The sequence below is a fragment of the Brevibacterium gallinarum genome, assembly GCF_014836885.1.
Lineage (GTDB): Bacteria > Actinomycetota > Actinomycetes > Actinomycetales > Brevibacteriaceae > Brevibacterium > Brevibacterium gallinarum.
In genome coordinates this window covers 1-54649 of the sequence record NZ_JACSPY010000007.1, presented here as the reverse complement: position 1 = coordinate 54649, position 54649 = coordinate 1, and the positions used below count along the sequence as shown (strand labels likewise).

56 protein-coding genes, 1 tRNA gene and 1 pseudogene (1 of these 58 cut by a window edge) are annotated in these 54649 nt (G+C 68.0%); 21 read left to right on the top strand and 37 right to left on the bottom strand.

What is annotated here, in order from left to right; translation table 11 throughout:
- A protein-coding gene (locus H9634_RS08475) for a helix-turn-helix transcriptional regulator (RefSeq protein ID WP_191726263.1) crosses the window boundary here: on the bottom strand, window positions 1-536 show its 5' portion. 529 nt of this gene lie to the left of the window's left edge; 536 of the gene's 1065 nt are visible here — the first part of the coding sequence; the start codon lies at window positions 534-536; its stop codon lies off the left edge, out of view.
- 39 nt (window positions 537-575) lie between these two features.
- Here H9634_RS08475 and H9634_RS08470 point away from each other — a divergent pair, with 39 nt between their 5' ends.
- Entirely contained in the window at window positions 576-1724 is a 1149-nt protein-coding gene (locus tag H9634_RS08470; RefSeq protein ID WP_191726262.1) for a DUF3866 family protein, read from the top strand.
- A 33-nt stretch (window positions 1725-1757) separates the two neighbouring features.
- On the opposite strand, the gene H9634_RS08465 is transcribed toward H9634_RS08470, so the two are convergent.
- From H9634_RS08465 to dop, 7 genes are all read right to left on the bottom strand, one after another.
- Window positions 1758-2132: an FKBP-type peptidyl-prolyl cis-trans isomerase gene (locus tag H9634_RS08465; protein ID WP_175294714.1), complete on the bottom strand. Its 375-nt coding sequence runs from the start codon at window positions 2130-2132 to the stop codon at window positions 1758-1760.
- Between the two features lie 35 nt (window positions 2133-2167).
- On the bottom strand, window positions 2168-3133 hold the full coding sequence (locus H9634_RS08460) for an FKBP-type peptidyl-prolyl cis-trans isomerase (RefSeq protein ID WP_318245050.1): 966 nt from the start codon (window positions 3131-3133) through the stop codon (window positions 2168-2170).
- Between the two features lie 113 nt (window positions 3134-3246).
- Window positions 3247-4719, bottom strand: a complete 1473-nt coding sequence (pafA, locus tag H9634_RS08455; protein WP_191726260.1) for a Pup--protein ligase — start codon at window positions 4717-4719, stop codon at window positions 3247-3249.
- On the bottom strand, window positions 4716-5486 hold the full coding sequence (prcA, locus tag H9634_RS08450) for a proteasome subunit alpha (protein ID WP_191726259.1): 771 nt from the start codon (window positions 5484-5486) through the stop codon (window positions 4716-4718). Before prcA ends, pafA begins: the two co-directional genes overlap by 4 nt.
- Window positions 5483-6301: a proteasome subunit beta gene (gene prcB / locus H9634_RS08445; protein ID WP_191726258.1), complete on the bottom strand. Its 819-nt coding sequence runs from the start codon at window positions 6299-6301 to the stop codon at window positions 5483-5485. Before prcB ends, prcA begins: the two co-directional genes overlap by 4 nt.
- Complete coding sequence (locus H9634_RS08440) at window positions 6298-6492, bottom strand: ubiquitin-like protein Pup (RefSeq protein ID WP_102160085.1); 195 nt, start codon at window positions 6490-6492, stop codon at window positions 6298-6300. Before H9634_RS08440 ends, prcB begins: the two co-directional genes overlap by 4 nt.
- 1 nt (window position 6493) lies before the next feature.
- Window positions 6494-8053 (bottom strand): depupylase/deamidase Dop, encoded by a 1560-nt coding sequence (dop, locus tag H9634_RS08435; protein WP_191726257.1) that lies wholly within the window; start codon window positions 8051-8053, stop codon window positions 6494-6496.
- 43 nt (window positions 8054-8096) lie between these two features.
- Between dop and H9634_RS08430 the strand changes: the two genes are divergently transcribed.
- A complete protein-coding gene (locus tag H9634_RS08430) occupies window positions 8097-8474 on the top strand; it encodes a DUF3054 domain-containing protein (protein WP_191726256.1) in 378 nt (125 codons plus the stop codon).
- A 22-nt stretch (window positions 8475-8496) separates the two neighbouring features.
- Here H9634_RS08430 and arc read toward each other — a convergent pair whose 3' ends face one another.
- From arc to H9634_RS08415, 3 genes are all read right to left on the bottom strand, one after another.
- Window positions 8497-10221, bottom strand: a complete 1725-nt coding sequence (arc, locus tag H9634_RS08425; RefSeq protein ID WP_191726255.1) for a proteasome ATPase — start codon at window positions 10219-10221, stop codon at window positions 8497-8499.
- On the bottom strand, window positions 10218-11279 hold the full coding sequence (locus H9634_RS08420) for a tRNA (adenine-N1)-methyltransferase (RefSeq protein ID WP_191726254.1): 1062 nt from the start codon (window positions 11277-11279) through the stop codon (window positions 10218-10220). Before H9634_RS08420 ends, arc begins: the two co-directional genes overlap by 4 nt.
- Window positions 11280-11363: 84 nt before the next feature.
- Entirely contained in the window at window positions 11364-12542 is a 1179-nt protein-coding gene (locus H9634_RS08415) for a site-2 protease family protein (protein WP_191726253.1), read from the bottom strand.
- 117 nt (window positions 12543-12659) lie between these two features.
- Here H9634_RS08415 and H9634_RS08410 point away from each other — a divergent pair, with 117 nt between their 5' ends.
- Window positions 12660-13493, top strand: coding sequence for a RecB family exonuclease (locus H9634_RS08410; protein WP_191726252.1), 834 nt, complete (start codon window positions 12660-12662; stop codon window positions 13491-13493).
- A gap of 24 nt (window positions 13494-13517) precedes the next feature.
- On the opposite strand, the gene H9634_RS08405 is transcribed toward H9634_RS08410, so the two are convergent.
- On the bottom strand, window positions 13518-14222 hold the full coding sequence (locus H9634_RS08405; RefSeq protein ID WP_191726251.1) for an HAD family hydrolase: 705 nt from the start codon (window positions 14220-14222) through the stop codon (window positions 13518-13520).
- A 23-nt stretch (window positions 14223-14245) separates the two neighbouring features.
- Here H9634_RS08405 and H9634_RS08400 point away from each other — a divergent pair, with 23 nt between their 5' ends.
- A complete protein-coding gene (locus H9634_RS08400; protein ID WP_191726250.1) occupies window positions 14246-15082 on the top strand; it encodes a PAC2 family protein in 837 nt (278 codons plus the stop codon).
- A gap of 60 nt (window positions 15083-15142) precedes the next feature.
- Here the strand turns inward: H9634_RS08400 and mshC are convergent, their stop codons facing one another.
- The 3 genes from mshC to H9634_RS08385 form a co-directional block, all read right to left on the bottom strand.
- The gene (mshC, locus tag H9634_RS08395) at window positions 15143-16375 is read right to left on the bottom strand and encodes a cysteine--1-D-myo-inosityl 2-amino-2-deoxy-alpha-D-glucopyranoside ligase (protein WP_318245049.1); all 1233 of its coding nucleotides are present in this window, start codon (window positions 16373-16375) and stop codon (window positions 15143-15145) included.
- Window positions 16376-16507: 132 nt separating this feature from the next.
- Window positions 16508-17404: an SCO1664 family protein gene (locus H9634_RS08390; protein ID WP_191726248.1), complete on the bottom strand. Its 897-nt coding sequence runs from the start codon at window positions 17402-17404 to the stop codon at window positions 16508-16510.
- A gap of 8 nt (window positions 17405-17412) precedes the next feature.
- Window positions 17413-17979: a DUF3090 domain-containing protein gene (locus tag H9634_RS08385; protein WP_175294730.1), complete on the bottom strand. Its 567-nt coding sequence runs from the start codon at window positions 17977-17979 to the stop codon at window positions 17413-17415.
- Window positions 17980-18063: 84 nt separating this feature from the next.
- Here H9634_RS08385 and H9634_RS08380 point away from each other — a divergent pair, with 84 nt between their 5' ends.
- A complete protein-coding gene (locus tag H9634_RS08380; protein WP_191726247.1) occupies window positions 18064-18411 on the top strand; it encodes a hypothetical protein in 348 nt (115 codons plus the stop codon).
- Window positions 18412-18470: 59 nt separating this feature from the next.
- Here the strand turns inward: H9634_RS08380 and H9634_RS08375 are convergent, their stop codons facing one another.
- Window positions 18471-19376 carry an aldo/keto reductase gene (locus H9634_RS08375; protein WP_191726246.1) on the bottom strand — a complete coding sequence of 302 codons (906 nt, stop codon included), beginning with the start codon at window positions 19374-19376 and terminating at the stop codon, window positions 18471-18473.
- Between the two features lie 174 nt (window positions 19377-19550).
- Here H9634_RS08375 and H9634_RS08370 point away from each other — a divergent pair, with 174 nt between their 5' ends.
- A complete protein-coding gene (locus tag H9634_RS08370; RefSeq protein ID WP_191726245.1) occupies window positions 19551-20378 on the top strand; it encodes an undecaprenyl-diphosphate phosphatase in 828 nt (275 codons plus the stop codon).
- Between the two features lie 83 nt (window positions 20379-20461).
- Here H9634_RS08370 and H9634_RS08365 read toward each other — a convergent pair whose 3' ends face one another.
- The gene (locus H9634_RS08365) at window positions 20462-21142 is read right to left on the bottom strand and encodes a histidine phosphatase family protein (protein ID WP_191726244.1); all 681 of its coding nucleotides are present in this window, start codon (window positions 21140-21142) and stop codon (window positions 20462-20464) included.
- A gap of 102 nt (window positions 21143-21244) precedes the next feature.
- Between H9634_RS08365 and H9634_RS08360 the strand changes: the two genes are divergently transcribed.
- Window positions 21245-21448, top strand: a complete 204-nt coding sequence (locus tag H9634_RS08360; RefSeq protein ID WP_191726243.1) for a DUF5703 family protein — start codon at window positions 21245-21247, stop codon at window positions 21446-21448.
- Window positions 21445-22416, top strand: a complete 972-nt coding sequence (locus H9634_RS08355; RefSeq protein ID WP_191726242.1) for a DMT family transporter — start codon at window positions 21445-21447, stop codon at window positions 22414-22416. The genes H9634_RS08360 and H9634_RS08355 overlap by 4 nt, the downstream gene beginning before the upstream one ends.
- A 40-nt stretch (window positions 22417-22456) precedes the next feature.
- On the opposite strand, the gene H9634_RS08350 is transcribed toward H9634_RS08355, so the two are convergent.
- Window positions 22457-23767 carry a M20/M25/M40 family metallo-hydrolase gene (locus tag H9634_RS08350; protein ID WP_191726241.1) on the bottom strand — a complete coding sequence of 437 codons (1311 nt, stop codon included), beginning with the start codon at window positions 23765-23767 and terminating at the stop codon, window positions 22457-22459.
- A 249-nt stretch (window positions 23768-24016) separates the two neighbouring features.
- Between H9634_RS08350 and H9634_RS08345 the strand changes: the two genes are divergently transcribed.
- The gene (locus H9634_RS08345) at window positions 24017-25306 is read left to right on the top strand and encodes an NAD-dependent epimerase/dehydratase family protein (protein ID WP_191726240.1); all 1290 of its coding nucleotides are present in this window, start codon (window positions 24017-24019) and stop codon (window positions 25304-25306) included.
- A complete protein-coding gene (locus tag H9634_RS08340) occupies window positions 25306-26493 on the top strand; it encodes a glycosyltransferase family 4 protein (protein ID WP_191726239.1) in 1188 nt (395 codons plus the stop codon). The genes H9634_RS08345 and H9634_RS08340 overlap by 1 nt, the downstream gene beginning before the upstream one ends.
- 11 nt (window positions 26494-26504) lie before the next feature.
- On the opposite strand, the gene H9634_RS08335 is transcribed toward H9634_RS08340, so the two are convergent.
- The 5 genes from H9634_RS08335 to H9634_RS08315 form a co-directional block, all read right to left on the bottom strand.
- Entirely contained in the window at window positions 26505-27131 is a 627-nt protein-coding gene (locus H9634_RS08335) for a hypothetical protein (RefSeq protein ID WP_191726238.1), read from the bottom strand.
- A gap of 157 nt (window positions 27132-27288) precedes the next feature.
- Window positions 27289-27376 (bottom strand) — tRNA-Leu (locus H9634_RS08330).
- A 130-nt stretch (window positions 27377-27506) separates the two neighbouring features.
- Window positions 27507-28385 (bottom strand): MaoC/PaaZ C-terminal domain-containing protein, encoded by an 879-nt coding sequence (locus tag H9634_RS08325; RefSeq protein ID WP_191726237.1) that lies wholly within the window; start codon window positions 28383-28385, stop codon window positions 27507-27509.
- Window positions 28385-29755 (bottom strand): 3-oxoacyl-ACP reductase, encoded by a 1371-nt coding sequence (locus tag H9634_RS08320; RefSeq protein ID WP_191726352.1) that lies wholly within the window; start codon window positions 29753-29755, stop codon window positions 28385-28387. Before H9634_RS08320 ends, H9634_RS08325 begins: the two co-directional genes overlap by 1 nt.
- Before the next feature lie 2 nt (window positions 29756-29757).
- Window positions 29758-31038, bottom strand: a complete 1281-nt coding sequence (locus H9634_RS08315; RefSeq protein WP_191726236.1) for an acetyl-CoA C-acetyltransferase — start codon at window positions 31036-31038, stop codon at window positions 29758-29760.
- A gap of 87 nt (window positions 31039-31125) precedes the next feature.
- Between H9634_RS08315 and H9634_RS08310 the strand changes: the two genes are divergently transcribed.
- Both H9634_RS08310 and H9634_RS08305 read left to right on the top strand, forming a co-directional pair.
- Entirely contained in the window at window positions 31126-31806 is a 681-nt protein-coding gene (locus tag H9634_RS08310) for a TetR/AcrR family transcriptional regulator (RefSeq protein ID WP_191726235.1), read from the top strand.
- 2 nt (window positions 31807-31808) lie between these two features.
- On the top strand, window positions 31809-33878 hold the full coding sequence (locus tag H9634_RS08305) for an acyl-CoA dehydrogenase family protein (protein ID WP_191726234.1): 2070 nt from the start codon (window positions 31809-31811) through the stop codon (window positions 33876-33878).
- Between the two features lie 94 nt (window positions 33879-33972).
- Here H9634_RS08305 and metX read toward each other — a convergent pair whose 3' ends face one another.
- The 5 genes from metX to H9634_RS08280 form a co-directional block, all read right to left on the bottom strand.
- The gene (gene metX / locus H9634_RS08300; RefSeq protein WP_191726233.1) at window positions 33973-35103 is read right to left on the bottom strand and encodes a homoserine O-acetyltransferase MetX; all 1131 of its coding nucleotides are present in this window, start codon (window positions 35101-35103) and stop codon (window positions 33973-33975) included.
- Between the two features lie 6 nt (window positions 35104-35109).
- The gene (locus H9634_RS08295) at window positions 35110-36420 is read right to left on the bottom strand and encodes a bifunctional o-acetylhomoserine/o-acetylserine sulfhydrylase (RefSeq protein WP_191726232.1); all 1311 of its coding nucleotides are present in this window, start codon (window positions 36418-36420) and stop codon (window positions 35110-35112) included.
- Between the two features lie 174 nt (window positions 36421-36594).
- Entirely contained in the window at window positions 36595-39918 is a 3324-nt protein-coding gene (locus tag H9634_RS08290; RefSeq protein ID WP_191726231.1) for an error-prone DNA polymerase, read from the bottom strand.
- Window positions 39919-39927: 9 nt separating this feature from the next.
- Window positions 39928-41496, bottom strand: coding sequence for a DNA polymerase Y family protein (locus H9634_RS08285; protein ID WP_191726230.1), 1569 nt, complete (start codon window positions 41494-41496; stop codon window positions 39928-39930).
- Entirely contained in the window at window positions 41486-42217 is a 732-nt protein-coding gene (locus H9634_RS08280) for a porin (RefSeq protein WP_191726229.1), read from the bottom strand. Before H9634_RS08280 ends, H9634_RS08285 begins: the two co-directional genes overlap by 11 nt.
- A gap of 93 nt (window positions 42218-42310) precedes the next feature.
- Here H9634_RS08280 and H9634_RS08275 point away from each other — a divergent pair, with 93 nt between their 5' ends.
- Window positions 42311-42814, top strand: a complete 504-nt coding sequence (locus H9634_RS08275; protein ID WP_191726228.1) for a tRNA (cytidine(34)-2'-O)-methyltransferase — start codon at window positions 42311-42313, stop codon at window positions 42812-42814.
- Window positions 42811-43638, top strand: a complete 828-nt coding sequence (locus H9634_RS08270; protein ID WP_191726227.1) for a PfkB family carbohydrate kinase — start codon at window positions 42811-42813, stop codon at window positions 43636-43638. The genes H9634_RS08275 and H9634_RS08270 overlap by 4 nt, the downstream gene beginning before the upstream one ends.
- A 192-nt stretch (window positions 43639-43830) precedes the next feature.
- On the opposite strand, the gene H9634_RS08265 is transcribed toward H9634_RS08270, so the two are convergent.
- Window positions 43831-44088, bottom strand: coding sequence for a type B 50S ribosomal protein L31 (locus H9634_RS08265; protein ID WP_102160149.1), 258 nt, complete (start codon window positions 44086-44088; stop codon window positions 43831-43833).
- A gap of 227 nt (window positions 44089-44315) precedes the next feature.
- Here H9634_RS08265 and H9634_RS08260 point away from each other — a divergent pair, with 227 nt between their 5' ends.
- The gene (locus H9634_RS08260) at window positions 44316-44879 is read left to right on the top strand and encodes a YbaK/EbsC family protein (RefSeq protein WP_191726226.1); all 564 of its coding nucleotides are present in this window, start codon (window positions 44316-44318) and stop codon (window positions 44877-44879) included.
- Window positions 44880-44927: 48 nt separating this feature from the next.
- Here the strand turns inward: H9634_RS08260 and H9634_RS08255 are convergent, their stop codons facing one another.
- A complete protein-coding gene (locus H9634_RS08255) occupies window positions 44928-45764 on the bottom strand; it encodes a phosphatase (RefSeq protein WP_404801680.1) in 837 nt (278 codons plus the stop codon).
- Between the two features lie 169 nt (window positions 45765-45933).
- On the opposite strand from H9634_RS08255, the gene H9634_RS08250 reads away from it, so the two are divergent.
- A complete protein-coding gene (locus H9634_RS08250; RefSeq protein WP_191726224.1) occupies window positions 45934-46158 on the top strand; it encodes a hypothetical protein in 225 nt (74 codons plus the stop codon).
- A gap of 8 nt (window positions 46159-46166) precedes the next feature.
- On the opposite strand, the gene H9634_RS08245 is transcribed toward H9634_RS08250, so the two are convergent.
- Genes H9634_RS08245 through H9634_RS08235 form a run of 3 tightly spaced genes read right to left on the bottom strand, consistent with a single transcriptional unit; the run spans window position 46167 to window position 48692 of the window.
- On the bottom strand, window positions 46167-47060 hold the full coding sequence (locus H9634_RS08245) for a TrmH family RNA methyltransferase (protein ID WP_191726223.1): 894 nt from the start codon (window positions 47058-47060) through the stop codon (window positions 46167-46169).
- Window positions 47061-47082: 22 nt separating this feature from the next.
- A complete protein-coding gene (locus H9634_RS08240) occupies window positions 47083-47898 on the bottom strand; it encodes a sulfite exporter TauE/SafE family protein (RefSeq protein ID WP_191726222.1) in 816 nt (271 codons plus the stop codon).
- An 8-nt stretch (window positions 47899-47906) separates the two neighbouring features.
- On the bottom strand, window positions 47907-48692 hold the full coding sequence (locus H9634_RS08235; RefSeq protein WP_165882915.1) for an ABC transporter ATP-binding protein: 786 nt from the start codon (window positions 48690-48692) through the stop codon (window positions 47907-47909).
- A 70-nt stretch (window positions 48693-48762) separates the two neighbouring features.
- On the opposite strand from H9634_RS08235, the gene H9634_RS08230 reads away from it, so the two are divergent.
- Together H9634_RS08230 and serB are read left to right on the top strand one after the other, a co-directional pair.
- Window positions 48763-49566: a hypothetical protein gene (locus tag H9634_RS08230; protein WP_191726221.1), complete on the top strand. Its 804-nt coding sequence runs from the start codon at window positions 48763-48765 to the stop codon at window positions 49564-49566.
- A 34-nt stretch (window positions 49567-49600) separates the two neighbouring features.
- On the top strand, window positions 49601-50407 hold the full coding sequence (gene serB, locus H9634_RS08225; RefSeq protein WP_191726220.1) for a phosphoserine phosphatase SerB: 807 nt from the start codon (window positions 49601-49603) through the stop codon (window positions 50405-50407).
- 12 nt (window positions 50408-50419) lie between these two features.
- On the opposite strand, the gene H9634_RS08220 is transcribed toward serB, so the two are convergent.
- The 3 genes from H9634_RS08220 to H9634_RS08210 all read right to left on the bottom strand — a co-directional run bounded on the left by H9634_RS08220 (window position 50420) and on the right by H9634_RS08210 (window position 52585).
- Window positions 50420-50899: a SixA phosphatase family protein gene (locus H9634_RS08220; RefSeq protein WP_191726219.1), complete on the bottom strand. Its 480-nt coding sequence runs from the start codon at window positions 50897-50899 to the stop codon at window positions 50420-50422.
- Between the two features lie 147 nt (window positions 50900-51046).
- Entirely contained in the window at window positions 51047-51805 is a 759-nt protein-coding gene (fabI, locus tag H9634_RS08215; protein WP_102160177.1) for an enoyl-ACP reductase FabI, read from the bottom strand.
- Window positions 51806-51874: 69 nt separating this feature from the next.
- Complete coding sequence (locus H9634_RS08210) at window positions 51875-52585, bottom strand: beta-ketoacyl-ACP reductase (RefSeq protein WP_102160179.1); 711 nt, start codon at window positions 52583-52585, stop codon at window positions 51875-51877.
- A gap of 151 nt (window positions 52586-52736) precedes the next feature.
- Here H9634_RS08210 and H9634_RS08205 point away from each other — a divergent pair, with 151 nt between their 5' ends.
- From H9634_RS08205 to H9634_RS08195, 3 genes are read left to right on the top strand one after another with little or no spacing between them, the layout of a single operon-like run.
- On the top strand, window positions 52737-53270 hold the full coding sequence (locus H9634_RS08205; protein WP_191726218.1) for a DUF3099 domain-containing protein: 534 nt from the start codon (window positions 52737-52739) through the stop codon (window positions 53268-53270).
- On the top strand, window positions 53254-53472 hold the full coding sequence (locus H9634_RS08200) for a hypothetical protein (RefSeq protein ID WP_225210780.1): 219 nt from the start codon (window positions 53254-53256) through the stop codon (window positions 53470-53472). Before H9634_RS08205 ends, H9634_RS08200 begins: the two co-directional genes overlap by 17 nt.
- Complete coding sequence (locus tag H9634_RS08195; RefSeq protein ID WP_191726216.1) at window positions 53472-54482, top strand: SURF1 family cytochrome oxidase biogenesis protein; 1011 nt, start codon at window positions 53472-53474, stop codon at window positions 54480-54482. The genes H9634_RS08200 and H9634_RS08195 overlap by 1 nt, the downstream gene beginning before the upstream one ends.
- Window positions 54483-54502: 20 nt before the next feature.
- Here the strand turns inward: H9634_RS08195 and H9634_RS14495 are convergent.
- Window positions 54503-54649: pseudogene (locus tag H9634_RS14495) on the bottom strand (IS481 family transposase); the annotation flags it as partial.

Sequence of the window (54649 nt, the reverse complement as noted above, 5' to 3'; positions counted from 1 at the left end):
GCGGTCTCACCGCTGGTCTTGCGGTAGGAGAACCGCACCGGCAGGCGTTCGCTCGTGACGCTGATCGCGGTGGCGACGTCGCCGGGCCAGAACTCCGGGGACGGGGTGACCGCCGCCTCGGGGCCGGTGGCCGGCTGACTGAGCTCGGTGCCGAGGCCGGTGAGCTTGTAGCGGGCGCGCTCGGCCTGCCCGGCCGCTGGTGAGGAGCGCCACCAGTCGGCGGCGACCGAAAGCGCAGCGGCTTCGGCGGGGGTGAAGTCGATGGCCGGCAGCTCGTAGTCCTCGTTGGTGATCCGGTAGCCGTAGACGGTATCGGTCGAGCCGATGTCGGTCCAGTTCGTCGTCGAGATCTCGATCCCCAGCTCGCGCAGCGCGTCCTTGTCGCGGGAGAACATCCGGTCGAAGGCTTCGTCGCTCAGGTCGTGATAGCCGCTGATCTTGCGCCTGAGCGTGTCGCGGTCGACCCAGCCGGAGGCGGCACGCAGGGCGATGAGCAGGTTGAGCAGCCGCTCGGTGGCCTGGCGTATCTGGTTCACGCTTCTAAGCTACTACGTTTGCCCGGTACGGTTAAGCACATGATCCATTGGCGTGAAGGAACCGTCTGCGAGGTCACCACGACCTGGCCGGGCGTCCACCAGACCCGTGTCGAACTCACCGCACCGCTGCCCGGCCGCGAGGATGGCGACCGGGTCATCAGCGCGATCGCCTACACCGACATCGTCGGCACCCCGGCGGCCGGGAACCGGGTGCTCGTCAACGTCTCGGCGCTGGCCCGCAGGCTGGGCACCGGCGGCTTCGGGCTCATCGTCGCCCTGCCGGAGAACCTGCCGGCCGATCCCCCGCCGCAGCCAGGCCACATGGTCAAGGACCGCTATGCGCCGCTGCAGACGATGGTCCTCGGCGTCGACGACCAGGAATCCGAGCACCACGCCGCGATCCGCGACACCGCCTCGCTGTCCGGCCTGCCCGTCGTCGTCGCCGATCTGCACTCCGCCCTGCCGGCGATCCTGGCCGGCATCCGGGTCACCGCTCCCGAGGCGCGGGTCGCCTATGTCATGACCGACGGGGCTGCCCTGCCGCTGCCGTTCTCCCGCTCGGTCGCTGAGCTGCGTGAGCGCGGCTGGCTGGCCGCGACGATCAGCGTCGGGCAGGCCTACGGAGGCGACTATGAGGCGGTGACGATCCACTCAGCGCTGCTGGCCGCCGCCGAGGTAGCCCGCGCCGATGTCGTCATCGTCTCCCAGGGTCCGGGCAACCTCGGCACCGGCACTCCGTACGGGTTCACCGGCATGATGGTCGCCGATCACCTGAATGCCGCGGCGTTCCTCGGCGGGCTGCCGATCGCGGTGGCGAGGATGTCGAATGCCGATGCCCGCGGCCGCCACTACGGCATCTCCCATCACACGCTCACCGCTGTCGGCAAGGCCGCCAATCCCGGCTGCCTCGTCCCGCTGCCGGATCTCACACAGCTGAGCGATGAGGAGGTGACAGCGGCGATCGGCGCTGATGGTGCCGATCCGCGTGCGGTCATCGAAACGGTCGATTCCCAGCTGCCCGAGCTTGCCCGCCATGACGTCGCATGGGTCGACCCGCGGGGTCTGCTGGGTGAATTGCAGCAGGTGCCCGTGCGGCTGTCGACGATGGGACGGGGTCTGTCTGAGGACCCGGTGTCCTTCATCGCCGCTGCCGCGGCGGGCACCTGTGCAGCTGGGCGGCTGGCCTGAGCCCAGGCCAGCCGCTGAGGCAGGTTCAGCGGCTCAGCTGACGCCTTCGAGGTCGCACACGAAGATGAGGCTCTCGTTCGGTGCGATCGCCCCGGGGACTCCCGAGGGGCCGTAGGCCATGTGCGGCGGGATGCGCAGGGTGCGGCGTCCGCCGACCTTCATGCCCTGCACACCTTCGTCCCAGCCCTGGATGACCATGCCGACGCCGAGCTTGAACTGCAGCGGCTGGCCGCGGTCCCAGGAGGCGTCGAACTGCTCGCCGGTGGAATGAGCCACGCCGACGTAGTGGACGGACACGGTGTCGCCGGCCTTCGCCTCGGGGCCGTCACCGACGATGTCGTCGATGATCTCGAGCTGACTCGGCGGGTTCTCGCCGGGGAAGTCGACTTCGGGTTTCGTCTTGGCCATGGTTCCTCTTCTCGTAGCTTGCAGGTGGGCGGGGGTCACTTGCCGCCGGTGGCGGACAGGATGTCGACGACGAAGATGAGCGTGGCGTTGCCGGGGATGTTCGGCGGCGAGCCCTGCTCACCGTAGCCCTTGTCCGGGGGCACGATGACGAGCAGCTGCGAGCCGACCTTCTGACCGGCCACCGCCTCGTCCCAGCCCTTGATGACCTCACCGGCACCGACGGTGAACGAGAAGGGCTCGCCGCGGTCCCAGCTGGAGTCGAAGGTCTTCGTCACATCGTCGTACAGCCAGCCGGAGTAGTGGGCCTGGACGGTCTGGCCCTCTTCGACCACCGGTCCATCGCCTTCGATCGTCGGCTCGACGACGAGGTCCTGCGGCGCCTCGCCCTCAGGGGCTTCGACGCTGGGCTTGCCGGTGTCGTCACGGGTGACCTTCGGCAGCCCGGCCGGCGGCTCCTTCTCGGTGCCCTCGGCCCTCTCCAGCGGCTCGGGCAGCTTCTCCGCCTTGACGATGTCGATGACATAGACGAGGGTCTCCGGGTCATCACCGGACTTCGCTGCGCCGTTGAGGCTCATGAGCACCCGCGAACCGACCGGCACGTCGATGACGGCGTCGTAGAGCGCCTCGTTGATCTGCGCCTTGTCGACCGGGAAGCCGGAGGGCTGCTCGGTGTCGTAACCGGATTCGACGATCTCGCCGGAGTTGCCCGACACGAGCGTCATATTCGCTGTGACCTGCTGGCCCTCTTCGACCTTGGGTCCGTCGCCTTCGGAGACGACGGTGCTCTCCGGCTTCTCGATGACCAGCGGGGCCTCGAAGGAGACCTCCGGCTTCTGGTCGGGTTCGCCGGTGACCTCGACGTCGTCAAGCGAGGTGGACTTCGCATTCGAAGCGTCGACGGCCGGGCTCTCAGCCGGATTGCCGTCGGCGCTGTCGTCGGCACCGCAGCCGGTGAGCAGCAGCGCGGACACGGCGAGCGCGCCGATGAGGGTCTTTCGCACGGGCATTCCTCTCAGGTCGGAGTGATCTCCACAAACGTACAGAATCTTACTGGCATGGCACTGTGTGTCACACGCACGCGGCCTTGATGCTCTCGGCTGACCGGCAGACGCGCTCAGACGTCGAACGCGGCAGGCTCTCCGTCGAGCCCGGCGATGAGCTTCTCGGCCTGCTCGTGCGCTGCGGAGAACGGGTCCTTGAGCACGATCGCCCGCTGCAGCTGGTCGTTGAGCCTCAGGTGCACCCAGTCGACGGTGTAGTCCTTGCCCGCGCCCTGGGCTGCGGCGACGAACTGGCCGCGCAGATGCGCCCGGGTGGTCGACGGCGGGCGGCGGCGTGCCTGTTCGACGGCCTCGGCAGTGACGGCGCGTGCGGCTGCGCCTTTGGCCTCGAACTGCTTGAAGATCGAGGTCTGCGGGGTCAGGTCGTGGTAGGCGAAGTCGAGCCGGGCGATCCGCGGATCTGACAGTTCGATGTCCCCGCGGGCGATGTAGCGGTCGAAGAGCCGGCGTTTGATGACCCAGTCGATCTCAGCTGCCACGGGCGCGAAGTCACCGGTGTCCACGGCGGTGAGCATCCGCTGCCACCGGTCGATCACCCGGGCGGCGGTCGCATCATCGCCGAGGCTGTGGTCGCCTTTCGCGACGAGCTTCTGCGCCCGGCGCAGGTAGATGCCGAGCAGCTCCAGGGCCGTCATCGTCCGCCCGGAGGCCAGTTCGAGTTCGGTGCGGCCGGTGAGATCTCGGGCGACGCGGCGGATGTCGCGGATCGGGTTGCGCAGGCTCAGGTCCTCGATCGGCACGCCGGTTTCGATGAGGTCGAGGACGAGGGCAGCGGAGCCGACCTTGAGTTCGGTCGTCGTCTGCGACATCGACGAGTCCCCGACGATGACATGCAGCCGCCGGTACTTCTCGGCATCGGCGTGCGGTTCGTCACGGGCGTTGATGATCGGCCGCGACCGGGTCGTCGCCGACGACACGCCCTCCCACATGACATCGGAGCGGGCCGAAAGCCCGAACTGCAGCAGTCCAGGGTCCAGCTGCGGGGTGCGGGCCGGGGCGTGCGGGTTCGCGCGGTTCGAATCTGCCGGCTTGAGCTCGGTCGTGACCTTCGCCGGGATGATCGCCCCGGCACCGACGAGCAGCTGGCGGGTGACAAGGAAGGGCAGCAGCACAGTGGTGAGATGGGAGAAGTCCATCGACCGGCGGATGAGGAAGTTCTCGTGGCTGCCGTAGGAGTTGCCGGCGGAGTCGACGTTGTTCTTCACCAGATGGGCGCGCCCGTCGATGCCGTCGGCGGTCAGCGCCTGCTGCGCCTGCTCCAGCAGCTCGACCATGATCTGGTCGCCGGCGGCGTCCTGGGCGAGCAGATCGGGCAGCCGGTCGCATTCGGCCGTCGCGTATTCCGGGTGAGAGCCGACATCGAGGTACAGCCTCGCGCCGTTGGGCAGGAACACGTTCGACGACCGGCCCCATTCGACGACCGGGCGGAACAGGTACCGGGCGATCTCCTCGGGCCCGACGCGCCGGGACTCCCCCTGCGTGTATGCCAGCCCGTACTCGGTTTCGAGTCCGAAGATCCGCTTCACTGGCCCTCGTCCTCCTGGGGTCGGGTCTCCGTGCCCGAGGCGGTGGGCGCCTCCTCGCGGCCGGTGTCCTCACCGGTGGCTGGGGCTGCGAGCAGGGAGCGCAGGTCATCGGGCTGCAGGCGGCGGAATGTGCGGTGCGAGGAGGCGGAGCGTTCGAGCACGGCGGCTTCGAGGTCGTCGAGGTCGACGTCGTCGTCGCGTCCGGTGCCCAGCACCGTGTGGCCGATGGCGAGCACCTCGGCCAGCGGCTTGCCGGCCGTGCGCAGCCCCGACAGCCGCTTGCCGATCTCCTCGGCCTGCCCGCCGATGGCGACATGCTCGTTCTCGTCGGCGACCGAACCGTCATAGGACAGGCGGAAGAGCCGGTCGCTGGCGGGATGCTCGCCGATCTCGGCGACGACGAGTTCGACTTCGAAGGGCTTCGACTCGGTGGTGAAGACACTCGCCAGCGTCTGGGCATAGGCGTTCGTCAGCCCGCGGGCGGTGACATCGGCGCGGTCGTAGGAGTAGCCGCGCAGATCGGCGTAGCGCACGCCTGCCTGCCTGAGGGTCTCGAACTCGTTGTACTTGCCGACGGCTGCGAAGGCGATCCGGTCGTAGATCTCGGCGATCTTGTGCAGCGTCGCCGATGGGTTCTCGGCCAGCAGCAGGATCCCGTCGTCGTAGCGCAGCACGACGACCGAGCGGCCGCGGGCGATTCCCTTGCGGGCGAACTCCGCCCGGTCCTTCATCAGCTGTTCGGGAGAGACATAGAACGGTGCGCTCATGGGCGGTCTCCTTCTGCACGGGAGGCGACGACCGCAGTGGCGTACTGCAGCACCTCGGATTCGGGGATCCGGCGCACCCCGTCGGCGTCGACGACGCGCACGACCGGGGCGACCTGGCGGACGAAGTCCGGTCCGCCGGTGGCCGAGTCGTCGTCGGCGGCATCGATGAGCGCCTCAACGGCGACCCGCACTCCCCCGGCCTCGGACAGGCCGGGCGACCACAGCTTCTTCAGCGCACCGCGGGCGAACCCGGAGCCGGAGCCGATCGAATGGAAGTTCACTTCCTCGTATTTGCCGCCGGTGACGTCGAAGCTGAAGATCCGTCCGGAGTCCCGGCCGGGTTCGACACCGGCGAACAGCGGCACGACTGCCAGGCCCTGCATCGCAAGGCCGAGGCCGGCGCGCAGCATCGAAGCCAGCCGGTTGGCCTTGCCCTCCAGGGACAGCGGGGTGCCCTCGATCTTCTCGTAGTGCTCGAGTTCGAGCTGGAAGAGCCGGATGAGCTCGAGGGCCAGGCCGGCGGTGCCGGCGATGCCGATGACCGAGGCGGAATCGGCGGCGTGGACCTTCTCGATGATGTGGCTGGCGATGAGGTTGCCGACGGTGGCCCGCCGGTCACCGGCCATGAGCACGCCGTGGGCGGTCTTGAACGCGATGATCGTCGTGCCGTCGGGCACCCCGGCCCGCTCACCGGAGGCGGAGACGAGCTGCTCAGGTGAGATGTGCGGCAGCACATCGGGGGCGACGGTGCGGGCGAAGTCGGTGAACGAGTTCGTCGTCGCTGACAGGAAGGCGGGATCGAAGCCGGTGTTCACTGGCCGCCCTTCTGCACGAAGTTGCGGACGAACTCCTCGGCGTTCGTCTCCAGCACCGAGTCGATGTCGTCGAGGATCGAGTCGACGGCCTCCGTGCTGATCTGGGTCTGCGCCTGCGGGGCGACCGGTGCCTCCTCCGGCGGTTCGGCTCCGTCCTTGCGATTGTGGCGGATCTGCTCCTGGCCGCTCATCTCACACCTCATTCCTGTCGCGGTGGACTGCTGGACTGCTGTCCTCAAGTGTAGTGATGCCCAATGATTTCAACAGCTCATCCACGCTGCCGGCGGATTCGACGATCTCGCCGACGAGCTCCTTCGTGCCCTTGAGCGGGTACTTCATCGGCACGCGGACCAGCCGTTCGCCACCGGTGGTGAAGACCAGGGAGTCCCAGCTGGCGGAGATGAGGGAGTCGGTGAACTTCTCGACGACCCGCCCGCGCAGGTAGGCGCGCGTGTCCTCCGGCGGGTTCTCCACCGCGTGGGCGACCTGCTCATCGGTGGTGAACCGCCGGATCCGCCCGGCGGCCTCGAGCTTGTAGAACAGCCCTTTGGAGGGGCGCACATCGTGGTACTGCACGTCGATGAGGGCGAGCTTCGGGTGGTTCCAGGGCAGCGATTCGCGCTGCTGATAACCGGTCAGCAGCTGCAGCTTGGCGACCCAGTCGATCTCGCCGGCCAGGCGCATCGGGTCCTCGGCCAGGTCGGTGAGGAACCGATCCCACATCTCGACCACCTCGGCAGTGTCCTCATCTGCAGAGGCGCCCACCGCCTCGGCGGCGGCCTGCCAGTACATCCGCTGGATCTCAATCGCGGTCATGGACGATCCGTCGACCAGCTCCAGCGGGGCCGAGAGGCTCAGATCATGCGAGACCTGCTGCAGGGCTGCGACCGGGTCGGCGAGTTCGATGCGCGGGCACCGGCCGGACTCGATGAGCCCGAGGACGAGCGAGGTCGAACCGAAGCGCACAAGGGTGGCCGGCTCGGCCATCGTCGCATCGCCTATGATGACGTGCAGTCGCCGGTAGAGCAGCGGATCGGCATGCGGTTCGTCGCGGGTGTTGACGATCGGGCGGCGCAGGGTCGTCTCCAGCCCGATCTCGGCTTCGAAGAAGTCCGCCCGGGAGGAGATCTGATAGCCCGGCTCCTCCCCTGAGGCGCCGATCCCGACCCGGCCGGCACCGCACAGGATCTGGCGGGTGGTGAAGAACGGGATGAGGCAGGCGGCCAGCTCGTCGAAGTCGACGCTGCGGTCGACCAGGTAGTTCTCGTGCGCGCCGTAGCTGGCGCCCTTGGAGTCGGTGTTGTTCTTGTACAGGTTGACCGGCTCCTCGCCACCGGCCAGCGTCTCGACCGAGCGCAGCGCCACGACATCGCCGGCCCGGTCCCACAGCACGACATCGCGCGGGGTCAGCGTCTCCGGTGAGGAGTATTCGGGGTGGGCGTGGTCGACGTAGTAGCGGGCGCCGTTCTCCAGCACCACGTTGGCCAGGTACTGGGCGTCCGGCTGCGCCTGGGGCAGGTGGGTCAGCTGCGAGATGTGGGCCTGGGCTTCGTTCATGATGAAGCCGCGGGCATCGGCCAGCGGGGATTCGGTGTCGAAGTCCCAGAAGCTCTGCGAGGACTTTAGGCCCCGTGGACCTGCGTAGGCGTCGATGACGCGGGCGGAATCGCGCATCGGGTTGGCGTGCGGGCGGCCGGGCTGGGAGATCCCGAACTCGGTCTCTGCTCCCATCACGCGTCTGACACTCAGCATGTCCTCCTCCTGTCTGCCGCCGGCGCGGACGTAGAATCGTTGCGTGGCTGCAAAGAAATCATCTCACCTGTTCATCGCCGTCGTCGTCGACGCGTGCCTGGTCGCGCTGTTCACGGTCGTCGGCCATTACACGCACCACCAGTCGCTGGTGCCCGAGCAGATCCTCGGCACCGCCTGGCCGTTCCTCGCCGGGCTCGTCATCGCCTGGCTGCTCAACGCCGTGTGGGCCGCCCCACTCGCGCCGCTGCGCACCGGCACCGGCCTGTGGGCCACGACAGTGCTCGTGGGCCTCGTCATCCGGGCGCTGACCGGCGAGGGCACCGAGGGTCCGTTCATCGTCGTGGCCGCCAGCCTCAACCTCGTCACCCTCGTCGGCTGGCGGGTCATCGCCACCGCCGTGGCCGGGCGCTCGGCACGCTGAGCTGACGGCGGCCAGCCCCGGCTCACAGCAGGTCCGGGTCCGGGGTCGCGGTCTCCGGTTCGCCCACCGTGCCCGAGGCGGCGCGCACCTCGGCGTCGAGCTGCCGGTCGCGTTCGGCACGCGCATCGGCCTCAGCAGCCTGTGAGCGCTGCTGGCCGAGCATCCGCAGGTGGGTGACGCGTTCGCCCTTGCGGCCGGAGATCCGCGACCACTCATCCGGGTTCGAGGTGTTGGGCAGGTCCTCGTGTTCGGAGAACTCCTCGACGATCGCCTGCTCGAGGTGTTCCCAGCTGATGCCGCGCTGCCCGTCGGCCAGCAGCGCCTTGATCGCATGCTTCTTCGCACGGTCGACGATGTTGGAGATCATCGCACCGGAGGCGAAGTCCGAGTAGTACAGCACCTCGGCGCTGCCATCAGCGTAGGTGACCTCGACGAACTCGTTGTCCTCACTGTGGGCGTACATCCGCTCAACACAGCGCCAGATGAGCGCCTCGACGGCCTGCACGCGTGAGCCCTCGACCGCGTCGAGCACCGACTCGTGCAGCGGCAGCTCGGGCACGAGGTACTTCGAGAAGATCTCGGCTGCCCCGGAGCGGTCCGGACGCTGGATGCGGATCTTGACGTCGAGCCGGCCCGGGCGCAGGATCGCCGGATCGATGAGGTCCTCGCGGTTCGAGGCACCGATGACGATGACATTCTCCAGCTGCTCGACACCGTCGATCTCGGCCAGCAGCTGCGGAACGATCGTCGTCTCGACATCGGAGGACTTGCCGGTGCCGCGGGTGCGGAACAGCGACTCCATCTCATCGAAGAACACCACGACCGGTGAGCCGGCTGTGGCCTTCTCCCGTGCCCGGGCGAAGATGAGCCGCAGCTGGCGCTCGGTCTCGCCGACGTACTTGTCGAGCAGCTCGGGGCCCTTGATGTTGAGGAAGTACGAACGCGTCGTCGCGTCTCCGCGGCGCTGGGCCAGGGAGTGGGCAACAGCCTTGGCGATGAGCGTCTTGCCGCAGCCGGGCGGGCCGTAGAGCAGGATGCCCTTGGGCGGTTTGAGGCCGTGCTCGGTGTAGAGCTCCGGGTGCTCGAAGGGCATCTCGACGGCGTCCTGGATCATGTCGATCTGGGCTTCCAGACCGCCGATGTCGTTGTACGAGATGTCCGGGACGGCCTCGAGCAGCAGCGAGGACACCTCGGGCTTGGCGATCTTCTCGTAGGCGAACCGGGTGCGGGTGTCGACGAGCACGGCGTCACCGGGACGCACGCCCTCCTCCTGCAGCACAGCAGAGAGGATGTAGACCTGCTCGTCGTCGCCGGGCGTGCCGATGAGGATCCGGTCCTCGCTCATCACCTCGCGGACGGTGACGACGTCGCCGACCCGGGTGTAGTCGCAGGCTTCGAGGGCGACGAGGCCTTCGGACAGGCGGACCTGGATGCCCGGTCGCAGCTCGGCGGTGTCGAGCTCGGTCGAGATCGCCACGCGCATCCGGCGCCCGGAGACGTGGACGTCGAGTTCGGGCACGCCTTCAGCGTCGGTGACGACTTCCAGGACGGTGCCGAAGGAGTTCGGCGGATCGGACATCCGCTCGGCTTCGGTGCGGATGCGGGCGAGTTCGTCGCGCGCCTGGCGCAGCGTCTTCGTCAGTGCCTCGTTGCGCTTCGAGGCGTTGAACAGCTGCTGGCGCAGCTGGGCTGAGTCCTTGCGCAGCTTGGCAAGATCCGCGGTGGGATCCGGGGTGGTGGGGCTCACTGGTCCTCCTTCGCGGTGGGGTCGTCGCTGGCGGCTGCCGCAGTCTGCTGGGCGGCGTCCTCGGCTTTGCGCCGGGAGCCGACCTCGCGCTTGAGCCGGCGCATCTTCTTGCCGGTCGCATAGCGGTGGCCGATGGTCTCGTCGGTGAACTCTCCGCCTTCCCAGTGGGCGCGGTCCTCAGCACTGGGTTCGGAGCCCTGCGGACGCTTCTTGCGCTCGAGCGGGTCGACGCCCGGAGCGAGCCGGCGGGCGAAGAGCAGGAACCCGGTGTGGCCGATCATCCGGTGGACTGGGCGCACCGCCAGTCCTTCGAGGTGCCAGTCGCGGATCATCGATTCCATGGCGTGCGGTTCGGTGTACATGCGAGTGGCGCGGATCGCCTCGGCGGTGCGCGAGAGCTGGGTGGCGGTGGCGACGTAGACGGTCAGCACTCCCCCGGGAATGAGGGCCTCGGTGACGGCCGGCAGGCATTCCCATGGGGCGAGCATGTCGAGGACGACTCGGTCGACCTCTCCGGGTTCGAAGGCCTTCGGCAGCTCCTCTGCGAGATCGCCGGTGGTGCACGACCATGCCGGGTGCTCCCCGCCGAAGAAGTCGGCGATGTTGCCGGCGGCGATCTCGGCGAAGTCCGGGCGCATCTCAAAGGAGTGGACGCTGCCCTGATCGCCGACCGCGCGCAGCAGCGACAGGGTCAGCGCACCGGAGCCGACACCGGCTTCGACGACGACAGCGCCGGGGAAGATGTCACCGAGCGTGGTGATGAGCGCGGCGTCCTTCGGGTAGATGACGGCCGCTCCGCGCGGCATCGACAGCACGAAATCCTCCAGCAGCGGGCGCAGCGCCTGGTAGGCGGTGCCGCTGGAGTTGCGCACGACGACGCCCTCGGGCTGGCCGATGAGCTGGGCGTGGTCAAGCGTGCCGGTGTGGGCGTGGAAGGTGCCGTCTGGAGTCAGCACGATCGTCTGCAGTCGACCCTTCGGGTCGGTCAGCTGGACCTTGTCGCCGATCCGGAAGGGTCCGCGCCGCACGGGCGCGCCGGAAGCCTGCTGTGCATTCATATGCTCCCCACTCTAGTCCCTGGCCCGGCCGGCTGGTCAGGCCTCTCACTGCGTGAACGCAGGCGGCACACGGTCACCGGCGGTTCAGTCGGCGAGGAGTTCGTCGAAGAACTCCTGCAGGTCGATGACACCGGTGAGTGTGGAGCCGCGCATCACCATGCAGTAGGCGGCCTTCGGCCGGTGGGTCAGCGACTCGAGCAGGTGCGGGGCCGTGATGTCCTCGGGCACCCCGATCCAGCCGCCGAAGGGCCGGGCGTAGTCGGCGATCGTCTCAGACCGCTGCGCACCGATCGGCACCTGGGAGGCGGCGTGCCGGTCGAGGAACGCATACGGCAGACCGCGCTCGTTGAGCACGACGATGATGACCGAGGGTCCTTTGCCGAGGGAGTCGGCGAAGCCGAGGGTCTGCTCGATGGTCGAGTCGTGGGTGGCCGCGATCGCCGGCTGGATGACCGCGTGCAGATCGTAGGTCTCCATGCGGCGGGCGCGTTTGGCATGGGTGACGGCATCGCTGGCGGAGAACCACAGCATGAAGGCGATCGCCGACATCCACAGCACGGTGATGAGGTCGGGACGCTCGCCGCGCAGCAGCGGGGTGACCACAGCCCAGAAGACGAAACCGGCGGCAATGATCCGCCCGATCCAGGCGGCGATGACGGTCCCGAGGTACTGACTGCTGGTGCCACGCCAGATGAGGGCCTGGATCGCCCAGCCGCCGTCGAGCGGGATGCCCGGCAGCAGGTTGATGATGCCCAATGCGGCGTTGGCGAACGTCACGGCGATGAGCAGCAGCCATGGCACCGAGGACTGTTCGAAGGCCCCCATGGACAGCCAGCCGAGACCGGCGAGGACGAGGTTGATGACCGGACCGACGACGGAGATGATGAAGCTCGTCGATGCCGCTCGCTTCGGGTCCTCCTCGATCTTGGGTTCGAACCGGGTGAAGCCGCCCCAGATGTTGAGCTCGATCGCAGCGACCTTCTGCCCGACGGCAGCCCCTGCGATCGCGTGGGCGAGTTCGTGGAGGAAGACGGAGACGAAGAGGAACACCGCATAGGCGAAGGCGACGACCCAGGAGAGAAACCCGAGGTCGGGCCGAACGCTGGAGACCCATGGGGCGAAGAGCACTGTGATGATGACCGCGGCGATGAACCAGGACCAGGCGAGGACGACGGGAGCACCGAAGACCCAGCCGATGATGAGCCCGTTCGACGCCCCGGTCCGTTTGGCCGGGGGGTTTGCCTTCGCGCTCGCCTCAGTCATGTCCACCATCCTAAAGGGGATGCCCTGCTGTCTCTGCGCGCCCATGCCGAGGAGAGTCTGCCCAGGCCGAGGAGGGAACGGTCAGTGATGTCAGCGGCGGCCGGTAGGGTTTCGGTTATGGCCAAACTCGTCGCGCTCTCTCCGTCCCGGGCCAATGACTTCGTCCAGTGCCCGCTGAAGTTCCGCTTCCGCACCGTCGACAAGATCCCTGAGCCGCTGTCGCCCGTTGCGTTCCGCGGCACCCTCGTCCATGCCGTGCTCGAGCGTCTCTTCGACGCGGTCGCCCCCGAGCGGACGTGGGAGAAGACGATCGAGCTGCTGCCCATCGAGCTGACCCGGCTGACCGACGAGGACGGGCGTGTCGCTGAGCTCTTCCCCGCTGAGGAGGATCGCCGCCGGCTGCTCAACGAGTCAGCCGAGCTGTGCCGTTCGTACTTCGCGCTTGAGATTCCGCAGATGCTCGAACCGGACCGGCGGGAGGAGTTCGTGCAGGTGCCGCTCGAGGGCGGTCCGGTGCTGCGCGGATTCATCGACCGCGTCGACGCCACCCCGGGTGGGGCGGTGCGGCTGGTCGACTACAAGACCGGCAAGCAGCCCAAACCGCAGTACGGCCGCGAAGCCGATTTCCAGATGCGCTTCTATGCCCTCATGCACTACCTGGCTGAGGGCCAGCTCGTGCACACCCTCAAGCTGCTCTACCTCGGCTCGCGCAGCTCGATCGACATGCAGCCGACGATGGGTGATATCGAGCGCACCGAATTCGAAGTCCGCGGCATCTGGAACGAGATCACCGATGCCGCACAGGCCGGGCGCTGGCGTCCGCGCCGTTCCCCGCTGTGCAATTGGTGTTCGTTCAAGCCGATGTGCCCGGCATGGGGCAATACGCCCCCGGAGGCACCGCCGATCACTGAGATCGCCGGTGCCGACCTGCTCTCAGGCGGCACCGACTGAGCCAGCCTGCAGGGGCCTGCTCCTTCACTCGCCGTCGCTGGACTGCTGGGCATCGGCGACGCCGGGCCCGTGCGGGACGGCCGAGCCGATCAGGCCGTCGAGGGACTGGGCACTCATCCCCTCCAGGGTCGGCACGAGCCGTCGGCCCGGCTGTTCGGGAATCGGCACCAGATGCGGCACCCCGAACGCTATCGTCCCTGCGGATTCGGCGCTGGTGAGTCCGGGCACGGAGTCCTCGAATGCCACACATGCTTCGGGTGGTACGCCGATCTGCTCGGCGCCGATGAGATAGGGCGCTGGATCCGGCTTGCCGGCCGGCACCTCGTCGCCGGTGACAAGCGCTGCGAATGCTCCGTCCGGGCAGGCGGCGACGACCGCCTCGGTGAGCCGGCGATACGACATCGTCACCAGCGCACACGGCACGCTGTTGGCCTGCAGGTCTGCCAGCAGCTCACGTGCCCCGGGCCGGAACGGCACATGCTCGCCGATGAGCTCGATGACGCGGTCGAGGAGCAGTTCGACGATCTCCTCAGCTGGCAGCGTCAGGCCGTGGGCGATGAGGATGTGGGCCGAGGTCAGCAGCTCGTTGCCGACCATGAGCATGCCCTTCTCCTCGTCCCAGTCGAGACCGTGAGTGCGCATGAGCTCTGTTTCGGCGGTGATCCAGTACGGTTCGGTGTCGACGAGAGTGCCGTCCATGTCCCACAGGACTGCCGAGTAGAATCGCATGACTCCTAGCGTAGTCTGTGCCCATGGACTTTCTGCCTCCCTCCGATCGCTGGCTGCGGATCATCGCCGTCGAAGGTATGGATGACGCAGGTCAGAGCGCCGTCGACGCCGCGCATCACCTGGTCGAGGCGTGGGATCTGCGCCCGGCTGAGGACCTGCTGACCGATGGCTACTACGACTACACGCTGGTGCGTCCGCGGCTGCGCCGCTCCGGAATGAACGCTGAAGTCGAGTGGCCGTGCGTCGAGACCTATCTCGGAACGGTGCCGGGCACGCCGATCAGCGTGATCGTCATGATCGGGCCGGAGCCGACCTTCTACTGGGCTGAGGCCTTCGAAGTGCTGCTGGACGGTGCTCATTCCGGTGATCGTGTGGTGCTCATCAGCGGTGCTGCCGCAGCGGTGTCCCATCGGCGTCCGCTGCCGGTCGCGATCACAAGCGAACAGTCCGACGTGGTCTCCGCCTATGACGGCGTCGAATCGGCCTACGGTGAGGGCACTGCCGGTCTGCTGGAGGTCTTCGCGGTGATGCTCGCCGCGCAGCGCATCACGGCGGTCACCCTGACAGTGTCCGTGCCCGGGTATGTCGCCGGCACCACCTCGCCGAAGGCGATCCTGTCGCTGCTCGGCGCCTTCGAGGACCTGACCGGGTTGGTCGTGCCCCAGCACGACCTCGTCGAAGATGCCCGTGCCTGGGAGTTCGGCGTCGAGGAGTTCGTCGAAGCCAACCCCGACCTGCAGGATCACGTCGAGCACCTCGAATCGGTCGCGGAGACCTCCGAGCTGCCCGAAGCCAAGGGCGAGGCGATCGCCCGCGAGTTCGAGCGCTACCTGCAGCACCGGCGCCGCGACGGAGGCTGAAACACCGCCGGCCCCACACCTCGTGGTGCGGGGCCGGCCGTCAGTGTGCGACAGCAGTCGTCAGAGCCTGACGCCGAGGAGGGCGTCGATCGCCTCGACGATCTCCTCGGTGTCGGCGCGCGACCCCTCGCTGCTCGTGGTGGCAGCCCAGCGGTCGAGCGTTGAGAGCGCTGAGGGCGTGTCAAGGTCGTCGCTGAGGTCGTGGCGCAGATCGTCGATGACGTCTTCGGCGCTGACCGTCGATCCGAGGCCGGCGGCCCTGCGCCAGGTGGCCAGGCGCTGCTGGGCCTGCTCGAGCACCTCATCGGAATAGCTCCAGTCGCAGCGGTAGTGGTGCGCCAGCAGGGTCAGCCGCACCGCCATCGGGTCGACACCGGATTCGCGCAGCGCGGAGACGAAGACGAGATTCCCGCGAGACTTGCTCATCTTCTCGCCCTCGTAGCCGACCATGCCGGTATGCATGAACACCTGGGCGAACGGCTCGCCGGTCAGTGCGGTCGCGTGCGCTGCGCACATCTCGTGGTGCGGGAAGATCAGGTCTGAGCCGCCACCCTGGATGGTGAGCGGGAAGCCGAGGTACTCGTTGGCGATGGCCGCGCATTCGATGTGCCAGCCGGGCCGGCCCGGGCCGAGCTCGCCGCCGTCCCAGGACGGCTCGCCTTCGCGTTCGGCACGCCACAGCAGCGCGTCGAGCGGATCTTCCTTGCCCGGTGTGCCGGGGTCGCCGCCGCGTTCGCCGAACAGGCGCAGCATCGTGTCGCGGTCGTAATGTGACTCCGAACCGAAAGCCGGTTTGATCGCGGCGTTGACGCGGTAGTACACATCGCCGTTGTCGAGACGGTAGGCGTAACCGTTGTGCAGCAGTTCGGTGACCGCGGAGACGACGAGATCGATGCTCTCGACGGCACCGATGTAGTGGTCGGGGGCGATGACGCGCAGCGCCTCCATGTCGCTGCGAAATCGTTCGATCTCACCGTCGGCCAGATCCCGCCAGTCGACGCCGGTGGCGTCGGCCCGTGCGAGGAGCGGGTCGTCGATGTCGGTGATGTTCTGGACGTAGGACACCTCCACACCGGCATCGCGCCACACCCGCTGCAGCACGTCGAAGGCCACATAGGTGGCGGCGTGACCGAGGTGGGTTGAGTCGTAGGGGGTGATCCCGCAGACGTAGAGTCGCGCGACCTTCTCCTTGCCCGGCGCCTGTACAGGTCCCTGCTCTGCAGTGCAGTAGACGTCGGGGCCGCGGCCGGAGCTGGAGAGCCTGGGAACATCAGGAGATTGCCATGGTTTCACGTCCCCAGCATACGAGTGAGCAATCAGCGACCTCAACACGGCTGATGTCCCGGCGCAGCGGAAGAGCATGTGCCCACATGCCGGATCGGGACGTGCCGGCGCACCGGAACGGGATGTCTCAGCGTGCCGCGGTCACAGCGGCGGCCACGGAATCGGCGTCCGGGTCGCCGGCGGCAGCGGGAAGGCCCCGAGCTCGCTCAGGGCCGCTGCGCGTGCCGCGGTGGCGTCTGCCTCGGCATCGGTGAGCCAGGTCCCGAGGCGGTGCCGCAGTTCGGTGCTCTCGGCGACCTCGGCCAAAAGCCGGTTCTCAGCAGGTGTGAAGGGTTCGCCGCAGAAGCCCCACAGCACGGTGCGCAGCTTCGGTTCGGCGTGGAAGGTCAGTCCGTGGTCGATGCCGAACACGCCGGGTGCGGTGCCGTCGAAGCGGTAGTGCCCGCTGAGGATGTGTGAGGCTTTGCGGTCGGCGTTGTTGACGATGAGGTCGAACAGTGCGATCTGCCGCAGTGCCGGTGCGAGCGCGTGGGCGACGACGAGGTCCTCACCGTCTTCGGACACGGCGGCGAAGATCGCAGCCCAGCCTTCAGGCACCTCGTCGGGTTCGAAGATGTCGACGAGCGCATCGCCGGGGCTGAGCGTCTCGACATACGCCTGCACTGAGCCCGGTCCGGCCGGCATGTCAGTGCGCATGACCGTCGGCGGGGCCACCGGCAGCCCGATGGCCTGCCCGAGTTCGAAGCAGGCGACCTCCCGGCCGGCCAGCGACTGGTGGGGGAAGTCATGCAGCGGCCGCTCCCCCGCGGCGGGCTTGTAGACCGCGCGCAGCACAGTCTCACCTGCTGTCACCGTGATGAGCCGCGTGTCATTCGAGGCGTGCGGGATGCGCCCGAGCTGGTGGACCTCACCGGCGGTGAGCACGTCGACGATGCTGGCGGTGTCGTCTGCCGCTGACAGGTGCGTCGGTGTGTCGATGCGCACGGAGATCTCCGGCCAGTCGGGGCTGGAGTCGCTGTGTCCGCTGCGGGTCGTCATATCCGGCATCAGCGGGCGATTCCGTTGGCGCGCGGGCACATGTGACCGGCCGGATCGAGCGGCAGCGCGCAGAACGGGCAGTCCGAGCGTCCGGCATTGACGACCTGGTCGGCGCGGCGGGCGAACTCGCGGGCCTGGCCGGCGGTGAGGGTGACCTTGAGTGAGCGTCGCTCCTGCGTGTCGTCATCCGGGTCGCCGCTGGTGCCCGACTCGGCGTCCTGCTGGGTGAGTTCGAAGCATTCGACGATGAGCAGACCGGCCTGGGTGTCCCAGCCCAGACTCATGGTGCCGACGATGAACTCGGCGTCGACGGGCATCGCCAGGCCGGCGTTGTCGATGAGCTCCTCGAGCGGGCCGACCGGGATCGGCACAGTGCTGGCGCCCTTGGCCCTGACCATGTCGAGCAGCTCGTCCATCCGCTCCCCGAGCATCTCGACCTGCTCCTTCTCCAGCGTCACCGAGGTGACGACGCCCTCGGAGGCGGCCTGCAGGAAGAACGTGCGCTCGCCCGGCAGGCCGACGGTCCCGGCGATGAACCGGTCGGGCGACGAGTGTTCGAAGATCGGGGCGGCCATAGTCCTTACCCTATGGCATTCGATTCCCCTCGTCATCGGCTCGAACTGGTGACGCGGCCTGCAGAAGGGGGGTACATTGGAGGCATGAGCCTTGAACCCGATGTGGCCCTGGAAGAGTTCCTTTCGGCAATCCGCGAGCACTACGCTGCAGCGGCCCACCGTTCCTCCGATGAGGACCCGCGAGTCGAAGCCACCTACATGGCCCTGGCCGAGGCTTTCGACATCTACGAGGACGCCCTCTATCGCGCATTCGAGGAGGTCACGCCCTTTGAGCTCTTCGATGATCAGGAAGACGCCAAGGCCGACCTCGGCGACGATGACGATGATGACGACTTCGATGATGATTTCGACGATGATGACGATGACTACGACGAAGACGATGATGACGACTTCGACGACGACTACGACGATGAGGTCACCGTCAAGCAGTGAGCGCTGAGCGCTGCTGCCCCACCCTCACCTGAACAGCGCCTGTTGCCGTGCCCGAGGTGTCAGCTGGGTTCGGAGATCTGGTCGAGGACCTGGAGGATCTCCGGCTGCAGTTCGGCATCGCTGTTGACCAGCTGTGTGAGCTGATCGGTCGTGCGCGGGCTGATGAGGCTGCAGGCCGGTGCCTGTGAGCGCATCCAGGCCAGCGCGACATCGACCGGGGCGATCTCCAGGCTCGAAGCGGCCTTGCTCACGCCGGCCACGATCCGCTGCGCGTCATCGGTCAGATACCGCTGCATGTAGCCATCGCGGTGGACCGCAGCCCGTGAGTCCGCCGGCACAGCCTTGAGGTACTGGCCCGAGAGCGCACCGCGGCCGAGTGCGGCACCGGCGACCATCCCGATGCCCAGATAGTCGGCGGCCGGTGCGACATCGGACTCCGCCGAGCGCTCGAGCAGCGAATGCTCGTTGAACGCAGCGACGACCGGGATGCCGGCTCCGGCGACAGCGGCCAGCTGCCAGCCGGAATGATAAGCGCAGGCGACATAGCCGATGTCCCCGGCGCTCAGCAGCGTCTCGAGCGCTGAGGCGGTCTCCTCCAGCGGAGTGGTGACGTCGAAGCCGTCGAGGACGAGGACCTCGATGTGGTCCCGGCGCATCCGCTGTAGGAGCTCGCGGGTCTGTCTGAGCACCTGTTGCCGGGACAGGCTGAGGACCGGTTCATCACCGCGCTGGGCGACACCGACACGGGCGCACACAGTGACTTCGGGGCTGACTGTCAGCTTCCCGAGCAGGTCGGCCGCAGGTGAGGCGAACGACGGCAGCTCAAGAGTCGTGCCTCCGGCCTCGCTGTAGGAATCGAGGAGCTGCTGGGCGGTGTCCGCCTCAACGCGACTGCCCCAGTCGAAGGTGCCGAGTCCGAGCTCGGAGAGCTCCAGACCTGATGTTCCGACGCGGTGAACGTGCATAGTCCTTGAGGTTACCTGATCAGTGGGTCTACCCTGATGTGGGTCTGCCCGCCGGTGCGTCGCCGCTGTCATGTGACGAAGCCCTCGGAGCCAGCCCCATCCCGCCGCCAGATCCCCGGCGCGGGAGTCTGTCCACACCGCCGCTGGCGGGTGCCTACAGCTAGGAGTAAGTGCATGGATTGGCTCATCGCCGCGATCCTCGGAGTCGTGCAGGGACTCACGGAGTTCCTGCCGATCTCCTCATCAGCACATCTGCGGATCGTCGGCGAGTTCCTGCTGCCGGGCGAGGACCCGGGAGCGTTCTTCACCGCCATCGTGCAGATCGGCACCGAAACCGCGGTGCTCGTGTACTTCTGGAAGGACATCACCAGCATCATCGCCGCCTGGTGCAAGGCGCTCGTGGGCCGCGGACCCAAGGACGACCCGAAGGTCCGGCTCGGCTGGCTCATCATCCTCGGCTCGATTCCCATCGCGGTGCTCGGGCTGATGTTCGAAAGCCAGATCGAGACGGTGCTGCGCAGCTTGTGGATCACTGCGACGATGCTCATCGTCTTCGGCATCATCCTCGGCGTGGCCGACAAGTACGGTTCGCGGACCTATGAGCTCAAGGACATGACCTGGGGTCAGGGCATCCTCTACGGCCTGGCACAGGCGATGGCGCTCATCCCCGGTGTGTCGCGCTCCGGCGGCACGATCATCGCCGGCCGGCTGATGGGCTTCAAGCGCGAAGCCGCCGCCCGCTATTCGTTCCTGCTCGCTGTCCCGGCGGTGATGGCCTCGGGCTTCTACGGCCTGTTCAAGAGCATCGGCGAGCCGATGGTGCTCGGCTGGGGGCCGACCGCACTGGCCACACTGGTGAGCTTCGTCGTCGGCTACATCGTCATCGTCGGGTTCCTCAAGTTCATCTCGACCCGCTCCTTCGCCGTCTTCGTCTGGTACCGCGTCATCATCGGCCTGGTCATCTACGCCCTGTTGGGCGCCGGGGTCATCTCAGCGATCTGACCGGAGCGCTGCGCGCCAGTGCCGGTTCGGCCCATCGCGGCGCGGGTTCGTCCCAGTGCGGGTTCGGCCCAGTGCGGGGTCGGCTACCGGCCGCCGCCGAGGTCGGGGCTGGCCTGGCGTCCGCCGGCGGTGACCGACATGGCGGTCACGACCGGATGCCCGGTGGCCGGGTAGGAGATGACGCTGAAGGATCCGGGAGCCACCGCGATGCGCTGGAACCGGTCGAGCGGGATGCCGAGGGCATCGGCGAGGATCGCCTTGATGATGTCACCGTGGCTGACGATGATCCCCACGCCGTCCTCACAGCTGTTCTCGTCCTGACCGCTGCCTGCGGTGAGCTGGCGCAGCTCGGCGACCAGCGCCTGGGCTGCAGCGATCCCCCGGGCGGCAGCCGCCTTGAGCGATTCTCCGCCGGGGAAGACCATCGACGAGGGGCACTCGGCGACGCGTGTCCACTCAGGCTGTGCCTTGAGCGAGGTGAGCGGCTGGCCGCTCCACTGCCCGTAGTCGACTTCTGCCAGGTCCGGGTCCTCCCGGGTCTGAGCGACGGTGACGATGCCGAGCAGCTCTTCGGTCGTCTGCACACAGCGCATGAGCGGAGAGTGCCGCAGCGCGGTGATCGAGGCGAACGGCAGGACGCCGGCCAGACTGCGGATCTGGGCGCGGCCAGCCGCAGTGAGAGCGACCCCGGGCGTCCGGCCGGCGAGCAGGCCGGCGGCGTTGGCATCGCTCTCCCCATGCCGGATGAGAACCAGATGGACCATACGCCTCAGGATAATGCACGCCGGGTGCGGCGTGTCCGCCCTGCGAGCAGCCCGGGAAACAGGCCCGCCTGGTGATAATCTCATCGAAGCGAAGGAGGGAATGTGAAGCGACGTCGTACACCTGTGGAGTACGAATTCCGGACCGTGAGCCTGCATCGGGAGATGACCCGATCAGAAGCCGCCCGCCTGCTGACCGAAGAAGCCGAATACGGCCGCTGGGAGCTGGCACGCACCCGGATCGGGATGGGCGGATCGAAGACGGTGTGGCTGCGTCGCCGCATCATCCGCATCAAGTACTCCGCATGACGGCCACCGCATCACGCGGGCCGGCGCTGCTGTCAGCCGCGGCGATGATCGCCGCGGGCATCGCGATGTCCATCCAGGGCACCGCCAACGGTCACCTCGCCGCCGCCCTCGGCCACGGCCTGTATGCCGCATTCCTGTCCTTCACCGGCGGCTTCGTCGTCCTCTGCCTTGCCATCCCCTTCGAACCCGGCGCCCGCCGCGGACTCGGACGCGCCTGGCAGCTGGTGCGCCGCGGCGAGTTCCCGTGGTGGATGCTCACCGGCGGCATCGGCGGCGCCTCTGTCGTCATCGCGCAGTCGCTGACCGTCCCGCTGTTCGGCGTGGCGACGTTCATCATGTCCTTCGTGTGCGGTCAGCTGCTCGGCGGGCTCATCGTCGACAACACCCGGCTGAGCCCAGGCGGGCGCCGGGCTCCCAGCGTCCCCCGTGTCGCCGGCGTCATCATCGTCCTGCTCGGCGTCGTCGTGTCCTCATCCGGTGCGCTGTCCCACGGCGTACCCCTGTGGGCGCCGCTGCTGCCGCTGACCTCCGGTGCGCTCACGGCGTTCCAGCAGGCCTTCAACGGCAACCTCAACACCGCCTCCCGCTCGGCCTACGCGGCGACGTTCACGAACTTCCTCGTCGGCTCACTGTTCCTCTTTGCCGCGGCAGTCATCGTGCGCCTGTCCGGCGTGCCGATCAGCGGGTTCCCGGAGATGCCGGGTCAGTGGTGGATGCTCATCGGCGGTGTGCTCGGCGTCATGTACATCGGCTTCTCCACCGTGGCGGTCGGCCGTCTGGGAGTGCTGCTCATCAGTCTGCTGGCGCTGTTCGGCAACCTGCTCGGCTCACTCGTCATCGACCTGCTCTTCCCTGTCGGAGCTGCCCCGATCGGCCCGCAGACGTTCATCGCCATCGGGCTCGTGCTCCTCGGCGTCGTCGTCGCCTCGGTCCAGCGCCGTCAGCGCTGGCTGGAGGACGACGACTGACACCGAGACGGTGGCCGCAGTGAGAACAGGTGCGGCTGGCTCAGGCTTCCATGAGGAACCGGCCGAGCACCCGGGCACCGAACTCGAGAGCCGAGACCGGCACCCGTTCGTCGACCCCGTGGAACATCGCAGGGAAGTCGAGGTCCGGGGTCAGGCGCAGCGGTGCGAAGCCGTAGCCGGTGATCCCCAGCAGCGAGAGCGCCTTGTTGTCGGTGCCGCCCGAAAGCGTGTACGGCAGCACCGTGGCGTCCGGATCCTCCTCCTGCAGGGAGGCGACCATCGTGTCGACGAGCCGACCGCCGAAGGGTGATTCGAGAGCAGTGGCCACGATCTCCTCTTCGATGTCGACACCTTCCCCGGCGAGCTCCTTGAGCTTGAGTTTGAGGTCCTCGTACTGGCCGGGCAGGTGCCGGCAGTCGATGTAGGCCGAGGCTGTCGAGGGGATGACGTTGTGCTTGTAGCCGGCTTCGAGCATCGACGGGTTCGAGGTGTTGGCGAACGTCGCACCGACGAACTTGGCCACCGATCCGAGTTCGTCGAGCAGCTCGCCGTAGGTCTCTGCGCTGAATGGGATCCCGGTGAGTTCGGAGACGCCGACGAGCAGGTCGCGGGTGGCCTGCGGCATCTGCTCGGGCCATTCATACGCGCCGATCCGTGCGACCGCCTCGGCGAGCTTGGTGACCGGGTTGTCGCGGTTGATCTGGGAACCGTGCCCGGCGGTGCCGCGGGCGATGAGCTTGAGCCAGGCGATGCCCTTCTCCGCGGTCTGGACAAGGTACACGCGCTGGCCGCGGATGTCGACGGAGTAGCCGCCGACCTCGGAGATCGCCTCGGTGGCGCCGTCGAACACCTCGGGATGGTTCTTGGCCATCCACTGCGAACCGTAGAGCCCGCCGGCTTCCTCATCGGCGAAGAAGACGATGATGAGATCGCGGCGCGGACGCAGGTTCTCGCGCATCATCGTGCGCACGACCGCGATGATCATCGCGTCCATGTCCTTCATGTCAACAGCCCCACGACCCCAGACGAGGCCGTCGCGGATCTCCCCGGCGAACGGGTCGACAGACCATTCGGAGGCGTCGGCGGGCACGACGTCGGTGTGGCCGTGCACGACGAGCGCCGGCGCCTCGGGATCGGTGCCCGGCACCCGGGTCACGAGCGTCGCGCGTCCGGGGGCGGACTCGTAGATCTGGGACTCAAGGCCGACCTCGGCGAACCAGGCGGCGATCTGGTCAGCGGCCGGACGCTCAGGGTTGCACTTGTTGTTGCCCCAGTTCTGCGTGTCGATGCGGATGAGCTCCTGGCACAGGCGGGTGACCTCTGCCTCGGCGCTGGCGAACTGATGACTCATCGACACTCTCCATTCTCACTCGCGGCGGTGCGGCCGGGCCGGCCTGAGCCGAGCGTACACCGGAAGCGCAAGCACGTTCGCGAGCGTTCGTCATCCGGAAATCGGCGAACCGCAGATGAATACCCCGTGACGCCTTCGAAGCCGGGGCCCTCCGGCGCGTCGCCGCGTGCGTGGGCGGCGTGTGCATATGACAGACTACGACTAAGTGTCCCGGCGCGAGCGCGCCGTCGTCGATCGAGGAGGAGCAAGATGAAGACTGTTGTCTGCGGTGGAGACGGGTTCTGCGGCTGGCCGACAGCCCTGCATCTCTCAGCGCGAGGCCACGACGTTGTCATCCTCGACAATCTTTCTCGCCGGGAGATCGACGAGGAGCTCGGTGCGGAGTCGCTGACCCCGATCGCCTCGATCGAAGAACGGCTCGACGCCTGGGAGGAGCTGACCGGCAAGCGGATCGGCTTCGCCCAGATCGACCTGGCTCAGGACTACGAGGCGGTGCTGCGCCTGCTCGGCGAGTACGCACCTGACACCGTCATCCACTTCGCCGAACAGCGCGCTGCGCCGTACTCGATGAAGTCCCCGGCACACAAGCGCTACACCGTCGACAACAACGTCAACGCCACCCACAACCTGCTCGCCGCAATCGTCGAGAACGGTTCGGACATCCACCTTGTGCACCTGGGCACCATGGGCGTCTACGGATACGGCACCGCCGGGATGGAGATCCCCGAGGGCTACCTCGACGTGCAGGTCACTGCCGACAAGGACGCCGAGGGACGGCCATGCGAGCCGTACCAGGTCGAACAGCAGATCCTGTACCCGACCAACCCGGGTTCGATCTACCACATGACGAAGGTGCTCGACCAGCACCTGTTCGCCTACTACGCCAAGAACGACGCGCTGCGCATCACCGACCTGCACCAGGGCATCATCTGGGGTACGAACACCGCAGAGACCAAGCTCGACGAACGGCTGGTCAACCGCTTCGACTACGACGGCGACTACGGCACCGTGCTCAACCGGTTCCTCATGCAGTCGGCGGTCGGCTACCCGCTGACCGTCCACGGCACCGGCGGTCAGACGCGCGCGTTCATCCACATCCAGGACATGGTCCGCTGCGTCGAGATCGCGGTGGACAATCCGCCTGCGGCCGGTGAGCGGGTCAAGATCTTCAATCAGCTGACCGAGACCCATCGGGTGCGCGAACTCGCCGAACTCATCTGCTCGATCACCGGTGCCCGCCTGGAGAACGTGCCCAATCCGCGGCACGAGTCGGCCGAGAACGACCTCCACGCCTCGAATGCGACGTTCCTGGCACTCGGACTCAAGCCGACGACGCTGTCCGACGGGCTGCTCATGGAGGTCAATGAGACCGCCAAGCGCTATGCCCACCGGGCGGACCTGTCGAAGATCCCCGCGTCCTCTGTCTGGACCAAGCACCAGCAGCCGGGTGTGCCGACCGTCCCGACCGACACCTCGGGCCTGGCAGATGCGCAGGCCAGCGGTGACCACGACGAGACGGCGGCGGTCTCCGGCAGCTGATGCGCGTCGCCCTCTTCACGGAAGTCTTCCTTCCGAAAATCGACGGGGTCGTCACCCGGCTCATGGGCACCCTCGACCACCTGGCCGAAATGGGTCATGAGGTCGTCGTGTTCGCGCCGGGCCATCCGCCGGCCCGCTATGCGGGGTTCCGGGTGGTTCCGGTGCGCTCGGTGTCCTTCAAGCCGTGGTATCCCGAGCTGCGCGTCGGCCTGCCGACTTCGAACATCGCCAAGACGATGGAGCGCTTCCACCCGCATATCGTCCATGCCGTCAATCCGATCTGGCTGGCTGCCTACGGCACGATGTCCTCGAAGCGGCGCGACCTGCCGATGCTCGCGTCCTTCCATACGAATGTGCCTGAGTACACGCAGCGGCTCGGGCTTGAGTGGATCACCGACACGACCGAACGGTGGATCACGTGGATCCACAACCTCGCAGAGGTCAATCTGTGCACCTCGCAGCCGATGATCGAGCAGGCTGCGGCTGCCGGGATCAAGAACCTCGACCTCTGGCCGCGGGCGGTCGACACGCAGACCTACCATCCGGGCAACTACTCGCAGCGGATGCGTGAGCGACTCACCGACGGGCATCCAGAGGATCGGCTGCTCGTCTATGTCGGGCGGATGTCGAAGGAGAAGGACCTCGATGTGCTGCGCGGCGTCATCGACCGCGCTCCGGAGGGCACCCGGTTGGCAATGGTCGGATCCGGCCCGCACCTGGGCCAGCTGGAGGCCGAGTTCGCCGGCACGCCGACGGTCTTCACCGGGTACATGAGCGGTCAGGAGCTGGCCGAGGCCTACGCCTCAGCCGATGTGTTCGTCTTCCCCTCGACGACCGAGACGCTGGGGCTGGTGGCACTGGAGTCGATGGCCTCGGGAGTGCCGGTCGTCGCTGCCCGGGCTGGTGGCATCCCGTTCGCCGTGCCCGATGGTGTCGGTGGGCTGCTGTGCAAACCCCATTCGAGTGAGGACATGTCAGCTCAGGTCAATCGTCTGCTGGCAGATGAGAGCCTGCGCTCGGCATTGGCCGCCGGAGGCAAGGCCGAGATGGAGCAGCACAGCTGGCGGGCAGCGACGGAGAAGCTCGTCGAGAGCTACGAGCTGGCAATCGAACGGCACTGGTCGGACTATGTGCCACCGCGTTGGCGGATCAAGACGTTCGGGCGGCCGATGCCGCGCGCAACGTGACCGAGCCGAGATCAGGCCTGTTCCGCTGCGGCCTTGGCGTCGTTCCAGCTGCCGAAGTGGTTGCGCACCGAGGCACCTGAGGGCCTGGTCCGGCCGGCGGCGCGCTCGTCCTTGGCCCATGCCTCATAGCGGCTGAAGCTCTCAGCTCCCCCAGCTGCGCGCGCATCGGTGAGGAAATCGATGACAGCGCTGCGGAATGCTTCAGGAGAGTAGTGGAAGGCACCTCTCTTGCGGCCGCCGCCCGAGGTGGGGAAGCCCAGTGAGCTCAGCGCATCGTTCCAGAAGTTCGTGCCCAGGCGCTTGCGCACGGTCTGGCTCGTCGGCGGCCAGATCTGGTGACCGGCCCGGCCGGCGAACTCCAGTCCGCGCACGGCACGCGCTCGCGCGGCATCGTAGGCGTCCTTCGAGAACGGCACAGCTGATCCGGTGGTGAGCTCGGTTCGGGTGGCGGCGATCAATGCGAAGACGTTGATCACTTCCGCACGTGTCCTGCCCTGCCCGTGCAGGATTTCCTCGAGTGCCGCAGCGGTCTCGAATTCGACTGCACCGCTGATCTCCGCTGCCGGTGTCAGGTTCTGTGACAGCGCGTACAGATAGTGGACGGCGGCAGTGACGAGCTCACTTCGCGTAGAGGGCACTGATGACTTCCTTGTCTTGCCGGGAACACGGTTCGGATGGGCTGCATCCTCACCGGCGAGTATGTCACAGAATCCCGTGCAGACGGAGGGGTCGCCGACATGCAGAAAGCCCCGGAACCTCAATGGTTCCGGGGCTTTCAGCGGCCTGAGCCGGTTGTGCGCGAGGGGGGACTTGAACCCCCACGCCCGATATAGTGGGCACTAGCACCTCAAGCTAGCGCGTCTACCAATTCCGCCACCCGCGCGGGCAACAGAGAACACATTACATGCTCTGAACCCGATTGCAAAATCGGTTTCGCCCTCTGTGACGAACACCGCACAAACATACATGGATGCGTGCATCCGCGCAGGTCAGGCGGGGTTCCGACACACTATTCACGACAGCGGAGCGACGCTTCCGAGCACGTGCGGCTTGCCGTTCTTGACGCTCCACACCGCATAGCGGCGAGTGGCGCCCTCGTGATCGTCGAAGACTCCGAAGCCCACCCGCGCCGGCAGGATGACGGGCTTGGCGAACTGCGCTTCCCACACGTAGCCGCCGGCCGGGACCTGGGACTCGGACAGCGCACGTGAGGCGGTGTACATGCCGTGGGCGATCGAGGCCGGGAACCCGAAGGCCTTGGCGGCCAGCGGATTCAGGTGGATCGGGTTGTAGTCCCCTGAGACCTTCGCATACGTTGGGCCGATCGAGCGCGGCAGCTTCCAGATGGCTGACGGCACTCCCGGGGCCTCGAACTCGCTGCGCTCCTCCTCGCGTTCGGACTCGGCGCTGCTGAGGTGCTTGCCGACTGCCAGATAGGTGGCGGTCTCCTCGAAGACCGTCTCACCGTCGACGACTCCCGTGACGAGTACGTCGAACTCAGTGCCCTTGCGGTGCTTGCGGGCCTGCCCGATCCGCACCGATGTCGTCACGGTTTCGCCGATGAGGACCGGCCGGTGCAGGCGGAACCGGTTGACGATGTGCACCAGGCCCAGCAGCGGCAGCGGGAAGCCGGGGTCGGTCATGAGCTGCATTGCCAGCGGGAAGCCGAGTTTGTGCAGATACCCCGGATGCACGGAGTCCGTCACCGGTGCCTCGACGACGCGGTGGAATGCCGCCACCTCGACGGGATCGAGCGTGGTGGTCGACTCCACGGAGCGGGTCGGCATATGGGCAGAGCTGTGCGGGCGCTTCTTGAACTGGCGCAGGACGGCTTTGGCGAGCACTGCGCCGGAGTTGATGGGCCGCGGTACGCCTCGAGTGAATCTCGTCATCACGCCCCCAGCAGACTCTGGCCGCACACACGCAGCGTCTTGCCGTTGATGCCGCCGGCGGCGGGCTGGACGAAGAACGCGATGGCCTCGGCGACGTCGCGCGGCTTGCCGCCCTGCTGCAGGCTCGACAGCCGGCGGCCGAGCTCGCGCGGAACCATCGGCATCGCCGCGGTCATATCGGTCTCAATGAAGCCCGGAGCCACGGCATTGATGGTGCCGCTGCGGGCAGCGAAGTCCTCTGCAGCAGCTGCCACCATTCCCACCACACCGGCCTTCGAAGCGGAGTAGTTCGTCTGCCCGCGGTTGCCTGCCAGGCCGGCGATCGAGGCCAGCGACACCACCCGCGGAGCCTGGCCCCAGCCGGTGGCCGCTGTGATCGACTCGTTGATGCGCAGCTGGGAGGAGATGTTGACGGCGATCGCGGACGCCCAGCGGGATTCGTCCATGTTCGCCAGCAGTTTGTCACGTGTGATGCCGGCATTGTGGATGAGGATGTCGATCGGGGCGCCGACGCGCTCCATGATCTGCTGACCCGCGTGCTCAGCAGTGATGTCGAGCTGGATGGCGACTCCGCCGATGCTGTTCATCGTCTGCGCCAGGGCCTGCCCGGCCTGCGGAACGTCGACGCCGTAGACCTGTGCCCCGTCCCGGTGGAGCACACGGGCGATCTCTGCGCCGATGCCGCGGGCGGCACCGGTGACGACAGCGACTGCGCCGTTGAGCGGTCCGGTCTGGCCGGTGGCGGCGAACTCCGCGGCCGAGGTGGTGGTTCCGCGGTCGCTGGAGACCGTGAGGAACTGCCCGGAGACGTAGGCGGACTTCGCCGAGAGCAGGAACCACAGGGCAGCCACGGCCGACGGCGCTGTGGGCTGTACGCCGTCGAGGACGATGCCGTTTGCGGTCGAGCCGGCGCGCATCTCGTGTGCGAGCGAACGGGTGATGCCTGTGACGGCGTTGCGGACGGCGTTGAGTGCCGGGTCGGCATCCGTGGTGTGCGGGAAGACGACGCCGGCGTCGGCGACGGTGATGACGCGGCCGCACCTGGTCAGCTGGCGCAGTGCCGCACCGATGGCCAGTGTCGTGTCCTGCAACTGGTCGGGATGGGTCAGCCCGTCGTAGGCGGCGATGATCGCCTGGTAGCGCAGACCCGGATTCGGGGTGCGGTGCACGCTGAAGTCGTTGTCGAGCAGCAGCTGGCTCAGCGCGTCGGCCCCGGCGGTCTCTCCGAGCACGAGGATCGGCTCACTGAGGTAGCCGTGAGCGCTGTCGGCCGGGTCGAAGCGGCGCAGCGGCACAGGTGCGGGCAGGCCGAGGGTCTTGACGATCTTCTTGAGCGGCCCGTTGGCCAGCGAGATGTACTTGTCGTTCATGGTCATGCCTCCAGGATGGCGGTGAGTCCCTGACCGCCGGCGGCGCAGATCGAGACGAGTGCGCGCGTTCCGCCGGTCTCCTTCAGGTGCTTGGCTGCGGTGGCGATGATGCGCCCGCCGGTGGCGGCGAACGGGTGCCCGGCTGCCAGCGACGAGCCGTTGGGATTGAGCTTGGTCCGGTCGATCGAGCCGAGGGCGCCGTCGAGGCCGAGGCGTTCACGGCAGAACTCCTCGGATTCCCATGCCGCGAGGTGGCACAGCACGGTCGAGGCGAAGGCCTCGTGGATCTCGAAGAAGTCGAAGTCGGCGAATGTCAGGCCGTTGCGGGCCAGCAGCCGCGGAACGGCATAGGTGGGAGCCATGAGCAGGCCCTCTCCCCCGTGGACGAAGTCGACGGCGGCCGCCTCGGCGTCACGGAAGTATGCCAGCGGCTCCAGGCCGTGGGCGGCAGCGTATTCGTCGCTGCCGATGAGCACGGCAGAGGCGCCGTCGGTCAGCGGAGTCGAGTTGCCTGCCGTCATGGTCGCAGGCTCCGGCAGGTTGCGGCCGAAGACGGGCTTGAGTTCGGCGAGCTTCTCCATCGTCGAGTCCGGGCGCAGATTCGTATCGACGCTCACGCCCTGGTAGGAGGTGACGAGGTCGTCGAAGAATCCGCGGTCCCACGCAGCGGCGAGGTTGCGGTGCGACTCGACAGCCAGAGCATCCTGGTCTTCGCGGCTGATGCCCCAGGCTGCGGTGCTGATCGCCTGGTGCTCGCCCATCGACATGCCGGTGCGCGCCTCGCCGGTGCTCGGCGCCTGTGGTGCCAGGTGCTGCGGACGCAGCCGAGTCAGGGCCTTGAGGCGCTGGCCGTTGGACTTCGCGCGCGAGAGATCGAGCAGGATCGACCGCAGCTCTTCGGTCACGACGATCGGGGCATCGGATGCCGAGTCGACACCGCACGCGATGCCGGATTCGATCTGACCGTGCATGACCTTGTGGCTGATCGAGACCACGGTCTCCAGGCCGGTGGCGCAGGCCTGGCCGATGTCGAAAGCCGGGGTGTGGGGGTCGAGTGCGGAGCCGAGGACGGCCTCACGGGTGAGGTTGATGTCCTTGCTGTGCTTGAGCACGGCTCCGCCTGCGACCTCTCCGAGGCGTTCGCCGGCCATGCCGTAGCGAGCGACGAGGCCGTCGAGTGCGCTGGTGAGCATGTCCTGGTTCGAAGTGTGGGCGTACTGCTTGTTGCTGCGTGCGAACGGGATGCGGTTGCCTCCCAGGACTGCGGCTCTGCGCTGCGTCATGTGATTCCTCCGGGGGTCGTGGTTGTCAGATCGATGCGGGCGCACCATGAGTACCTGTAACCGACAGTACCTGATACTGTTCGTCATATGAAACCCGTCACTCAGGATGGCCGGCGCCTACGCTGGGATGCCCATCGCCGCGAGCGTCGCAAGATGCTCCTGCGCACGGTGCGCCATGCCGTCGCCGACCACGGCCCCGGGATCTCCATGGAGCAGCTCTCCGTGCAGGCGCAGACGACGAAGACAGTGCTCTACCGCTACTTCGGCGACCGCGGCGGGCTGCAGCGGGCCATGGGCGAATGGGCGATGAAGGTCATCACCCGCTCCCTCGACCAGGCTGACTACAGCCCGCACACCCCGCGTGAGTCTCTGCGCGCGATGATCTCAGCGTTCGTCGATCTCGCCGCCGGCGCCCCGAACGTCTACCGCTTCTGCGACGCAGCAGTGACCAGCGCGGCAGATCCGAAGGCCGACAACGACTACGACACCTTCTTCCAGGGCATCACCGCACTGCTGTGCCGCAGACTCCAGCTCTCCGGCGACGCGGAAGTGCAGTGGGCCTACGGTGCCATCGGGTTCGTTCGCGCGAGCACCGAACGCTGGCTACTGCGCCCCACCGACCAGGAGGGATTCGTCGACCAGCTCACCACCTGGCTGTGGAGCTCCCGCAGCACCGACCTGACCGACATCGCCGACCGACCCCACACCACCTCGGGCGCGTCTGCCCGCACGACTGCACCGGCACCGAATTCCGAGACCAAGGAGTGACCATGAGCAAGAAGCACCAGCTGTCCGTCGATCCCGCCCGCATCGGTGCCGTGCTCGACGGACGATGGGCTGAGCAGCGCTACATCGGCCGCAGCTTCATCGACAGCGAACACGCCGTGCTCAGCGAGACCGGCGACCTCGACCAGCTGCGTGAGGAGACCCTCGCCGGCGTCAAGGCGCTCATCGACACCGGGATCTCCGGTCTGCCGCTGCCGGAATCCGAAGGCGGCCAGAACGATCATGCCGGCTACGTCGCCGCTTTCGAGGAGCTTGTCACCGCTGAGCCGAGCATCCAGATCAAAGCAGGTGTGCAATTCGGCCTCTTCGCCGGGGCGATCCAGCATCTGGGCAATGCCGAACAGCATGACAGGTGGCTCAAACCCGCCATCCGCGGCGAGCTCCTCGGCGCCTTCGCGATGACGGAGATCGGCCACGGTTCCGACGTCGCCTCGATCGGCACCACCGCCACCTACGATCCGTCCGACGAGACCTTCGTCATCAACACCCCCTTCCGGGCGGCGACGAAGGAGTACCTCGGCAACGCCGCCGTCCACGGTGAGGCCGCCGTCGTCTTCGCCCAGCTCATCACCAACGGCGTCAACCACGGCGTGCACTGCTTCTTCGTCCCGATCCGCGACGGCGCTGCAGGCGAACCGCTGCCCGGCATCACACCTGAGGACGACGGCCGCAAGGGCGGCCTGCTCGGCATCGACAACGGCCGCCTGTCCTTCGACAACGTCCGCGTGCCGCGCACCAACCTGCTCAACCGCTACGGCGACGTCGCGGCCGACGGCACCTACTCCTCGGACATCGAATCGCCTGGCCGGCGCTTCTTCACGATGCTCGGCACCCTCGTCCAGGGCCGCGTGTCACTCGACGGCTCGGGCGTAACCGCAGCGAAGCTCGCCCTTGACATCGCCATGCGCTACGGGCTCGAGCGCCGCCAGTTCACCGGTGGCGACGACGCCGTCGAGGAGGTGCTGATGGACTACCAGCAGCACCAGCGCCGGCTCATGCCGCTGGTGGCCCGGGTGTTCGCCAATGCGGTGGCCCACGACCAGCTGCTGGAGTCCTTCCAGCTGGTCTTCGGCGGTGAGGACGATTCCGATGAGGCCCGTCAGCGGCTCGAAACCCAGGCCGCCGGCTTCAAAGCGATCACCACCTGGGATGCGCTGCGCACGATCCAGGAATGCCGCGAAGCCTGCGGCGGCGCCGGCTACATGTGGGAGAACCGGCTCGTGGGTCTCTACGGAGACCTCGACGTCTACGTCACCTTCGAAGGCGACAACACCGTTCTGCTGCAGCTGGTCGCCAAGCGCCTGCTGAGCGACTACGCCGCCGAACTCAAGGACATCGACCTCGGCGGTGTGGCCCGCTACATCGGCACCCAGGCCGCCGAGCATTCGCTGTACCGGTCCGGTTTGGCCAATGTCGGGCGCACCATCGGCGACATCTTCACCCCTGCACTGAATAACAAGCGGGTGCGCTCCGGTCATGTGCAGCAGGCGATGCTGCACAACCGGGTCGAGGTCATGGTCGCCGACCTCGCCGGCACGCTGCGCCCTGCCGCCTCGATGCCCCCGGCGAAGGCGGCCGAGGTGTTCAACAGCGTGCAGCATCAGCTCATCGAGGCCGCCCGCGCCTACATCGAAGCGCTGAAGTGGGAATCGCTCAACGATGCGATGCATGAGGCGCAGAAGCGCACCGGCCATGAGGAGGAGGCCAAGCTGCTGCGCCGCATCCGCGACCTCTACGGCCTGAGCCTCATCGAAGACCACATCGGCTGGCACATCATGTACGGCCGGCTGTCGATGTCGCGAGCCCGCCAGATCGGCCCGACGATCGACAGCCTGTGCGCGAAGCTGGCCGCCAACGCCGGCGACATCTGCGAGTCCTTCGGCTACGGGCCCAAGCACCGCCGGGCCACGATCGCCGAGGGCATCGAGGCCGAACGCCAGCAGGAGGCGATGGACTACTACCGGAACGCGCGCGCCCAGCGCGACTTCCCCGTCGATGAGCGCCACCTGTACAGGCAGCGCAGGGCCGAGGGGAAGAAGGCCAAGCGCAGCTGATGCCGACCGGGCCACTGCCTCGGGCCCGGTGAGTGCTATGGATCAGCCGGCCGCCCCGTCTGGGGTGGCCGGCTGATCGTGTGAGGAAGGCTGATCATGTGAGGAACCGGCGCAGGTGCGGTGAGAGCTGGACGCCTTCGGTGAGGAACCCGTCATGACCTGCCCACGAGTCGAGCACCTGGGTCTCGACATCACCCGGCAGCGCGGCTGCAAGCCGGGCCACCTGGGCCGGCGGGTAGAGGCGGTCGCTGGAGACGCTGATGACCTGGAACTTCGCCTGCGCTGCCGACAGGGCCTCCGCGAGGTTCGTCGAGCGGCCGCGGCGCACGTCGTGATCGCGCAGCGCCTGCGTGAGGATCCGGTAGGACTGCGCATCGAATCGGTCGACGAGCTTGGTCGCCTGGTGGTCGAGATAGCTCTGGATGGCGTAGTAGGCATCCCCCGCCGAGGCCGGGCGCGGCCGGTGGGCGAGATCCGGCCACTGCTCCTGGCGGGTGTTGGCGAATCGCTCATTGAGCTCGGAGTCCGCCCGGTAGGTCAGGTGGGCGATCTGCCGGGCCAGGCCGAGGCCGCGGCGCGGGAACCGGCCGATGACCGCATAGTCCCCGCCGCAGAAGTCCGGATCGAGTTCGATCGCCTGGATCTGCGTGTGCGCCCACGCGATCTGGTCGGCATCCGAGAACGCCGGTGCGGCAAGGATCGTGGCGCGCTTGACCCGCTCAGGGGCCACCAGCGCGAACTCCAGTGCCCGGGCCCCGCCCATCGACCCGCCGATGACCGCATGCCAGGCCGGGATGCCGAGCCGGTCGCTCAGCAGCACCTCGGCTGCGGCCATATCGCGGATCGACACGTCTGGGAACCGGGAGCCGTGCGCCAGCCCGTCGGCCGAAGGTGAGGTCGGGCCGGTCGAGCCGTTGCATCCTCCAAGCGCGTTGGCGCACACGACGAAGAACTCGTTCGTGTCGATCGCCCGGCCCGGCCCGACGACCTCTTCCCACCAGCCGGGGGCGAACGACCGCGGCGACTCAGCCGCCGCCGGGTTCGCCACCCCGGAGCTGACGTGCGGGTCCCCGGTGAGCGCATGCTCGATGAGCACTGCGTTCGACTTCTCTGCGTTCAGCTGCCCGTAGGTCTCATAGGCGATGTGCAGCTGCTCGAAGACGTACCCGGATTCGAGCACGACATCGTGGAACTCGGCGACGGCGGTGCGGCTGGCGACCTGCATCGTGCATCAGCCGCGGGCGGCGGCGAACCCCTTCTCCAGGTCGGCGATGATGTCATCGATGCCCTCGATGCCCACAGCCAGGCGGACGAAGGCCGGGCTGACACCGGCGGCGCGCTGGGCGTCCTCGTCGAGCTGGCTGTGCGTCGTCGAGGCCGGGTGGATGACCAGCGAGCGGACATCGCCGATGTTGGCGACATGCGAGTGCAGTTCGAGGGCGTCGACGAACGTCACGGCGGCGTCGTAGCCGTCGGCGATCTCGAAGCCGAGCACCGAGCCGACGCCCTTGGGCAGGTACTTCCGGCCGAGCTCGTACCACGGGCTCGACGGCAGCCCGGCGAAGTGGACCCTGTCGACCTGGTCGTGGCTCTCCAGGAACTCAGCGACCCGCTGGGCGTTGGCGACATGGCGTTCGATGCGCAGGCTCAGGGTCTCCAGGCCCTGGGCGATGAGGAAGGCGTTGAACGGCGAGACGGCCGGGCCGAGATCGCGCAGCAGCTGCACGCGGGCCTTGATGCCATAGGAGACGTTGGCGCCGAACGGCGAATCCGGGCCGAGGTCGCGGGCGTAGACGAGACCGTTGTAGGACTCGTCGGGCTGGTTGAAGCCGGGGAAGCGCTCCGGCTCGGCACCGTAGTCGAAGTTGCCGCTGTCGACGATGATCCCGGCGATCGAGGTGCCGTGGCCGCCGAGGTACTTCGTGGCCGAGTGGATGACGACATCGGCGCCGTGCTCGATCGGGCGGACGAGGTACGGGGTCGCGAGGGTGTTGTCGATGATGAGCGGCACCCCGGCGGCATGCGCGGTCGTGGCCACGGCGGCGATGTCGAGGACATCGGAGCGGGGGTTGGCCACGGATTCGGCGAAGAACAGCTTGGTGTTGGGCCTCACGGCTGCCTTCCATGCCTCGACGTCGCCGGGATCGGAGACGAAGGTCGTCTCGATGCCGAGCTTGCGCAGGGTGACGCCGAGGAGGTTGTAGGTGCCGCCGTACAGGCTGGGGCTGGCGACGACGTGGTCGCCGGCTTCGGCGATGTTGATGATGGCGAGGAACTCCGCGGACTGGCCGGAGGCGACGAGCAGACCCTGCACGCCGCCTTCGAGGTCGGCGATGCGGTCTTCGACGGCGGCGACGGTCGGGTTGCCGATGCGGGTGTAGATCGGGCCGAGGTCGGCCAGCGCGAAGCGGTTGGCGGCGGTCTCGGCGCTGTCGAAGACGTACGAGGTGGTCTGGTAGATCGGCAGGGCGCGGGCGCCGGTGGCGGAATCCGGTGACTGGCCGGCGTGGATCTGGCGGGTCTCGAAGCTCAGTTCGCTCATGGGTGCTCCTTCAAGCGGGTGCAGGTCGGTCGTGATGTCCACCACGCTAGGGAGCCGGCCTCACCGGGTGGGCCGCTTTCGTCATCTGTCTGTCATGTGCCGTCATATGACGTCATACAAGGATGTGGGGCGGCTGCAGAACCGCAGCGCGGGAGACCGGACGAGCCGGTGGTCTCACTGGAAGTTCCGTGACTTCACCGGCATCGTGACGTCGAGTGGGATGAGCTTGTCGGCCGTGACGCTGACCACCGTGCCGGCCCGCTGCACCCGCCCGCGGATGATGAGCACATTATGGCTGTAGGAGATCGGCCGGTAGCGGCGCATGAGACCCGGCGAGCAGGCGATGTTGAGCATCCCGAACTCGTCTTCGAGGTTCATGAACGTCACCCCTGAGGCGGTGCCGGGCCGCTGCCGGTGCGTCACCAGCCCGGCGACGGTGATCGTCTGCCCGTCGACAGCCTGCTGGGCATCAGCGGTCGAGGCGTACCCGCGTTCGCACAGCCTCGCGCGCAGCTGCTCGGTCGGGTAGCCGTCGACGGTCAGGCCGGTGGAGAACAGCTCGGCAAGGGTGATGTCGAAGCTGCTCATCAGCGGCAGCGCGGGAGCCTCGGCGACCGGGGCGGTGCCCGGCAGCATGCCCGGACCCGACCCGCCCTGGGAGCCGGCCACCCACAGCGCCTGCCTGCGATCGAGGCCGAAGCAGGAGAACGCCCCAGCAGTGGCGAGGCTTTCGAGCACGGTGACATCGACACCGGTGCGCTGGGCGAGGTCCCCGACCGAGGCGAAGGGGCCGGCGGCCTCGCGCGCGGCGACGATCACCTCGGCAGCGGAATCGGCACCCCGGACCGCTGAGAGCCCGATGCGGATGGCGAACCCGCCGGTCGAATCCGCATCGGCCTCCAGATCGGCCTGCGCGCTGGAGGCCTGCACATCGACCGGCAGGATCCGCACCCCGTGGCGGCGGGCATCGGCGATGAGCGACTGGGCGGAGTAGAAGCCCATCGGCTGGGCGCGCAGCAGCCCGGCGGTGAACGCGGCATGGTGGTAGCGCTTGAACCAGGCGGAGTCGTAGACGAGGTTGGCGAAGCTGATGGCATGGCTTTCGGGAAACCCGTAGTTGGCGAAGGCGGCGATCTTGTCGAAGATCACCTGCGAGGTCTGCGCATCGACCCCGCGGGCCGCCGCCCCGGCATGGAACCGGTCGGCCAGCTGGCGCATCCGCTCCTTCGACCGCTTGGCCCCCATCGCCCGGCGCAGCTGGTCGGCATCGCCGCCGGTGAACCCGGCGACGTCGATGGCCAGCTGCATGAGCTGCTCCTGGAACAGCGGCACCCCCAGGGTCTTCTCCAGCGCCGAGCGGGTCAGCGGGTGCAGGTAGTCGGGGTTCTCAAGTCCCTGCCGGCGCCGGATGTAGGGATGGACCGACCCGCCCTGGATGGGCCCCGGCCGGATGAGGGCGACCTGCACGGCCAGGTCGTAGAAGCAGCGCGGCAGCATCCGCGGCAGGGTGGCCATCTGGGCGCGCGACTCGACCTGGAAGACGCCGATGGCATCGCCGGCGCACAGCATGTCGAAGACCTCTGGGTCCTCCTGCGGCAGCCGCGCCCGCTCGATGCGCTCACCGGTGTGGGCGGCGATGAGGTCGACCATCTCGTGCAGGGCGGTGAGCATGCCCAGGCCGAGCAGATCGAACTTCACCAGGTCCATATGCGCGCAGTCGTCCTTGTCCCACTGCACGACGGTGCGCCGCTCCATCGTCGCCGGTTCGATCGGCACGACCTCCCCGATCGGCCGGTCGGCTAAGATCATGCCCCCGGAGTGGATGCCCAGATGGCGGGGTGTGCCGAGCAGCCCGCGGGCGGCGGCGATGACCGGGCCGGGCACCCCCTGCTGACCGCCTGCTCCCCCGGCGCTGTCGTCGTCATCGTCGTCTTCAGGCAGCCGCGACCAGCGCTCGAGGCCTTTGGAGAAGGCGTCCTGCTGGCCGGGATCGTAGCCGAGGGCGGCTGCGGCATCGCGGACGGCGGACTTGGCCCGGTAGGTGATGACATTGGCGACCTGCGCGGCCCGGTCGCGGCCGTAGTGGTCGTAGACGTACTGGATGACCTCCTCGCGGCGGCCGGATTCGATGTCGACGTCGATATCGGGATAACCCTCGCGCTCGGGGGCGAGGAACCGGTCGAACAGCAGCCCGAAGCGCACCGCGTCGACGGCGGTGATGCCGAGGACGTAGCAGACCGCGGAGTTCGCCGCCGACCCCCGGCCCTGGCAGAAGATGTCGTGCTCCCGGCAGAAGCGGGCGATGTCGTAGACGATGAGGAAGTACCCGCAGAAGCCCATCTGCTCGATGGTGGACAGCTCCTGGTCCAGCAGCGCCCAGGCATCCGGGCGCTGCTCGCGGGTGCCGTAGAGCCTGAGTCCGCCGGCGGTGACGAGCTCGCGCAGGAAGGCGGCATCGCTCATCCCGTCTGGCACCGGCGCCTGCGGCAGGCCGGCCCGGGCGGCACGCAGCTCGAAGGCGCAGTCGGCGGCGATCTCGACGGCCGCATCGAGTGTCTCAGCTGGGAACCGGCCGGCCATCTCCGCCCCGGTGTGGATGCGCTGCAGGGCCGCCGGCGGCAGCCAGCCGGCGACCTCATCGAGGCTTGAGTTCGCGCGCACGGCTGCCCGCACCTGCGCATCGCGGAACTGCTCCCGACTGGCGTAGTGGACCTGGTTCGTCGCCGCCGCGCGCACCCCTGCCCGGGCTGCGAGCTCGCACAGGTGGCGGATGCGCTCATCGTCTTCGGGCAGCCCGGTGCGGGTGAGCTCGACGACGAGGCGGTCGCGGCCGAACATCGACACCAGCCGGCGCAGCCTGTCCAGCCCGCCGTCAGGATCGCCCAGATGCGGGATGAGCAGCCCCTTGCGGCAGCCGGTGAGCACATACCAGTCCCCGCTACCCTGCTCGGCAGCCGCGGCCAGGTCCTCGAGCTCGATGACCGGTCGATTCTTCGTCCCGGCCATATGCGCCCGCGTCAGCGCAGCCGAGAGCTTCCGGTAGCCGGGCACCCCGCGGGCGAGGACGAGGGCGTGGGCGGCCTCCGGGTCGATCTGGCCGGGGATCTTCGCTCTGAGCCCCAGCGAGATCTCCGCGCCGTAGACGGTGCCGATCCCCCGTCCGGCGGCTGCCTGGGCGAAGCGGGCGGCACCGTAGAGTCCGTTGTGATCGGTCAGCGCGATCGCCTCGAGCCCGGCGTCGACGGCGGCATCGATGAGCTCTTCGGGTTCTGAGGCCCCGTCGAGGAAGCTCATGGTCGAATGCACGTGCAGTTCCGCCCATGGCCGGCCCCGCCGCCGAGGCGGTGCTTCCGTCCCAGCGCGACCGGAACCTGTCCCACCGGACCGCAGGTCAGGGGGACGCCGCTGCAGCGGCTCAGCAACCGCCTCGGCGGCGATGCGGGAGGACAGCCGGCGTTCGAGCTCCGACCACGGGCTCGGCGGATTGCAGTATCCCATCGGGTCCTCCTAGGCGTAGCGTCCGGTGATGTGCCAGCGGCCGTGCTCCTTGCACAGCAGGAAGGCCTGCCCGCAGGCGGTGAGCACCTGCAGCCGCACCCGGTACTGGGCGCGTGCCGGATCCCACCAGCCGGCCTCGACCGGCCAGGCCGAGGAGTGATCGACGATGCCGAACTCGGCACCGGACTCCAGCCGTAGGAGCACCGGGGTGCTGTCGAGTCCGCTGGGCCGGGCGATGACGCTCATCCCCTGCCGGTCGAGCAGCTCGACCGGGGCGCGGTCGACGATCATCGGATGCGGGGCCGGCAGCCGGCCCGGCCACGGGGCAGCCGCACTGCGTTCGGGGCGGGGCTGCTGCTGCCAGGGCGTCCACAGGTTCGTCTCCGCCGGCTCCCGGCCGCCCTGCAGCTGGGGCACGCGCACCGCCTCGGGCCCGTAGAGGCCCTGCAGCCGTTCCAGGGTGTGGGTGACATAGCCCGAGCGCTGGGCGAACAGCGAGGTGTGGGCCTCCAGCGGGGCGAGCAGCTCAGCGGCGGCCAGCGTCAGCGCGCACACGCCATCGGCCTCGGCCAGCCCCTCATCGACCGGTTCGGCGGCAGCGGCTGACTGCCCGGCCAGCCAGCCTTCGGACTGCCAGCGCACCCGGTCGGCGACGAGGTTCTCGTCCATGAGCTCCAGCCGCCAGGTCCGCTGGCTGCGCTGCCCGCCGGCGGCGACCAGCTCGATCGACAGGCTCGGGCACACGAGCCCGGCCGCCCGGATCCCGGCGAACAGCTCGGCGGCGGCCGCACGGGCGTGGAAGGACAGCTCGTCGCCGCGTGTGCTCGGCGGGCTGATCGGCACCTCGATGAGGTGCTCGCGCTGGCGGACATGGTCGACCGGCTGGTGGACCGGCAGCCCGCGGGCCAGTCGGTGGGCCTGCACGCCGAGGGTGCCGAAGCGGGTGCGCATCTGCCCTTCGCTCAGCTGCGCCAGCGCCCCGAGGGTGTCGAGTCCGAGGCGTTCGAAGACGGTGACGAGCTCGCCGTAGGTGTGGGCATCGGCATAGGCCAGCGCGGTCGTCGGCTGGGCGGCGAGGAAGTCCGGCGTCTGCCCGGGCAGCACCCGGGTGGCGGTGCGGGCGGCGAGCATCGCAGCGAAGACCGAATCGGCGATGCCGGCGAAGAACTCCCAGCCGGTGGCGTCGGTGACGGTGGTGAGCAGCTCCTCGACCGCGGCGTCCTCACTGGGGTAGGTGCGCGCGAGTGCGCTCAGCGGGATGCTCACCTCCCCCGGGGCGAGCACGGTGAAGCGGGCGAGGCTGGTTTCGAGCACATCGAGGCCGGTGGCGAAGATCCGCTGGTCGAGGTCCTCGTCCCAGCCGGTGATGCGCACCTGCGGGCAGCGCAGCTGGGCGGCGCGCTTGTTGATCCCGGTGGTGATGCCGGCGGCCCGGGCGGCGGCATTGCACGAGACGATCCGCCCGCCGCGCAGCACTGCGACCGGTTCGTGGGCCGCCCAGCCGTGCGTCTCGGCTGCAGCGGTCGCCGACCAGTCCGGGACCGTGAGCACGAGGGTCCGCTGGGTCTCAGCCGGCACCGTCGATCACCTGGATCTGCGGATGTGCCGGCCGGCAGGTCGCAGCCTCCGCGCCCGAGGCGGTGGGCAGCTGCTGCACGCTGGTGGCACCGGGGGTCAGCGGCCAGGTGAGCAGATGCTCGCCGGTGCGCGGATGCCGCACCCGTACGGTGCAGGCCCGCAGCCGTCCGGTGCCGGCGTGCAGGCCGTCCCAGCCGGCGACGGAGACTTCGCAGCTTTCGCTGCTGCCGGGCATCGGGCCGAGGGCGATGAGGCTGGCGCGGCGTTCGCGGACCTTGGCGGTCAGGCGCTGGCGCTCCTGTGGACTCGGGGCAGCCGGCGGGGCGATGATGAGCAGATCGAAGGTCTCCAGCAGGATGGAGACGACCCGCTGCCAGTCCGCCGGCGGGGTGCGCACATGCACGAAGTGCTCCAGGTCGATGCCGAGCTCAGCCAGTCCGGCGACCGCCAGCTCCGGGGTGTCGACGGCTGCGCACCAGTGCTGTTCGCGGGTGGACTTCGCTGCAGCCGCACACGCGAAGGACAGCGCGAGCGTGCCGGTGACGCTGAGGATCTCTCCGCGCGGCAGTCCACCGCGGGCGAAGACCGGGGCCAGCATGCCGTCCACCGGCAGCGGTTCGGGACCGGTGAAGAGTTCGCGCGCAGTCGTGACACCCGGCAGACGGCTGAGCTGCTTTCTCAGCGTCTGCGGGTCGGCGGCGACGGCATGGTGGACGGACATATCCATAACTATAGAACACCTATTCGAATGCGAGCAATGCTGTTCGAACGGGTGCACAGCGCCGGTCTGCTGAGCCGCTAAGCTTGGAACGCCATGAACATCGACATCGTCTTCCACACCCCGGAGATCCCGGGAAACACGGGAAACGCCATCCGCCTGGCAGCGGTCACCGGAGCGCATCTGCACCTGGTCGAACCCCTCGGATTCGACCTCTCCGATGCCAAGCTGCGCCGGGCCGGACTCGACTACCACGACCTCGCGCACGTGACCGTGCACCCGGATCTCGCGCACCTGTGGGAGCACCTCGGCGATCGCCGGGTCATCGCATTCACCACGCACGCACAGACCGGTTTCGGTGAGATCGCCTACACTGACGGCGATGTGCTCCTGTTCGGCAAGGAGTCGACCGGCCTCGATGACGAGGTGCTGGCCGATCCGCATATCGCACAGCAGGTCAGAATCCCGATGCTGCCGGCCCGCCGGTCGCTCAACCTGGCGAACTCGGCTTCGATTGCGATGTACGAGGCATGGAGACAGCACGGATACGCCGGAGCCGCCATGACAGGGGCTGCGGCCGATGGAAAGGAACCCCAATGACAGCACCTCGCGGCCTGACGGTGGCCGGACTCGATGTCTCCGGCGGCGCCGGTCTCGGCGCCGATATGAAGATGTTCGAGGAGTACGGCGTCTTCAGCGCAGCGGTCATCACCTGCGTGGTGACCTTCGACCCAGACAACGGCTTCTACCACTCCGCTGAGTTCCAGGACGCCGACTTCATCCGCCAGCAGCTCGACTCGACCCTGGCGATCCACGACTACGACGTCATCAAGTCCGGCATGGTCGGCTCCGTCGACTCCGCCCTCGTGCTTGCCGACCGGCTGAAGAACAACCACCTGCCCTACGTCTTCGATCCGGTGCTCGTGTGCAAGGGAACGGGTTCGATGGTCGACCTGAAGGACCTGTTCATCGAGAACCTCGTGCCGCTGGCCACCGTCATCACCCCGAATCTCGAAGAGGCCGCGACCCTCGTCGGGGCTGCCGAGCTCACGAACGTCGATGAGATGGCAGAGGCGGCCAAGGCGATCCACGCGATGGGCGCTGACAACGTCGTCGTCAAGGGCGGGGCGCGTCTCCACAGCGATGAGGCCATCGACGTCCTCTACGACGGCGAGACCCTGACGACTTTCAGCAGCCAGAAGATCACCAACGACCTCGTCAACGGCGCCGGCTGTTCCTTCGCCGCAGCGATCGCCGCCGGCCTAGCCACCGGCCTGTCCGTGCCTGAGGCAGTGCGCAAGTCTAAGGAGACCGTCGCCCACGGCATCGCTGCCGCTGTTGCGAACGCCACCGGCGTCGGCTCACTGCTGCACCCGGCCGCCCGCTGCTGCCCGCATGAGGGCATCGTCGTCGAACAGCACTGAGACAGTATGAACTCTATAAAGCACTGCAAGGCGGGCCGTCAGATGTCTGACGGCCCGCCTGTCGGATGCCGGCTGACACAGACACAACGGGCTGTGCAGACACTTCTGGCCCGTGACAGCGTGTCACGGGCCAGAAGTCGCGGCGCAATCGCCGACGGTGCTGCAGGATGCGCCCTGGAGCGCATCGCGCACTCAGCGGCGCTTGCCGAAGCCCTTGTAGCGGTCCTTGAACTTCTCCACGCGGCCGGCGGAGTCGAGGATGCGCTGCTTGCCGGTGTAGAACGGGTGCGAGGCCGAGGAGATCTCGACGTCGATGAGCGGGTAGGTGTTGCCGTCTTCCCACTCGATGGTCTTCTCGCTCTCAACGGTGGAGCGGGTGACGAACTTGGTGCCCGAGGCAAGGTCGTTGAAGACGACCGTGCGGTACTCCGGGTGGATGTCCTTCTTCATGAAATGTCCTTTGTTTGAATTCGTCAGGGCGCCTGATGCGGAAGCCTCCCCCGCCTGCCAGTGCCCAAATTCACGTGCGACTCCGAAATGAGCCACCAGCCAACTATACAGGTCGCGGCCAGCGGACGCGATTCGGCGCTCACCGGCCACCATCCCCTGTCGCTGGCGGCGTCCGCACTGCGACCGGTCGCCTGGCGCCTCCCGGTGCCTGTGCTGTAATGGCGGCTATGTCACAGTGGACGATCCTCACCCATGCCCCTGCCCCTGTCGAGACGGTTCCGGCCCGCGAGCACCCCGAGCTGCTCGCCGCTCCCACCGCCGAGGCGGTGGCCGGGTTCCCGGCTGAGCATCCGGTCGACGTGTTCGCCATCGACCCGGACCTGGCTGACACCGCCGCGCTGACCGAAGCGTATGGGCTCAAGGACGGGCATTCGGCCAACTGCGTCATCGTCGCCGGCTCCCGGGCCGGTGAGGAGCGCATCGCCGCCTGCATGGTGCTCGCCCATACCCGCGCTGATGTCAACAAGCGGGTGCGCAAGCTGCTCGATGTGCGCAAGGCGTCGTTCATGGACCAGGAGCGGGCGTGTGCCGAATCGGGTATGGAGTACGGCGGGATCGGTCCCTTCGGTCTGCCGGATGGTTACCGGATCCTCATCGACTCACGCATCGTCGCCGAACCCGAGGTGGTGATCGGCTCGGGTATCCGGGGTTCGAAGATCATCCTGTCCGGTCAGGCGCTGGCGGCCCTGCCCGGCGCCGAGGTGGTCGAGGACCTCGCAATCGAAGTCTGACCGTCCGCGGCAGGCCGTGCTCCGCGGCAGACTGGGCTCTGCGGCAGCTCAGTTGTCGAGGTGCCCGGCGGCGGTGTCGAGGACGAAGTCGATGAGCGGCTGGTACAGCTGCGGGACGACATCGTCATCGAGCGGGACGCTGACCTCGACCTGGCCCTGCGCCTCAGCGACGAAGAGGGCAGGGTCGTTGCAGTCGGCGAACCCGATCGAACGGATCCCGCGGGTGCCGGCGCAGCCGGCCCAGCCGTGATCGGCGACGACGAGGTCCGGTGCCTCTTCTCCCCTGGTGGTCAGTTCATCGAGCAGCGCGGCCATCGGCTCAGCCAGGTGCGTATGCGGCACACCGCCGTGCTGGTGCCACACCCACACACCGCTGATGCGCCGCAGGTCCCCGCCGATCTCCGGGACCGCGATGTACCCGTCAGGTGAGATCACCTCGGCGCCGTGCGCGGCGGCCCACTCGGCGAAGGCCATGTGCACCGGCAGCATCCCGCCGGGGTGTCCGGTGGCGAACAGGATCCGCGCCTGAGCAGCGACTGCCGAACCGAGGACATCGCCGAAGCGGGCCAGCGCTGCGATGCAGCGTTCGGTCGAGATCGTGTCGACGCCTTCCGTGAACGCCGGATCCGGGCGCAGCCCGACCTTCTCCACCATGAGAGCGAAGACCTTCGCGTAGTCCCACTCCTGAGTCAGTGCGACACCGAAGTCGAACTGCCGCTCCTGATCGAGGAACCGGTGGATGTGGGAGAGGTTGTTCTCCCGTGGGGTGCCGACCTCGCCGGTGATCCGACCGGCCTCCAGTGCGGCAGCCAGCTCCGGGTGCTCTTCGCACAGCGGTCCCGGTACGTTGCCGGTGGCTGCAGGCACACTCTGCTCCTCGGTCACAGACGTCTCTCCTTCTCTGTCAGCAATGCCAGCGTTCAGCCTACCGAAACACTGCGCTGTTGGGGCAGACCGCGGACGGTACCGCTGAGACCGCCCTTCCCTACCGCTTTGGGTCAATAGCACCGCCGGTGATTCTTCGTTAGCGTGCGGAGAAGAGGAGTGATTCGACATGCGCCGACCACCATGGCTGAACACCCTGATCCTCGCTGCTGCGGCATTCGTCATCGTCAGGATCATCTTCCACTTCTTCGACGCACCCTGGGATGTCCTCATCTCCGTTGGGCTCGCCGTGGGTGTGCTGGTGACCAACTCACTGTGGACTCGCCGCAGACACCGCCGCCATGAGAGCAGCGACAGCGCAGAGCAGCGTGCGTTCACCGACCGACGGCAGTGAACCGGATGTCACTTCGTCGCGTAGAACGCCACCGCTGAACTGGCCGCGACATTGAGCGAGTCCACGCCGTGCATCATCGGGATCGTCACCCGTGCGTCGAGGCGGCGGTCGGTGCCGCGCTTGAGGCCATCGCCTTCGGTGCCGAAGACAAGCACGAGCCGTTCATGCTCGGCAGCCACGAGCTCATCGAGGGTGATGGCACCCTCGCCCAGCGACATCCCGGCGACGTAGAAGCCGGCGTCCTTGAGCAGGTCGATGCCGGCCGGCCACGGGTCGATGCGCGTCCACGGGATCTGGAAGACCGTGCCCATCGACACGCGGATCGACCGGCGGTACAGCGGATCAGCACACTCCGGCGTCACCAGCACGGCATCCACGCCGAGCGCCGCAGCTGACCGGAACGCGGCCCCGACGTTCGTGTGATCGACCAATCCTTCAAACACCGCGATCCGGCACTTGGGCGCACCGGCGTCGAGCACCTCAGCGACCGCCTCGGCGGCGGTGCGCGGTGCCGGCCGGGCCATCGCCGCCAGCGCCCCACGGTGCAGGTGGAAGCCGGTGAGTTCTTCGATCCGTGCTTCGGTGCCGATGCAGATCGGCCCGTCCGTGGTGGTGAGGATGTCGGTCATGCCGGCGAACCACTTGCGGCTCATGAGGAAGGACTGCGGCTGATGCCCGGCGGCCAGGGCACGGCGGATGATCTTCGTGCTCTCGGCCAGATAGATGCCCCATTCGGGTTCGGCGGCTGCCCGCAGCCGCACATCGGTCAGCTGCGTGTACGCGGCCAGCTCCGGGGCGTCGAGATCGTCGAAGAACCGCAGGCGGCCAGCATCGATGCCGCATGCGGCTGCCAGCGCGCGGATCTCAGCTTCGGTGGGTTCGGCCTTACGCGGGGTGTTCATGACGGGGTTCCTCGCTTCTGGCTCACATCTGCAGGATGTTCCACAGCGCCACCAGGCCGAGGACGACGATGACGCTGCGCAGCAGCACTGGTGAGAACTTCCGGCCCACCCGCGCTCCGAGGTAGCCGCCGATGAGCGAGCCTGCGGCAATGAGGCCGGCGGCCATCCAGTTGATGCGGTCGAAGCCGACGATGACGTAGATGCTGGCCGCGACCGTGTTGACGACGAGGACGAGGACGTTCTTCGCGCCGTTGATGCGCTGCAGGGTCTCCGGCAGCAGCATACCGAGCAGCGCGATGAGGATGATCCCCTGGGCGGCGGCGAAGTACCCGCCGTAGACGGCCGTGGCATAGACGACAATGAACACGGTGATGTGCCGGCCGATCGACATCGACGGCGGTCCGGCTGGCCCAGCAGCTGATGCCGGTGCGGCTTCCTCGGCAGAGCGCATCGCCCGGTCGCGCAGCAGTCGTTGGAGCATCGGCTGGAAGATCACGAGCAGCAGTGCAAGCACGAGCAGCACCGGCACGATCGTGATGAACGCATCCTCCGGCAGGTGCAGCAGCAGGTAGGCGCCGGTGAGCGCGCCGAGCAGGCTGGCGGGGATGAGCTGGAGCATCCGCTTCTTTTGCCCGGCCAGCTCCGTGCGATAGCCGAACGAGGAGGCGATGTTGCCGGGGATGAGGCCCACGGCATTGCTCATCGTGGCTGTCACCGGCGGCACGCCGAAGGCGACGAGGGCCGGGAAGGTGATGAGGGTGCCGGAGCCGACGATCGCATTGATCCCTCCGGCGCCGACGCCGGCGAGCAGCGTCAGCAGGATGTGATGCAGTTCCATGCCGGGGCTCAGTACCGTGCCTGGGCGTGGTAGCGGCCGTCCTCCACTCCGATGCGCACAGGGACCGAGAACGTCTCGGAGAGGTTCTCCGCCGTCAGCGTCTCCTCGATCGGCCCGGCGGCCACCGCGTCACCGTCCTTGAGCAGGAGGGCATGCGTGATGCCCTGCGGGATCTCCTCGACATGGTGGGTGACCATGAGAGTCGTCGGGGCGTAGCGGGCGGAGAGGATCTCGGTCAGCGCCTGGAGCAGCTCCTCGCGCCCGCCCAGGTCGAGGCCGCTGGCCGGCTCGTCGAGCAGCAGCAGCTCAGGGTCGGTCATGAGCGCCCGGGCGATCTGCACGCGCTTGCGCTCACCTTCGGACAGGCTGCCGAAGCGGCGCTCGCTCATCCGCTCCATCCCGAAGGCTGCGAGCAGGTCCTCGGCCCGGGAGGTGTCGACCTCGTCGTAGGCCTCGGTCCAGCGGCCGAGGACGCCGTAGGCGGCGGTGAGGATGATGTCGATGACCTTCTCCGAGTTGGGCATGCGCGCCGCCAGATGCTGGGAGGCGTACCCGATGCGCGGACGCAGTTCGAAGACGTCGACGCGCCCGAGGCGGTGGCTGAGGATGTCGACAGAGCCCGAGCTGGGGTGCATGCGCCCGGAGGCCAGTTCGAGCAGGGTGGTCTTGCCGGCTCCGTTGGGGCCGAGGATCGTCCAATGCTGCCCTTCGCTCACGTGCAGGGACAGACCGTCGAGAAGGAGGTTCTCCCCACGGCGGACACGGACATCGTCAAGGACCAGAACATCGCTCATAGACCAAACCTTAGTACAGAACACACTGCCGTTCCTCGCCTCTGCAGGGGCATGTTCTACAGTGTGCACAATGTCCGCTCACCCCCGCACCGCACTCGATGCGACCCTGCCGAGCCTGCTGTTCGCGCTCACGGCCAGCGCGTGGCTGGCCGGGCGGGCGAGCCCTGATGACTGTGCTGAGGCGTTCCTCACATCTGGGCACCCGGTGCCGCTGCTGATCGCCGATGACGCCCTCGATCCCGGCGCCGAGGTGCCGGCTGGGATGCTGCTGACCCTGCCGCGGCTGCGCGCGGCTGGCATCGACCGGATCCGCTGTGTGCTCCTCCACCCGAGCCTGCCGATCACCGTGCCGAAGGTCGACCGGTCCCACCGCCGGCTGCTGGCCGGTGCGCAGTCGGTGGCGGTGGCCGAAGCAGGCGGTCAGGCACGCGCGCTCATCGTCATCGACGCCGAGGCGGCGATGCGCGTGATCCCGTGCGCCCCGGTGCGCGCCGCCGGCCTCGGGGCGGTCAGCGCCGCCGAAGCATCCCGGCAGCTGCGGCAGGCGACGATGGAGGCGCTGGCGACTGTCGAGTCCCTGCCTGAGGTGCCGGCTGGGATCGGTGACTGGCAGTGGCGGGACTGGCAGGCCGAGCTCACCGGCCCACCGGCCGCCGCCGAGGCGGTGGCGACGTTCGTACCCGACCCGGCCGATGCCCAGCAGCTCATCACCGCCCTGGAGATCCATGAGGCGATGCGCAGTGTCCTCGTCCCGGCTGCCGTGCAGCCTCCGCAGCTCGGTGCCGCACTGGCCGGCGTCCACGCCGCCGCTGTCGACGTCGTGACTGCGGTGACGGCCGAGCCTGCTGCCCCCAGGCAAGGGTCGGCTCCCTGACAGCGGAGCTGGTGACGTGCGTAGACTGGTGCGCATGCACAGGATCAGCATCGTGCGCACGGTCGCAGGCGGCTCACAGCCGGCCTTCTCCGTTGCCTCCAAGCTTGTGACCGACGACCAGCTGCCCGCCCAGCTCAGCCGCGCACATGAGATCGCCGACGGCGCTGATGTCGTTGTCGTCCCGGCTCCCCTGGCGCGCACCACACCCAAGGTCGTCGTCATGGATGTCGACTCGACATTCATCGAAGACGAGGTCATCGATCTGCTGGCCGCCGAGGCCGGGGCGGCGAAGAAAGTCGCCAAGGTCACCGAGAAGGCGATGCGCGGCGAACTCGACTTCGAGGACAGCCTGCGCGCCCGCGTCAAGACGCTCAAGGGCCTGCCGGAGAAGGTCCTCGACGACGTCCGAGCAGCCATCACCCCGACCGGCGGGGCGGCCGAGCTCATCAGCCTCGTGCAGTCGGGCGGCGGCCGGGTCGGGTTGGTCTCCGGCGGCTTCACCCAGATCCTGGCCCCGCTGGCCGAGCAGTTCGGGATCACCGACTATGCCGCCAACACCTTGGAGATCTCCAACGGAAAGCTCACCGGCAGGGTCGACGGCCGCATCGTCGACGCGAAGTTCAAGCGCCGCTTCCTCCGGCAGCTCTGCGAGGAGACCGGAGTGCCGGTCGAGGCGTCGGTGGCGATCGGCGACGGCGCCAACGATGCCCTCATGGTTCAGCAGGCCGGCCTCGGCATCGCGTTCTGCCCCAAACCGGCCCTGGCCGAGGTGGCCGATGCGACCGTGTCCGTGCGCCGGCTCGACGCCGTCTGGGCAGCGGTCACCGGCCGGATGAACTGAGCGAGGCCCCGCTCAGTCGCGGAAGCAGTGGATCTCCGGCTGCGGGAAGCCGCCGGCGGCCACTCCCCAGGCCGGAAGATCGAAGACCGCGATCGACGACGGCCGGAACTTCGTGTTCAGTTCGAAGTCGGCGCACAGCTCGGTGATGACCTCCGAGACCGTCGGCTCATGCCCGACGATGTAGGCACCGGTCGAATCAGCCGGAATCGTGCTGATGACCTCCACCCAGTCATCGACGTCGGAGTCGTACAGCGCCCCGTCGGCACGCACCTCCAGCTCGGTGCCGGCCTTCGCGAAGGCATCGGCGACGCCCTGAGCAGTCTGCATGGTGCGCAGAGCAGCGGAGCTGATGAGGCAGTCGAGCGGGTAGTCGGTGAGGAACTCACCGAGTCGGGCGGCTTCGGCGAAGCCTCCGTCGGTCAGCGGGCGGTCGAAGTCGTCCACCGGCGGCCGGTCGGCCTTGGCATGTCGGCCGATCACCAGATACGGCATGGTGTCCTTTCACAGACGAACAGGTGACTCCTACGGTACGCGAGTTCTCCTCGCCCATGCACGCAGAAGCGCCCGGAAAGCACGAGCTTTCCGGGCGCGTGTGATCCCGGCGGGTCGACGAGCGCCGACCGGCGGGCGGTTGGCCTATCAGGCGCCGGTCGAGTGGAGACCGCCGTCGACGTGAACCATCTCACCGGTTGTCGCCGGGAACCAGTCCGACATGAGGGCGACGATCGCCTTGCCGGCCGGTTCGGTGTCGGTCTGGTCCCAGCCGAGCGGTGCCCGGTCGCCCCAGACATCTTCGAAGGCGTCGAAGCCGGGGATCGACTTGGCAGCCGTCGTCTTGAGCGGGCCTGCCGAGACGAGGTTGCAGCGGATCTGGTCCGCACCGAGGTACTTGGCCAGGTAGCGGTTGGTCGACTCGAGCGCAGCCTTGCACACGCCCATCCAGTCGTAGGCCGGCCAGGCGACGGTCGCGTCGAAGGTCAGGCCGACGACGCCGGCACCGGGGTTCATGACCGGCTTGGCGGCCATGACGATCGACTTGAGCGAGAACGCCGAGACCTGCATGGCGTTGGCGACCGACTCGAACGGGGTGTCGAGGAAGACACCGCCGAGGGCGTCCTTCGGAGCGAAGGCGATCGCGTGGACGATGCCGTCGATGTTGCCGCCGAGGCGCTCGGGCAGTGCGGCCAGGTCCTCGTCGTTGGTGGCGTCGAGTTCGATGACCTCGGCCGGCTTCGGCAGCCGTTCGGCGATGATCGAGGTGATCTTCATCTGCCGTCCGAACGACGACAGGATGACCTCTGCGCCCTGCTCCTGTGCCAGGCGGGCAGCGGCGAAGGCGATCGACGCCTCCGTCAGCACGCCGGTGACGAGAATGCGCTTGCCGTCAAGAATTCCCATGTTCCCCAATCCTTCTCAAGATCTCGCAGCCGGCGTCCTGCCGCCAGGCTGCCGTGGTCAGTCCGTTGTTCAGTGTCCCATACCCAGGCCGCCGTCAACCGGAATGACGGCCCCAGAGATGTAGGCGGCCTCATCGGAGGCGACCCAGCGCACCACGCGAGCGACCTCCTCGGCTTCGGCGAACCGCTTGGCCGGGATCTGCGCGAGGTATTCCTTCTGCTGCTTCTCCGGCAGCTCATCGGTCATGTCGGTGCGGATGAAGCCCGGCGCGACGACGTTGGCGGTGATGCCGCGGGAGCCGAGCTCGCGGGTGATCGAGCGGGCCAGGCCGACCAGGCCGGCCTTCGAGGACGAGTAGTTCGCCTGCCCGGCCACGCCGAGGAGGCCGGAGACCGAGGAGATGAGCACGATGCGGCCGTACTTCGCCCGGATCATCGAGGTGATGCCGCGCTTGACGGTGCGGAAGGCGCCGGTGAGGTTGGTGTCGATGACGGCGCCGAACTCCTCGTCGTCCATGCGCATGAGCAGGTTGTCCTTGGTGATGCCGGCGTTGGCGACGACGATCTCGACCGGGCCGAGCTCGTCTTCGACCTGCGTGAAGGCCGCGTCGATCGAGGCAGTGTCGGTGACATCGGCGCTGACGGCCAGCGCGCCCTCCGGGGCTTCGCCGTTGCGGGAGGTCACAGCGACCTTGTGGCCTGCGGCGATGAATTCCTCGGCGATGGTGCGGCCGATGCCGCGGTTGCCGCCGGTGACGAGGACGACGCGTGATTCAGACACGTGTGGGGGCTCCTTCTTCGTGCGATCGCCGCGTGGGAACGGCGCGGGCAGTGTGATGCCTCCAACCTAACGCACAGATGCAGTCCTTAAGTATCTGGGAGACAATAGGGCGGTAGGCTTTTGTATCTGAGAGCACGAGTCATGGAAGGCTATGGCACAGAAGAGACCACGCACGCACATCACGGATGCCGACGAGTCTCACGAAGCCGACACCCGCGCCCGCTCCCGCCGCTATCTGCTGTCCATGGCCATCCGCATCACCTGCTTCGTGCTCGCGATCGTCACGACCGGCTGGCTGCGCTGGACCTGTGTGGCCGGCGCTGTGTTCCTGCCCTGGGTGGCGGTGCAGATCGCCAATGCCGGCAAGGAGAACATCACCCGGACGAAGACGGCGCAGATCGACGCGCCGCCGCTGCCGGAGCTGCAGGCAGGACGCAGCGACGCTGCCGCTGGTTCCGGTCCCGAGGCGGCAGGCGCCTGGCGTGCCGAGTCCGACGTCGTCGACGCGGAGGTGATCGGCGGATACACGGTCTCCCCCGGCACCGCCTCCGCATCGGCCCCTGACGACGGGGAGGCCGGCGACGAGGTGCCGCCCGACGTCGTGGAGGGCACAGTGGTCGACCCCGATCCGGACGGCACGCAGCCGCCGGTCAGGGATGAGGAGGACGGTGGGACTCGTGAGTGAGCTGCGCTGCTCTGCCCGGGCCTGCAGTCGCCCGGCGGCCTACGCGATGCTGTGGAACAACCCCCGGATTCACACCCCGGAGCGGCGAAAAGTATGGTTGGCCTGTGATGATCACCGGACCTACCTGCACGAATACCTGCAGCTGCGCGGCCTGCTCAAGGACGATGTGCCGGTCGATGAGATCCCGGCAGGGGCTGGCTGATGGCTGCTGAGTCCTACCGTTTCATCCTCTCCTCCCGCTGGCTGCGCTACATCGCTTTGGCGGTTGTCGCCGCGATCGCCTGCGGGTTCCTCGCCAACTGGCAGAACAACCGCCGTGAGGCCCGCGACGCCGAGATCGCCCACATCAATGCGAACTACCACGGTGACGCCGAACCGCTGTCAGCGATCCTGCCGCAGCGTGATGCCGCGTTGCCCGATGAGCTTGACTGGAAGCGCTTCGAGGCCCGCGGGACCTATGATGCCGACTCGGCGATCCTCGTGCGCAACCGCAGCTTGGACGGTCAGGCTGGCTTCTATGTGCTCGTTCCGCTGATCACCGAGGCTGGGGGCGAGCTTGCCGTCGTGCGCGGCTGGGTGCCCACCGGCCAGACCGGTGAGGCCCCGGACATCTCAGCCCTGCCTGCTCCCCCAGCCGGTGAGGTGACCATCACCGGCTGGCTGCGCACACCCCAGGACGCCTCGGGAGAGACGGCTTCTGAGAACACCATCCGCAGCATCGACCCGGTGATCGTGCCCGGCATGAGCGCACCGTACACCGGCGCCTACGCGCAGCTCGAAGCCGAAGACCCGGCCCCGGCTGAGCGCCTGACTGCGCTGCCGCCGCCGAGCACCGATCCCGGCTCGCACCTGTCGTATACGTTCCAGTGGATCGTGTTCGGGATCATGATCCTCGGCGGGGTCATCTACGCAGCCCGCCGGGAGCGCATCAGCCGCGATCTCGAAGCCGCTGAACAGGCAGGCCGGGTGCCGCGCACCGATTACGTCGTCGTCGACAAGGACGCGCTCGCCGCCGGCCGGTCCCGCGGGCGTGCCGGCACCCCGGCGGGTCGCGCCTCGCGCTACGGCAGTGCCGGTCCGCGCAGGGCTGCCGGCCGTCGCAGCGCAGCGGCAGCCAGCACGCCAGCCGGTGCCGCGGCTGTCTCAGCGCGCCGCAAGCAGAGCTCGGCAGAGGATGCTGAGGACGCGCTGCTCGATGAGCAGGGCTTCTGAGCTGGTCTGCCGACCGTGCTCTAGGTGTACTTCCCGGTGAGGTTGTGAACGCGGTCTGCTGGTGAGAGTCCCCCGATCGCGGTGTGGGCTCGATGGTGATTGTAGTCATGCAAGAACGCTGCGTACGAGTTTTCGCGAGCACTCTCACTGGCATACGGTCTCGCGTA

What these genes read in the sequence shown, in the direction of transcription:
- H9634_RS08470 (WP_191726262.1), top strand. Translation starts at nt 576, where the DNA reads ATGATCCATTGGCGTGAAGGAACCGTCTGCGAGGTCACCACGACCTGG.
- H9634_RS08465 (WP_175294714.1), bottom strand. Translation starts at nt 2,132, where the DNA reads ATGGCCAAGACGAAACCCGAAGTCGACTTCCCCGGCGAGAACCCGCCG.
- prcA (WP_191726259.1), bottom strand. Translation starts at nt 5,486, where the DNA reads ATGAGCGCACCGTTCTATGTCTCTCCCGAACAGCTGATGAAGGACCGG.
- H9634_RS08440 (WP_102160085.1), bottom strand. Translation starts at nt 6,492, where the DNA reads ATGAGCGGCCAGGAGCAGATCCGCCACAATCGCAAGGACGGAGCCGAA.
- dop (WP_191726257.1), bottom strand. Translation starts at nt 8,053, where the DNA reads ATGCTGAGTGTCAGACGCGTGATGGGAGCAGAGACCGAGTTCGGGATC.
- H9634_RS08420 (WP_191726254.1), bottom strand. Translation starts at nt 11,279, where the DNA reads ATGAATGCACAGCAGGCTTCCGGCGCGCCCGTGCGGCGCGGACCCTTC.
- H9634_RS08415 (WP_191726253.1), bottom strand. Translation starts at nt 12,542, where the DNA reads ATGACTGAGGCGAGCGCGAAGGCAAACCCCCCGGCCAAACGGACCGGG.
- H9634_RS08410 (WP_191726252.1), top strand. Translation starts at nt 12,660, where the DNA reads ATGGCCAAACTCGTCGCGCTCTCTCCGTCCCGGGCCAATGACTTCGTC.
- H9634_RS08405 (WP_191726251.1), bottom strand. Translation starts at nt 14,222, where the DNA reads ATGCGATTCTACTCGGCAGTCCTGTGGGACATGGACGGCACTCTCGTC.
- H9634_RS08400 (WP_191726250.1), top strand. Translation starts at nt 14,246, where the DNA reads ATGGACTTTCTGCCTCCCTCCGATCGCTGGCTGCGGATCATCGCCGTC.
- H9634_RS08390 (WP_191726248.1), bottom strand. Translation starts at nt 17,404, where the DNA reads ATGACGACCCGCAGCGGACACAGCGACTCCAGCCCCGACTGGCCGGAG.
- H9634_RS08385 (WP_175294730.1), bottom strand. Translation starts at nt 17,979, where the DNA reads ATGGCCGCCCCGATCTTCGAACACTCGTCGCCCGACCGGTTCATCGCC.
- H9634_RS08380 (WP_191726247.1), top strand. Translation starts at nt 18,064, where the DNA reads ATGAGCCTTGAACCCGATGTGGCCCTGGAAGAGTTCCTTTCGGCAATC.
- H9634_RS08375 (WP_191726246.1), bottom strand. Translation starts at nt 19,376, where the DNA reads ATGCACGTTCACCGCGTCGGAACATCAGGTCTGGAGCTCTCCGAGCTC.
- H9634_RS08370 (WP_191726245.1), top strand. Translation starts at nt 19,551, where the DNA reads ATGGATTGGCTCATCGCCGCGATCCTCGGAGTCGTGCAGGGACTCACG.
- H9634_RS08365 (WP_191726244.1), bottom strand. Translation starts at nt 21,142, where the DNA reads ATGGTCCATCTGGTTCTCATCCGGCATGGGGAGAGCGATGCCAACGCC.
- H9634_RS08355 (WP_191726242.1), top strand. Translation starts at nt 21,445, where the DNA reads ATGACGGCCACCGCATCACGCGGGCCGGCGCTGCTGTCAGCCGCGGCG.
- H9634_RS08350 (WP_191726241.1), bottom strand. Translation starts at nt 23,767, where the DNA reads ATGAGTCATCAGTTCGCCAGCGCCGAGGCAGAGGTCACCCGCCTGTGC.
- H9634_RS08345 (WP_191726240.1), top strand. Translation starts at nt 24,017, where the DNA reads ATGAAGACTGTTGTCTGCGGTGGAGACGGGTTCTGCGGCTGGCCGACA.
- H9634_RS08340 (WP_191726239.1), top strand. Translation starts at nt 25,306, where the DNA reads ATGCGCGTCGCCCTCTTCACGGAAGTCTTCCTTCCGAAAATCGACGGG.
- H9634_RS08325 (WP_191726237.1), bottom strand. Translation starts at nt 28,385, where the DNA reads ATGACGAGATTCACTCGAGGCGTACCGCGGCCCATCAACTCCGGCGCA.
- H9634_RS08320 (WP_191726352.1), bottom strand. Translation starts at nt 29,755, where the DNA reads ATGAACGACAAGTACATCTCGCTGGCCAACGGGCCGCTCAAGAAGATC.
- H9634_RS08315 (WP_191726236.1), bottom strand. Translation starts at nt 31,038, where the DNA reads ATGACGCAGCGCAGAGCCGCAGTCCTGGGAGGCAACCGCATCCCGTTC.
- H9634_RS08310 (WP_191726235.1), top strand. Translation starts at nt 31,126, where the DNA reads ATGAAACCCGTCACTCAGGATGGCCGGCGCCTACGCTGGGATGCCCAT.
- H9634_RS08305 (WP_191726234.1), top strand. Translation starts at nt 31,809, where the DNA reads ATGAGCAAGAAGCACCAGCTGTCCGTCGATCCCGCCCGCATCGGTGCC.
- metX (WP_191726233.1), bottom strand. Translation starts at nt 35,103, where the DNA reads ATGCAGGTCGCCAGCCGCACCGCCGTCGCCGAGTTCCACGATGTCGTG.
- H9634_RS08295 (WP_191726232.1), bottom strand. Translation starts at nt 36,420, where the DNA reads ATGAGCGAACTGAGCTTCGAGACCCGCCAGATCCACGCCGGCCAGTCA.
- H9634_RS08290 (WP_191726231.1), bottom strand. Translation starts at nt 39,918, where the DNA reads ATGGGATACTGCAATCCGCCGAGCCCGTGGTCGGAGCTCGAACGCCGG.
- H9634_RS08280 (WP_191726229.1), bottom strand. Translation starts at nt 42,217, where the DNA reads ATGTCCGTCCACCATGCCGTCGCCGCCGACCCGCAGACGCTGAGAAAG.
- H9634_RS08275 (WP_191726228.1), top strand. Translation starts at nt 42,311, where the DNA reads ATGAACATCGACATCGTCTTCCACACCCCGGAGATCCCGGGAAACACG.
- H9634_RS08270 (WP_191726227.1), top strand. Translation starts at nt 42,811, where the DNA reads ATGACAGCACCTCGCGGCCTGACGGTGGCCGGACTCGATGTCTCCGGC.
- H9634_RS08265 (WP_102160149.1), bottom strand. Translation starts at nt 44,088, where the DNA reads ATGAAGAAGGACATCCACCCGGAGTACCGCACGGTCGTCTTCAACGAC.
- H9634_RS08260 (WP_191726226.1), top strand. Translation starts at nt 44,316, where the DNA reads ATGTCACAGTGGACGATCCTCACCCATGCCCCTGCCCCTGTCGAGACG.
- H9634_RS08250 (WP_191726224.1), top strand. Translation starts at nt 45,934, where the DNA reads ATGCGCCGACCACCATGGCTGAACACCCTGATCCTCGCTGCTGCGGCA.
- H9634_RS08245 (WP_191726223.1), bottom strand. Translation starts at nt 47,060, where the DNA reads ATGAACACCCCGCGTAAGGCCGAACCCACCGAAGCTGAGATCCGCGCG.
- H9634_RS08240 (WP_191726222.1), bottom strand. Translation starts at nt 47,898, where the DNA reads ATGGAACTGCATCACATCCTGCTGACGCTGCTCGCCGGCGTCGGCGCC.
- H9634_RS08235 (WP_165882915.1), bottom strand. Translation starts at nt 48,692, where the DNA reads ATGAGCGATGTTCTGGTCCTTGACGATGTCCGTGTCCGCCGTGGGGAG.
- H9634_RS08230 (WP_191726221.1), top strand. Translation starts at nt 48,763, where the DNA reads ATGTCCGCTCACCCCCGCACCGCACTCGATGCGACCCTGCCGAGCCTG.
- serB (WP_191726220.1), top strand. Translation starts at nt 49,601, where the DNA reads ATGCACAGGATCAGCATCGTGCGCACGGTCGCAGGCGGCTCACAGCCG.
- H9634_RS08220 (WP_191726219.1), bottom strand. Translation starts at nt 50,899, where the DNA reads ATGCCGTATCTGGTGATCGGCCGACATGCCAAGGCCGACCGGCCGCCG.
- fabI (WP_102160177.1), bottom strand. Translation starts at nt 51,805, where the DNA reads ATGGGAATTCTTGACGGCAAGCGCATTCTCGTCACCGGCGTGCTGACG.
- H9634_RS08205 (WP_191726218.1), top strand. Translation starts at nt 52,737, where the DNA reads ATGGCACAGAAGAGACCACGCACGCACATCACGGATGCCGACGAGTCT.
- H9634_RS08195 (WP_191726216.1), top strand. Translation starts at nt 53,472, where the DNA reads ATGGCTGCTGAGTCCTACCGTTTCATCCTCTCCTCCCGCTGGCTGCGC.